Origin of the sequence: Nocardioides sp. TF02-7 (assembly GCF_022437945.1) — a bacterium.
In the GTDB taxonomy this organism is placed as follows: domain Bacteria; phylum Actinomycetota; class Actinomycetes; order Propionibacteriales; family Nocardioidaceae; genus Nocardioides.
The window spans coordinates 4618312-4675110 of the sequence record NZ_CP092535.1 but is presented as its reverse complement, the minus strand read 5'-3'; the positions used below and the strand labels follow the sequence as shown (position 1 = coordinate 4675110).

Here is a 56799-nt window from a genome sequence, read left to right as displayed (position 1 = left end):
GTCGTGTTCGTCAAGCGCTTCTTCGCCAGCCAGTTCAAGCGCTCGGCACTGCCCAACGGCCCCAAGGTCAGCCCCGGCGGCACCATGTCACCGCGCGGCGACTGGCGGATGCCGTCCGACGCGAGCGCCGCGGCCTGGCTGGCCGAGATCGAGGCGGACGTCCCGACCGGGTAGCTCAGCCCCCGCCGACCCGGCTCATCTCGGCAGCTGTAGCCCGCCGACCCGGCTCATCTCTGCAGCTGTAACCCGCCGACCCGGCTCGTCTCTGCAGCTGAATCCGCCGACCCGGCTCAAATCTGCACGCGCCTTGCAGATTTGCGCCGGGTCGGGGCGTTGGCGGTGCGGAGATGCGCCGGGTCGGGGCGTTGGCGGTGCGGAGATGCGCCGGGTCGGCGCGTTGACGGTGCGGAGATGCGCCGGGTCGGCGCGTTGGCGTGATCCCGAGAGGCCCTAGGCTGCAGCCATGGGCAAGCAGGAAGACTTCGTTCTCCGCGCTCTCGAGGAGCGTGACGTCCGGTTCGTCCGGCTCTGGTTCACCGACGTCCTGGGGTTCCTGAAGTCGGTGGCGGTCGCGCCCGCCGAGCTGGAGGGCGCCTTCGCCGAGGGCATCGGGTTCGACGGGTCGGCCATCGAGGGCTTCGCCCGCGTCTACGAGTCGGACATGCTCGCGATGCCAGACCCGTCGACGTTCCAGATCCTGCCGTGGCGGGGGAGGGGCCGTCCACCGCACGGATGTTCTGCGACATCGTGATGCCCGACGGCTCCGCGTCGTACGCCGACCCGCGCAACGTCCTCAAGCGCACCCTGGCCCGGGCGGCCGACCAGGGCTTCACCTTCTACACCCACCCCGAGATCGAGTTCTACCTCTTCCGCGACGACCCGCGGCCCGGCGTCGAGCCGGTGCCGATCGACCGCAGCGGCTACTTCGACCACGCCGCCCACTCCCACGGCTCGGACTTCCGCCGCGAGGCGATCACGATGCTCGAGGCGATGGGGATCTCGGTCGAGTTCAGCCACCACGAGGGCGGGCCGGGGCAGCAGGAGATCGACCTGCGGTACGCCGACGCGCTGTCGACGGCCGACAACATCATGACGTTCCGCACCGTGATCCGGGAGGTCGCCCTCAGCCAGGGGATCTGGGCGACGTTCATGCCGAAGCCGTTCACCGAGCAGCCCGGCTCCGGCATGCACACGCACGTCTCGCTGTTCGAGGGCGACCAGAACGCCTTCTACGAGCCGGGTGCGGAGTACCAGCTGTCGAAGGTCGGCCGGCAGTTCATCGCCGGGATCCTCACCCACGCCAACGAGATCAGCGTCGTCACCAACCAGTGGGTGAACTCCTACAAGCGGATGATGTTCGGCGGCGAGGCGCCGTCGTACGTCTGCTGGGGGGCACAACAACCGCTCGGCGATGGTGCGGGTGCCGATGTACAAGCCGCTCAAGGGCCAGTCGACGCGGGTGGAGCTGCGCACGATCGACGCCGCCTGCAACCCCTACCTCGCGTTCGCGGCGGTGCTCGCCGCCGGGCTCAAGGGGATCGAGCAGGGCTACGACCTGCCGCGTGAGGCCGAGGACGACGTGTGGGCGCTATCGGAGGCGGAGCGCCGCGCGCTCGGCATCCAGCCGTTGCCGAAGAACCTCAACGAGGCGATCGAGATCGCCGAGCGCTCCGAGCTGCTGGCGGAGACGCTGGGGGAGCAGGTCTTCGACTTCTTCCTCCGCAACAAGCGGGCGGAGTGGGACGAGTACCGCGGTCAGGTGTCGGCGTTCGAGCGCGACCGGATGCTCCCCGTGCTCTGAGGCCCGTGCGCTGAGGCCCGTGCTCTGAGACCGCAGCGGGTGGGTACCGGCCCGGCATGTCCGACCTGCGTGCCCTCGTCCTCGTCTGCACCCTGAAGCCGACGCCGTCCGATTCCAGCTCCCACCTGCTGGCCACCGAGGTCGTCGCCGCCCTGGCCGAGCACGGCGTCGACAGCTCGATCGTCCGCGTGGTCGACCACGACGTGAAGTTCGGCGTGACGACCGACGAGGGTGACGGCGACGAGTGGCCGGCGATCCGCGAGCAGGTGCTCGCGGCCGACATCCTCGTGGTCGCGACGCCGATCTGGCTCGGGCAGCCCTCGGCGGTGTGCAAGTTGGTGCTCGAGCGGCTCGATGCCGAGATCGGCGAGACCGACGACGGCGGGCGGATGCTGACCTTCGGCAAGGTGGCCGCGGTGGCCGTCGTCGGCAACGAGGACGGCGCGCACCACGTCTCGGCGGAGCTCTACCAGGCGCTCAGCGACACCGGTTTCACCATCCCGGCCAACGCCGTGACCTACTGGGTGGGGGAGGCGATGCAGGGCACCGACTACCGCGAGAAGGTCCCGCGTCCGGAGAAGACGGCGCAGACGACCAGCACCCTGGCCGCCAACGCGGCGCACCTGGCGAGGCTGCTGAAGGAGAACCAGTACCCGCCGATAGCGTGACCGCATGAACCGGTCGACCCCGCGCGGGGAGCTGTTGCGCCTCGGGTTCACCGACGTCGACCGGGCGCAGGCGCACCTCGCGGACCTCGGCCCGGCGGGCGTCGAGCTGCTGGCCTACCTCGGCCGCACCGCCGACCCCGACGCGGCGCTGTCGGCCCTGGTGCGCCTTGCCGACGCCACCTCCGACCGTGACGCGCTGCTCGCCGCGCTCACCTCCGACGAGGGCACCGCGATGCGGCTGCTCCTCGTGCTCGGCGCCAGCGTCGCCCTCGGCGACCACCTGGTGGCGCACCCGGAGCACTGGCGGCGGCTGACCGACCCGACCCTCGGCACCACCCGCCCGGCGGCCTGGGTGTTCCGCGAGGCGCTGCTGCGGGCGGTGGGCGCGGACCCGGACGACCCGGAGCCGGTGGCGACCCTGCCCGACGCCGAGGCGGTCGACGCGCTGCGGGTCGAGTACCGGTTGCTGCTGCTCCCGCTCGCGGCTCGCGACCTGGCCCACGACCTCGGCGTCGACGACGCGGCGGCCGAGCTGTCCGACCTCGCCGCCAGCACCCTCGAGGCCGCACTCGCCGTGGCGCGGCAGCGGGTGGGCGAGGAGTCGCGGACGGTGCGGCTGGGCGTGGTCGCCATGGGCAAGTGCGGCGGCCACGAGCTCAACTACGTCTCCGACGTCGACGTGATCTTCCTGCACGAGCCGGTCGCCGGCGCCGACGACGCCGCGGCCGCGCGTACGGCGGCCAAGCTCGCCTCGCACCTGATGCAGGTCTGCTCCGACCACACCCGGGAGGGCACGATCTGGCCGGTCGACGCCGCCCTGCGCCCCGAGGGCAAGGCGGGCCCGCTGAGCCGCACCCTGACCGGTCACCGCGGCTACTACGAGCGGTGGGCCGACACCTGGGAGTTCCAGGCGCTGCTGAAGGCGCGACCGGTGGCCGGTGACCTCGACCTCGGCGGGCAGTTCGTCGACATGGTCGCGCCGATGGTCTGGTCGGTCGCCGACCGGGAGGGGTTCGTCGACGCGGCGCGGGCGATGCGCCGCCGGGTGCTCGACCACATCCCGGCCAAGGAGGCCGAGCGGCAGCTCAAGCTCGGTGCCGGGGGTCTGCGCGACGTGGAGTTCGCCGTGCAGCTCCTCCAGCTCGTGCACGGCCGGGCCGACGAGCGGATCCGGGTGCCCGGGACTCTGAGCGCGCTCGCCGAGCTGACCCAGGAGGGCTACATCGGTCGCCCCGACGGCGAGGCGCTCCACGAGGCCTACGCCTTCCTGCGGCAGCTGGAGCACCGCATCCAGCTGCACCGGATGCGCCGGACCCACGTCCTGCCCGACGACGAGGCGTCGCTGCGGCGGCTCGGGCGGAGCCTCGGCTACCTCAAGGGAGCCGCACCAGCGGCTGCTCCGCACCTGGGAGCACCACCGGCGCGAGGTCAGCCGGCTGCACCAGAAGCTCTTCTACCGTCCGCTGCTGTCCGCGGTCGCGCGGATCCCCCGGCGAGGGCGTCGCCCTCTCCTCCGCGGCGGCGGCCGACCGGCTCGCGGCGCTGGGGTACGCCGACCCCGACGCGGCCCTGCGCAACCTCGAGGCGCTGACCGCCGGGGTGTCCCGCACCGCCAACATCCAACGGGCCCTGCTGCCGGCGATGCTGCAGTGGTTCGCCGAGTGCCCGGACCCGGACGCCGGCCTGTTCGGGTTCCGCCGGCTCAGCGAGGCGCTCGGCTCCACGCCGTGGTACCTCTCCACCCTCCGCGACGAGGGCGAGGTCGCCGAGCGGCTGGCGCACCTGCTGGCCACCTCCCGCTACTGCACGGACCTGCTCGAGCGGGAGCCGCAGGGGGTCCGCCTCCTCGGCGGGGACCTGCAGCCGCTGGCCGTGGACGCGCTCACCGAGGAGATGCTGGCGACCGCCGGCCGCCAGGACGACCCGGAGCGGGCGGTGCGCGCGATCCGCGCCGTACGTCGCCGCGAGCTGCTGCGGATCGCGGCGGGCGACGTGCTCGGGCTGACCGACGTCGCGGACGTCGGGTTCGGGCTGACCCGCCTGACCGACGCGACGTTGGAGGCCACGCTCGCCGTCGCGGGCGAGGCGGTCCGGCAGCAGCGGGGGCTCGACGCGGCACCGACCCGGATGGCGGTCGTGGCGATGGGCCGCTACGGCGGCTTCGAGCTCGCCTACGGCAGCGACGCCGACGTGCTGTTCGTGCACGACCCGGAGGAGGGTGTGGAGCCGCACGTGGCGGCGTCGTACGCCAAGGCGGTGGCCGAGGAGGTACGGCGGGCGCTCGCCCTCCCCGGCGGCGACCCGCCGCTCCTGGTCGACGCCGACCTCCGGCCCGAGGGGAAGCAGGGACCGTTGGTCCGCACCCTCGACTCCTACGCCGCCTACTACGCCAAGTGGTCGAAGGTGTGGGAGGCGCAGGCGCTGCTCCGCGCGGACGCCGTCGTCGGCGACCCGGGGCTGCGCCGGAGGTTCACCGAGCTCATCGACCCGCTGCGGTACCCGGCGGCCGGGCTCTCGGACGACGACATCCTCGAGGTGCGCCGGATCAAGGCCCGGGTCGACCGCGAGCGGCTGCCGCGCGGCGCAGATCCGGCCCTGCACCTCAAGCTCGGGCGCGGCGGGCTCGCCGACATCGAGTGGACCGTGCAGCTGCTGCAGCTGCGGCACGGCGCGGAGGTGCCGGGTCTGCGCACGACGCAGACGCTGGCGGCGCTCCGGGCGGCGACCGAGGCCGGCCTCATCTCCGGCGACGACGCCGACCTCCTGAGCACCGCCTGGCGGACGGTGAGCAGGGTGCGCAACGCGGTGACCCTGGCCCGTGGCAAGCCGGGGGACCAGATGCCGCGGACGTCCCGGGAGCGGCGGGCGGTGGCCGGGATCCTGGGGTTCCCGCTGGACCAGACCGACGCGATGGTCAACGACTACCTGCGGGTGACGAGGCACGCCAGAACGGTGGTGGAACGGGTCTTCTGGCAGTGACCGAGCATCTGCTCGGGTGATGCCGATGGCGCCGGCGCCTTGTGCCATGATGGGCCGGGTCGGGCCGTGACCGACCCCCCAGAGGTCACGGCCCGACACCTTTTGCCCGCGAACCCCTCGAGACGACCGCCTGTGACCACCCCCGAACTCGTCGTGCTGGCCTTCGCGCTGGCGATGGACGCGGTGGCGGTCGCCCTCGCCCAGGGCCTGCAGCTGCGGCGGCCGTCGTTGCGCGACGCGCTGCTCGTCGCCGGGATGTTCGGGCTGTTCCAGGGCCTCATGCCCCTGCTCGGCTTCGCGGTGGCGTTCTGGTCGGCCGACCTGGTGAGCTCGGCGACCCCGTGGATCGCCTTCGCCATGCTCGCCGCCATCGGCGCGCACATGGTGCGCGAGTCCTTCGGCGAGCACGCCGAGCACCACGCCGCACCGGTGGTCACGATCCGGTCGGTCGTGCCGCTGGCGATCGCGACCTCGATCGACGCGGCGGCAGTCGGGGGTGACGTTCGGGGTCCTCGAGGTCGACCTGGTCCCCGCCCTGACGCTGATCGGCGTCGTGACCCTCGTGCTCTCCTGGGTCGCGGTCGAGGTGGGTGCTCGCGTCGGTGAACGGCTGGGCCGGTGGGCCACGCTCGTCGGAGGCGTGGTCCTCGTGCTGATCGGTCTGCGGATCCTGCTCGCCCACCTGCTGGGCTGACGACGGGGGCAGCGCTCGGACCGTCCGGCCCTGGTGCCGGATCTGCTATCGCCGTCGTCTGTCAGTCGATGCGCCCCGACCCGTGACGCCGGATCTGCTATCGGCGTGCCGAACGGTGCTTACCGGCCCGGCGGGCCGCGCTGCACACTCCGAGCGTCACCGGCGCCCGCCCGCGGTCCCGGAGCCGGGACGGACGACTCGTCGACTGCAGGAGGTCCGAAAAGGGGCGACCCCCTGCCGGCTCCAACGGCAGGGGGTCGAAAACCGGGACTGGGGGAGAGCCCGGTCGGAACGTCGTCCGCTTGCGGTTCTGGCGGCGGTGGGGGGAGCACCGTCGCCTCCGCGGAGCGGGGGGCCGTTCCTGTGTGCCTGAACTTAGCACAGATTTGACTTGCTGATGTGACGGAAATTGACAGAATCTGGCACATCGGAAAGATTTTTCCGAACTGACACCCGAGCTCCAGCAGGGGGAACACCATGAACAAGCGCACCAACAAGGGCATGAAGCTGGCGATCGCGGCGGTTGCGACCGCTCTCGCCGCCACGATGGGCATGGCTGCGCCGGCCGACGCGAAGCCGACCGTCAGCGCGCGGACCGTCTACTGCTGCTGAGTCTCGCTGAGCCCGGCCAAGACGTTCGCCGGCTCGACCCGACGACTCCGCCGCCGCGACACGAGTCCACTGGTAGCAGCTGCACTTCGGTAAGCCTCACGGGCGCCGTCGAAGTCGCCGGCGTCCTCGAGCAGGTCCGCCAGCTCGAACCACAGCTGCGCGGCCGACCGGTCAGCACCGGCGCTGGTCAGCACGTGCACGGCTTTCGCGGTACGACGCGTGCGCGTCCTCGGCCCGACCCAGGGCGGCAAGTGCCTGCCCACGAACCACGATGGCTGCCGCGTGCACCTGGTGTGCCCGGTCGCCGGCCATGGCCTGGGCGTTCGCTGAGGTCTCGATCGCCAGCAGTGCGTCGCCCGCGAGAAGGTGCGCCTGAGCAAGTGCGACCTCGTTGTGCGCTCGGTCCACCTCGCTGGCGCTCGTCGCAGCCAGCTCATCGCGCGCGCGTGCGAGGTTCTCGAACGCTCCGGCGATCTCAGGCGGGTCGAACTGCAGCTGCAGTTCGCCCAGCTGGACCCGCATCCGAGCGAGATTGCGGCCGTCCTGTCCCTCACTCAGGAGAGCAAGCGCGCGGGAAGCCAGGGGGAGCGCCGCCTGGACGTCACCCTTCTTCGCCTGAACGATGCTGGCGTTCCAGTACGCGCCGGCGCGCGCCCGGGCGGTGGAGAGATCCTCCGCCCGGCGCACCGCGTCGGAGCAGATCCGGGCGGCGCGGTGCAGGTCGCCCCGCTCCATGTAGGCGGCGGCGACGGTCGCGGTCAGCTGGACGGCCTCGTCGGTCTGACCGAGGCCCCAGTCCGAGATCTTGCTCTCGATCCGCTCGCCGGCCTCGACGGCCAGGGCGAGGTCGCCGGTCTCGCGGTAGCAGCGGCACAGCGCGATGCCGCCGCGGATCGCGGTGAGGCCGGTGGCCGTCTCGACGAGGCGCTCGAGCTCGATGATGGCCCCGTCCAGGTCGCCCAGGGCTTCGAGCGAGCGGGCCAGGAGGTAGCGACCGCGCTCGAGCAGCTCCGGCACCGAGGCGTTCTCGGCGCGGGTGAGGTGCTCGCGAGCCTGGCGCTCGGCGTCGAGTGCCTCGCCGCTCTCGAGCGCGAGCTCGGCGTAGTCGAGACCCAGCCGGATCTCGTCGTACTCGCTCGTGCTCACGCCGCGGAGCAGCTGCTCGACGGGGGTCGCGAGCCGGCCGGCGAGGTAGGACAGCACCTTGAGGTTGGGGCGGCGGGAGCCGCTCTCGATCCGCGACACGTAGCCGACGGAGATCTCCTCGCCGGCCAGGTCGGTCTGCGTCCAGCCCTTGGCCACCCGTGCCGCGCGCACGCGCGAGCCCAGGTCCGCCGGGTCGACGGACCGCAGGAGCTCCGCGGTGCTCGGACTCATGTGCCTCATTGTGACCTAAGAATGGCGAATTGGGGCAAAGTGACCAGGAAGACTCTCCCCGGACAGGAAAAAGGCCGCTTCAGCGCACGAGCTCCGCGACCGCCGACGCGAACACCTCGGTGTGGCGGTCGACGTCGTCCGGCGTGTGGAACGGGCTGAACAGCGCCATGTTGTGGAACGGCGTCAGCAGGATCCCGCGGTTGAGCGCCCACAGGTGGAAGAACGCCTCGAGATCTGGGTCGCCTGCGGCGGCGGCCTCGGCGCCGGTGCGCGGCGGAGGGCAGAACCAGTACTCCGCGCGGCACCCGAGGCGCTGCACCGTCCAGGGGAGGTGGTGGGAGGCGATCACGCCGGCGACGCCGTCGGTGAACCGTTCGGCGAGGGGGACCGCGACCGCGAAGTCCTCCTCCCGCAGGCAGGTCGACAGCGTCGCTCGGGTCGCCGCGAGCGCGAGCGCGTTGCCGGTCAGGGGTTCCGCCGACGCCGGCGACGTCGATGTCGTGCCCGAGCATCGGCCCGGTCAGCCGGTCGGCCACCTCGCCGGTCATGCCGTACGCCGCCACGGGGACGCCGCCGCCGATCGCCTTGCCGACGACCAGCAGGTCCGGCTCCAGCCCCCACGCGGCGGTGGCGCCGCCGGGACCCGCGCAGAGCGTGTGTGTCTCGTCGATCACCAGCAGCACGCCGTGCTTCCTGGTCACCTCGCGGATCCCGGCGAGGTAGCCGACCTCCGGCAGCACGATGCCGATGTTGGTGAGCGCCGGCTCCATCAGCAGGCAGGCGACGTCACCCTCGCCCAACCGGCGGTCGAGTGCGTCGAGGTCGTTGCACGGCACGACGGCGGTGGTGAGGGCCACGTCGACCTGCGGCCCCATCGAACCGGGCCGGGCGACGACGGAGCCGTCGGTCCCGAGGACCGCGAACGTCTCGTCCACCGTGCCGTGGTAGCACCAGTCGATCACCGCCACCCGCGGTCGACCGGTCAGCGCTCGCGCGAACCGCAGCACGAAGCGGTTGGCGTCGGTCGCCGACATCGCCAGCTGCCAGCTGGGCAGGCCGAACCGGCGCGCCAGCTCCTCGGCCACCCAGACAGCGTCCTCCGACGGCAGCATGGTCGTGATGCCGGCGCGTGCCTGCCGCTCGACCGCCTCCGCGACCTGGGGCAGCGCGTGGCCGGTCATGGCCCCGCTGTCGCCGAGGCAGAGGTCGACATACTCGATGCCGTCGACGTCGGTGAACCGCGCTCCCTGCGCTGTCGCGAACGTGACGGGGAAGGCGCCCGGCCACCGGGTCATCCACGGCTCTGTCGTGCCGGTCAGGGTGGCGTCGTGATGGTGAGGATGCCGCGCGCCGGCCCTCCGACCGCCTCGTAGCCGTGGTCGGCGTCGGCCGTCCAGGTGTGGGCCTCGCCGACCCCGAGCTGCCGCGGCGCGTCGGCGGGCCCGACGGCCACCCGTCCGTCGGTGAGGTAGAGGTGCTCGGTCACGCCGGTCCCGTGGCCGGGGGACAGGTGCCGGCTCCCCGCGGTCAGGGTGAGCACGTAGACCTCGATCGTCGTGCCGTCCTCGCGGTGGAGGGTCTCGAGCAGCCGGGCCGTGATGCCGGGGGAGCCGACCTCGGCACCGGGGCGCTCCGCCAGCAGCCGGGCGAGCGGCACCTCGAGCGCGTTGGCCAGGGCGTAGAGCGTCGCGAGGGTGGGGTTGCGCCGGCCCGCCTCGAGCTCCGACAGGGAGCCCTTGCCGACCCCGGCCACGGCGGCCAGCCGGCTCAGGCTCAGCCCGCGAGCGGCGCGCGCGGCGCGGACCTGGGCCCCGATCTCGGCGCTCAACGACTCGTCCATCCGGCCGGAGCATAGGACATGGTTCCGCGGACGGAACGCCACCGTTACTGTTCTGTTCATGGAACACGACCGGACGGCGCCCGCCGGGATCACGCTGGCGCTGGTCGGGTTCGCGAGCTCGTTCGCCGTCGTCCTGGCGGGCCTCCGAGGGGTCGGCGCCTCCGCGGAGCAGGCGGCGTCGGGCCTGCTCGTGCTGTGCGCCCTCCAGGCCGTGGGCATGCTCTACCTCGCCCACCGCTACCGGATCCCCGTCACGCTGGCCTGGTCGACACCCGGCGCGGCGCTGCTGGCCGGCACCGGTGCCGCTCCGGGCGGCTGGCCGGCCGCCGTCGGCGCCTTCCTCGTCGTGGGCGTGCTCGTGCTGCTGACCGCCCTGTGGCCGCCCCTCGGACGGATCGTCGCCGCGATCCCGCGACCGGTCGCCCAGGGGATGCTGGCCGGGATCCTGTTCTCGTTGTGCCTCGCGCCGTTCCGCGCGCTCGTCGCCGACCCGGTGGTCATCGCACCGCTGGTCGCCCTCTGGCTGGTCCTCGTCCGCCGGCTCCCGGCGTGGGCCTCGCCGCTCGTCCTCGGTGCGGCTCTCGTGCTGATCGTGGTCGAGGCCCCCTGGCCGACGATCGACGGGAGCGACCTCCTGCCCACGGTCGAGCTGGTGCGGCCGGTCCTGGACGCGCAGGCCGTGCTCGGGCTCGCGCTGCCGCTCTACCTGGTGACGATGGCGTCCCAGAACGTGCCGGGTGCCGCCGTGCTCTCCTCCTTCGGCTACCGGGTCCCGTGGCGCGCGAGCCTGACGGTCACCGGTGCCGGGACCGTCGCCGGGTCGCTGGCAGGTGGGCACGCGGTCAACCTCGCCGCGATCACCGCGGCGATGGCCGCGTCACCGGACGTGCACGCCGACCCCGACCGGCGGTGGCGGGCGAGCGTCGTGGCGGCGTGGACCTACCTGGCGCTGGCGGTGGCGTCGTCGGGCCTGGTCATCCTCGCCTCCCACGCCCGGCCGGGTCTTCTCGAGACGGTCGCCGGCCTCGCACTGCTCGCGACCCTCGGGTCGTCGCTGGCGTCGGCCACCGAGGACCCCGCCGCCCGCGTCCCGGCCGTCGTCACCTTCGTCGTCGCCGCGAGCGGGACGGCGGTGCTCGGCATCGGCTCCGCGTTCTGGGCGCTGCTGGCGGGGGTCGGTTGCTGGGTGCTCCTGGTGCCCCGTGGCGGCGGACACCCGGCCGGGGCACCGGTTGCGCGCGCCGGTTCGGGTACTACCCCCGTCATGACGACCCCGAACGACGAACCCCTCGAGCGAGCCGACGAGGCGGACCTGATCGAGCAGCGGCAGGACCTGGACGGCGCCGGCTCGGTGACCGCTCCCGAGGTCACCCCGGACGAGGCCGACGAGGCCGACGCCGTCGAGCAGGGGGCCGAGGTCACCACCGACGACGACGCCTACCCGCACCAGGCCGAGGCCGACGAGGAGTAGCGCACGGGCGTCGGGGCCGGACGGCGAACGGCCCCGACCGCCCCCACAGTCAGTGGTGCCAACCGGCGGTCGGGGCCTCGCCGGAGCCGTGAACGGCGCCCGACTGCAGGACCGATACCCCGGCACCGGAGGAGCCATCCGCACCCGGCCGCCGGGACCCGTCCGTTCGGCTCGTTCGAATTCAGGGATTGTCTGACAACCCGCTCCGGGCATAACGTCGGATCCCTGCAGTGCAGTGGTGTCCCGCTCCCCGGTGGGGACAGGTCCGGGAGCGGGACACCAGCGCAGCTGCCCCCGGCCGGCGGTGGGGGTTGCCGGCCTCGCCGCGCGTCAGGTTAGGGGGCCAGCGACGGGGCGCGCCCGGTCGCGGCGGGCCGGTGCTACCAGTCCTGGCAACAACGATCGGGCGCGGACACCACGTCCGCGCGGGCCGGGCCGGATCGGTCAGGCCACGAAGTGGTCCGGGGTGACCGGGATCCGGCGGACCCGGACGCCCGTCGCGCGATAGGTGGCGTTGGCGACGGCGGCCGACGTGCCGACGATCCCGATCTCACCGATGCCCCGCGACCCCATCGGCGTCGCGAGCCGGTCGTCCTCGTCGAGCCACTCGGCACGCAGGTCGCGTACGTCGGCGTGGGTGGCGACGTGGTACGTCGCGAGGTCCTGGGTGACGAAGTGGCCGAACCGCGGGTCGCGCCACGACTCCTCGAACAGCGCCGCCGAGAGTCCCATGACCAGACCGCCCAGGAGCTGGGAGCGGGCCGTCACCGGGTTGACCACCCGGCCGACCGAGTACACCCCGAGCAGGCGCGGGACCCGCACCTCGCCGGTGAGCCGGTGCACCCGCGCCTCGCAGAACACCGCACCGAACGAGTAGAGCGAGTGCGTCTCGGTGTGCGGGTTGTCGGCCGCCGAGGCGGTGGTCTCGACGCCGGGGTCGGGGTGGTCGCCGTGGTCGGCGCGGAACTGCTGGGCGGCGGCCACGATCGCCGACCCCCACGAGCTCGTGCCCGAGGAGCCGCCGGCGACGCTCGCGCTCGGGAGCAGCGTGTCCGCGATCTCCAGGTCCACCGCCTCGACCGGGCAGCCCAGCGCGTCGGCGGCGATCTGGGCGAGAACGGTGCGGGCGCCCGTGCCGATGTCGACGGCGCCGGTGGCGACGGCGTACCGGCCCCCGGGCAGCGACCTGACCCGGGCGCGGTTGCCGGGGGAGCGCATCATCGGGTAGGTCGCGGAGGCGACGCCCTGGCCGACCCACCAGTCGCCGTCGAGCCGGGACCCCGGCTTCGGTGCGGGGGGCGACCAGCCGAACAGCTCGGCGCCGCGGTCGAGGCAGTCGACGAGACGGCGGTCGTTGAACGGGAGGCCGGTCTCGGGGTCGACGGCGGTGTCGTTGCGCCGGCGGAGCTCGACCGGGTCGATCCCCGTGGCGACGGCCAGGTCCTCCATCGCCATCTCCTGCGCGAACATGCCGGGCATCTCGCCCGGTGCCCGCATCCACGACGGCACGGTCACGTCGAGGCGGGCCAGCCGGTGGCTGGTGCGCCGGGCGGGCGCGGCGTACATCATCCGGGTCGGTGACGCGGTCTGCTCCGCGAACTCCCGCACCTTCGAGGTCTGCTCCTGCACGTGGTGCTCGAGCGCGGTGAGGACGCCGTCGGCCCGGGCGCCGGCGGTGAGGTGGGAGAACGTGGCGGTCCGGTAGCCGGTCATGCCGGACATCTGCTGCCGGGTGACCGCCAGCCGCACCGCGCGGCCCGGCACCGTGCGCGCGGCGAGCGCCGCCGCGACCTCGTGGCTGTGGGCCTCGCCCTTGCTGCCGAAGCCGCCGCCGACGTAGGGCGCGAGCACCCGGATCCGGTCCGGCTCGAGGCCGAGGACGGGGGGCGAGGGCGGTGACCACGCCGTGCACACCCTGGGTCGAGTCGTGGAGCGTGAGCACCGGGCCGTCGGTCGCGTCCGGCGCCCAGTGCGCGACGAGCTGGTGCGGCTCGAGCGGGTTGTTGGACTCGTAGGCGGTCCGGTAGGTCTCGCGGACCACCACGTCGGCCGCGGAGAGTGCCGCGTCGACGTCACCGTCCTCGGTGTCGGTCGGCATGCTCGGGTTGACGACGTCGGGCCGGTAGTCCGCGTTGTCCTCGCGCAGCTCCGCCTCGTGCGGCTCGACGTCGTACGACGTCCACACCAGCGCGGCGCCCTCGCGGGCGGCCTCCGACGTCTCCGCCAGCACCACGGCCACGATCTGGCCCCGGTAGCCGACCCACGGGTCCTGCAGGATGGCCAGCTCGCCGTTGCTGGTGTCGGCGAGGCGCGGTGCGTTGGTGTGGTCGACGACGGACACGACACCGGGGTGCGCGAGGGCCGCGCTGGTGTCGATCGCGGTGATCCGGCCCCCGGGCCACCGTGGACAGGACGAGCCACCCGTGCAGGGCGTCGGCCGGTGCATGCTCGACGCCGTAGGCCGCCCGGCCGGTGACCTTCTCGACGCCGTCGACCCGTGTCCGCGCGGTGCTCATCGAGCGCGCGGTGACCGGCGCCGTCCTGACCTCGACCGGGTCGGTCATGCTCCCGCCCTCCCTGCCAGCCGGCCGAGGACGAGGACGGTCGCGTTGCGCACCATCGCCGTCTTGAACGCGGTCGCGTCGCCGGTGACCGCGGCTTCCAGCTCCGCCTCGGCTGCGGCGCGGACAGTGCCCTCGTCGGGCACGCGTCCTCGGAGACTCTCCTCGGCGCGGGTGGCGCGCCACGGCTTGTGCGCCACGCCGCCCCAGGCGATGCGCACGTCGCGGACCGCGCCGTTGTCGGCGAGGTCGAGGGCGGCCGCGACCGACACCAGCGCGAACGCGTACGACGCCCGGTCGCGGACCTTGTGGTAGTGGGAGAGGCGGGCGGCCGCGGAGTCGCGCAGCTCGATCGCGGTGATCAGCTCGCCGTGACGCAGGACCGTGTCGTCCTGCGGTCGGTCTCCGGGCAGCCGGTGGAGGTCGGTGAGCGGGATCCGCCGCTCCCCGTCAGGACCGAGCGCCACGACCGTCGCGTCGACGGCGGCGAGCCCGACGGCGAGGTCCGACGGGTGCACCGTCACGCAGTCGGGGCTGGCGCCGAGGATGGCGTTGTAGCGCCCGTAGCCGTCGACGGCCGAACACCCGGCGCCGGGCTCCCGCTTGTTGCAGGGGGTGGTGACGTCCTGGAAGTAGACGCACCGCGTGCGCTGCAGCAGGTTGCCGCCGGTGGTGGCCTGGTGGCGCAGCTGCCCGGAGGCCCCGGCGAGCAAGGCGCGGGCGACGACCGGGAAGCGCTCCCGGACCCTGCGGTCGGCGGCCAGGTCGCTGTTGCGGACGTTGGTCCCGATCCGCAGCCCGCCCGCCCCGGTGGCGTCGGGCTCGAGGTCGACGATGTCGTCGAGCGGCAGCCGGCGCACGTCGACGAGGGTGCCGGGCCGGGCGACACCGAGCTTGAGGTGGTCGACGAGGTTGGTCCCGCCCGCGAGGAACCGGGCGTCGGGGTCGCCCGCGACGGCTCGCACCGCTGCCTCGGCGTCGGTGGGCCGCAGGTAGTGCAGCTCCCTCATGCCTCGACGACCTCCCGCACGGCGGCGAGGATGCCGGCGTAGGCGCCGCACCGGCAGAGGTTGCCGCTCATCCGCTCGCGGATCTCGTCGTCGGTCGGCTCCGGGTCGGCGGCGACGTCGTCGGTGACGTGGCTGGGCTGGCCGTGGCGCAGCTCGTCGAGCACACCGACGGCCGAGCACACCTGGCCGGGCGTGCAGTAGCCGCACTGGAGGCCGTCGTGGCGCAGGAACGCCTGCTGCACGGGGTGCAGGTCGGCGGTGTCCCCGGTCTCCCGCGCGTCCCCCGCCGAGCCCGTCGGCGGTGGTGATCTCGGATCCGTCGTAGGACACCGCCAGGGCCAGGCAGGTCAGGTGCCGTCGTCCGTCGAGCAGGACGGTGCAGGAGCCGCACTGACCGTGGTCGCAACCCTTCTTGGGCGACGTCACCCCGAGCCGCTCGCGCAGGGCGTCGAGGAGCGTGGTGCGCGTGTCCACGGTGACCGTGCGGGGCGTCCCGTCGACGGTCAGCTCGATGTCGGTCTCCATGGGTCGCCGGTACCCAGCAGCCAGCCCGGCAGGCGGTCTAGATGTCCGCCTCCTGCTCGGCCTGCCGGTCGAGCAGCTCCCGGGCGTGCTCCCCGTCCTGGCCCTCCTGCTCCAGACCGCGCCGGAAGGACGGCAGCTTCTCCTCGCCCGCCGGGAACGGCGGCAGCAGGGGGACGTCGGGATCGACGACGGCCTGGATGAGCACGGGGCGGTCGGCGGCGAGCGCCTCGTCCCATGCGGCGGGGACCTCGGCCGGGTCGGTCACGCGGATGCCCCGCAGCCCCAGCAGGTCGGCGTACGCCGCGTAGGGGAAGGCCGGCAGCGCCTGGCTGTCGTCGAACCGCGGGTCGCCCTCCATCTCGCGCTGCTCCCACGTCACCTCCGCCAGGTCGCCGTTGTCGAGCACCAGCACGACGAACCGCGGGTCGGCCCAGTCGCGCCAGAGCCGGGAGAGGGTGACCAGCTCGGAGACGCCGACCATCTGCATCGCGCCGTCGCCGCTGAGCGCGACGACGGGACGGTCCGGCGCCGCGAGCTTGGCAGCGAGCCCGTAGGGCACCGCCGAGCCCATGGAGGCGAGCGTGGAGGACAGGTGCGCCGGTACGCCGGCCGGCAGCCGCAGGTGCCGTGCGTACCAGTAGGTGACGGACCCGACGTCGACGCTCACCATCGCGTCCGCCGGCAGCCGGGGGTTCAGCGCGCGGACGACCAGCTCGGGGCTGAGCGGGTCGACGTCGGTCGCGGCGCGTTCCTCGGCGATCCGGTGCCACCGCTCCACCTGGTCGGCGACGTCGCGCTGCCACGGACCGTCGGGCTTCTCCTCGAGCAGCGGGAGGAGCGCGCGCAGCGTCTCCGCCGTGTCGCCGGTCAGGCCGACCTCGATCGGGTACCGGTTGCCGAGGTGACGTCCGTCGATGTCGACCTGCACGGCGTGCGCCGCTCCCGGCGGCGGGTAGTACTCGGTCCACGGGTCGTTGCTGCCCACGATCACGAGGGTGTCGCAGCCGTCCATCAACCAACCCGAGGCGGTCGTGCCCAGGTGGCCCATCACGCCGCAGCTGTAGGGGGAGGGACTCGTCCCACCACGGCTTGCCGAGCAGGCTGGTCGTGACGCCGGCACCGAGCCGCTCGGCGACCGCACGGACCACGTCGCCGGCGTCGCGCGCACCCTGGCCGACCAGCAGCGCGACGCGGCTGCCCTCGTTGAGCACGGCCGCGGCGGCGGCGAGGTCGTCGTCGGCAGGAACCACCCGCGGCGGCCGCCACCCCGGTGCCGTGGGCACGACGCCGTGCTCGTGCGGCGGCTCGTCCGGCGCCGGCAGCTTCTGCACGTCGTGGGGGACGACCACCACGGAGGGGGAGCGGGTCGTGACCGCCGTGCGGAACGCCCGGTCGATCACCATCGGCGCCTGCTCCGCCGAGAGCACGGTCTGCACGAACTGGGCGGCGACGTCCTTGAACAGCGCCTGCAGGTCGATCTCCTGCTGGTACTCCGACCCCAGGACGGTCGTCTGCTGCTGGCCGACGATCGCGACGACGGGCACGTGGTCGAGCTTGGCGTCGTAGAGGCCGTTGAGGAGGTGCACGGCGCCGGGGCCCTGCGTGCTGGTCACGACGCCGACCTCGCCGGTGTACTTGGCGTGACCGACGGCCATCAGGGCGGCGTTCTCCTCGTGCCGCGCCTGCACCAGCCGCGGCGCACCGGCCCGGCGCAGCGCGCCCATGATGCTGTTGATGCCGTCGCCGGAGTAGCCGAAGAGCCGCGAGACGCCCCCAGGCGCGGAGGCGCTCGACGACGAGGTCGGCGACCAGACGGGACTCGGACATCGGTTCTCCCTCGGTTGGGCCGGGTCGGCAGGCACGGTGCCCGGGCGGTACCCGTGCCCGGCCGCCCGGAACCGGGGGAGGTGTCAGCGGGGCGGGATGAGCTTCGACGGGCCCGCCGGAGGCGCCTCGCCGCGCTCGACGGCGGCGTCGTGGCTGTCGCGCGCCCGCTCGAGCAGCTCCATCAGCTCCGGTTCGTCCCGCACCTGTTGCTTGTACTTCGGGCCGAGCGCGACGATCGTCTCCCGCTCGTCGAGCAGGAGACGGAAGATCCGCTCCCGCTCCTCCGGGTCGGCGGTGTACTCCGCGTCCAGGTACGCCGTCGCGTGGCGGCGGGCGTTGCCGATCGCGTTCCTGGCCCGGCCGGCGGGGCTGAGCAGCGAGGCCAGCACGGTCACGACCAGCACGCCGAGGATCACGCCCAACGACAGGCCGGTGCTGATCTCGGTCACCGGGACCGGCTCGCCGTCGTTGATGAACGGCACGTTGTTCTCGTGGAGGGCGTGCAGCACCAGCTTCACGCCGATGAAGGCGAGGATCGTCGCGAGCCCGTAGGAGAGGTAGATCAGCCGGTCGAGGAGGCCGTCGATCAGGAAGTAGAGCTGGCGCAGGCCGAGCAGGGAGAACACGGTCGCGGTGAAGACGAGGTAGATGTCCTGGGTGAGCCCGAAGATCGCGGGGATCGAGTCGAGCGCGAACAGGATGTCGGTGCCGCCGATCGCGACCATCACCAGCAGCATCGGCGTCATCGCACGCTTGCCGTCGTGGACGGTGAACAGCTTGTCGCCGTCGTAGTAGTCGGTCGTGTGGAAGACCTTGCGGGCGATCCGGACGATGAAGTTGTCGGCGGCCTCGGACTCGTCGTCCGACGGCTTGAGCAGGTTGCCCGCCGTGAGGAGGAGCACCAGGCCGAACAGGTAGAAGACCCACGCGAAGGTGTTGATCAGCGCAGCGCCGAGCAGGATGAAGCCGGTCCGGGCGATCAGCGAGAAGACGATGCCGAAGAGCAGCACCTTCTGCTGGTCCTCCCGCGGCACCCGGAAGCTGGTCATGATGATGAGGAAGACGAAGAGGTTGTCGACCGACAGCGCCTTCTCCGTGACGTAGCCCGCGAAGTACTCCGAACCCGGGCCGCTGCCACCGACGACGAGGACGCCGAGCCCGAAGAGCAGCGCGACGCCGACGTACGCCGCCGACCACACCGCGGCCTCGCGCAGCGTCGGCACGTGCGCCTTGCGCACGTGGAAGACGTAGTCGAACGCGAGCAGCCCCGCGATGGCCGCGACGGTGAGCCCCCAGGCCAGGGGGTGACATCCATGTCCCTACTGTGGCACGCGGTCCATGGGCCTCCGGTGCGCTCGGCCGACGCGGAGAGCGGCGGGAACCGCGGGCGCTGTCGTCACCGCCGACGCCGCGAGAGCCGTCACCGCTGCCGCCCGGCGCGGAAATGCTGCATGCTGGCGCGTAGTCGGTCGACCTCGACCGGGAAGCGGGGAAGCCATGGCCGTGATCAGCCGGGGGTTCGGAGCGCGTCGCGAGCAGCCCGACGGGCGGGTCCCGCCGGGGCAGTACGTCACCGACGACTTCCCGGTGCTCTCCGCCGGGCCGACCCCGTACGTCGACCGCGCCGACTGGCGGCTGGAGGTCGAGGACCTCGACGGGACCACGACCCGGTTCGACTGGGACGGGCTGATGGCCCTCCCGAGCGAGGAGGTGACCGTCGACATCCACTGTGTGACCCGGTGGAGCCGGCTGGGGACGCGGTGGCGCGGCGTCTCGCTCGACACCCTCCTCGACGAGGTCGGGACCGCGGCGGAGTACGCGCTGGTCCGGTGCTACGGCGACTACACCACGAACCTCGCGTTGGAGGACCTCACCGACGGCAAGGCGTGGATCGCGTTCGAGCACGACGGCGAGGACCTGGCACCCGAGCACGGCGGACCGGCCCGGCTGCTGGTTCCCCACCTCTACCTCTGGAAGTCGGCCAAGTGGGTCAACGGCATCGACCTCCGGGACGACGACGAGCCGGGCTTCTGGGAGACGGTCGGCTACCACGACCGCGGCGACCCCTGGCTCGAGCAGCGCTATGCCGGCGACTGAGCCCGCCGTCGACGCCGCGGAACCAGCCGGGTCGGCGGTCGTCGCGCCCGGCCGGTGGCTCGCCGCCCGGCTCGTCGAGAGCCGGATGGAGACCCGGTCGGCCCGGACCCTCGTGCTCGACGTCCCCGGATGGAGGGGTCACGACGCCGGGCAGCACGTGGACGTCCGGTTGACCGCCGAGGACGGGTACACGGCGCAGCGCAGCTACTCGATCGCGTCGGTCGGGGAGCCGGACCGTCTCGAGCTCACCGTGCAGCGGGTCCGCGACGGCGAGGTGTCGACGTACCTCGTCGAGGTGATGGCGGACGGCGACCAGCTCGAGCTCCGGGGTCCCCCTCGGCGGTTGGTTCCGCTGGACGCCCTCGCTCCGCGCGCCCGTGCTCCTCCTCGCGGGCGGCTCGGGGATCGTGCCCCTGATGGCGATGCTGCGGGCGCGGGTCCGCTCCACGTCGGCCGCGCCGTTCCACCTGCTGTACTCGACCCGGACGCCCGACCACGTGTTCTATGCCGCGGAGCTGCACGAGACCGGGAGGTCGACCGACCAGGTGCGGGTCGACCGGATCTTCACCCGGAGCGGCCTGCCCGACGACCCGCGAGCTCCTGGCCGGCTGCGACCCGAGGACGTGCCCCCGCCCGGCGACGAGGCGTCCCGCGCCTACGTGTGCGGGCCCAACGGGTTCGTCGAGCACGCGACCCGGGTGCTGCTGGAGCGGGGGCACCCGGCTTCGGAGATCAGGACCGAGCGGTTCGGCTGACAGGAGAGACCAGTGGCTGACGACGACCACCGCGCCCCTCGACGGCAACGCCGTCGCAGGAGCGCTGGGAGAGGTGTTCGCCGTGGACGTCACCTCCGCGCGGGTGACCTGCGACCACTGCGGCTCGGTCCGCGTGCTCGCGGAGGGGTCTCGCCTACGTGGGCGGCCCGGGCACGGTGCTGCGGTGCACCGACTGCACCGGCGTGCTCGGCCGGATGGTGCGGTCGCCGACGTCGGTGCGGCTCGAGATGCGGGGAATAGCCGTGCTCGACATCCCGATGGAGCCGTGACCGGGCGGCACCGGTTCGGCGGGTCCCCCTAGGCTGATGTCGGTCAGCGGTCGGGTCGGCGGGAGGACATCAGTTGGTAGCCCTGGTGCTCGCGCACTTCCTGGCTGCGCTCGTCGCCCCGGGGCTGGTCCGCGCGCTCGGCCGGCGCGCCTTCCTCCTGCTCGCGCTCGTCCCGGCTGCCGCCGCCGGGTGGGCGCTGGCCTCGAGCGGCCGGGTCGCCGACGCGGAGGTGGCGACCGAGGTGACCGGCTGGGTGCCGGTCCTCGATCTCGACCTCGCGTTCGCGATGGGGTCGCTGCAGTGGGTGATGGTGCTCGTCGTCGCCGGCATCGGCGCCCTCGTCCTGGTCTACTGCGCCTGGTACTTCGCCGACGACAGCGCGGGGCTCGGGTTGTTCGCCGGCGTCTTCGTCGGCTTCGCCGGGGCGATGCTCGGCCTGGTCCTCGCCGACGACCTGCTCCTGCTCTACGTGTTCTGGGAGCTGACGACGGTCTTCTCCTACCTCCTCATCGGTCAGGACCCCGCCAAGCGAGCCGGCCGTGCCGCCGCCCTGCAGGCGCTCGTCGTCACGACCTTCGGCGGCCTCGCGCTGCTGGTCGGCGCTCTTCTCATCGGGATCGAGGCGGGCACCTTCCGGATCACCGAGATCGTGGCCGACCCGCCGTCCGGTACGGCCGTGACGGTCGGGGTCCTCCTCATGCTGCTCGGCGCGATCAGCAAGTCGGCGCTGTTCCCGTTCCACTTCTGGCTCCCCGCCGCGATGGCGGCGCCGACCCCGGTCAGCGCCTACCTCCACGCGGCCGCGATGGTGAAGGCCGGCGTCTACCTCGTGGCGCTCCTCGCTCCCGCGTTCGCCGACGTCCCCGGGTGGCGGGGGCTGTTGCTCACGCTGGGCATCGTCACGATGGTGCTCGGCGGCCTGCGGTCGCTGCGTCAGTACGACCTCAAGCTGCTGCTGGCCTACGGGACCGTCAGCCAGCTCGGGTTCCTCCCTGGTCGTCGTCAGCGTCGGCACCCGGGCCACGGCGCTCGCCGGGCTCGCGATGCTGGTCGCGCACGCGTTGTTCAAGGCCACGCTGTTCATGGTGGTCGGCACCATCGACCACGAGACCGGCACCCGCGACCTGCGCCGGCTGTCGGGCCTCGGCCGTTCCACCCCGCTGCTCGCCGTGGTCGCTGCCGTCGCCGGCGCCTCCATGGCCGGGCTGCCGCCGATGACCGGCTTCGTCGCCAAGGAGAGCGTCTTCGGCGCCCTCACCGACGCGGCGGTCGAGGGCGAGGGCACCGGGCTGGGCGGGCTCGCCGGGTGGCTCGTGGTGACCGGTGTGGTCCTCGGCTCGGCGCTGACCGCCGCCTACACCGCACGCTTCCTCTGGGGTGCGTTCGCGCGCAAGCCCGACGTCGACCCGGTGCAGGTGGAGCGGATCCCGCTCGGGTTCCTCGGCGCACCGCTGCTGCTCGCCGCGCTCTCGCTGGTGCTGGGGTTCGGTGGCCACACCGAGACCGAGATGCTGCTGCCGTACGTCGCGGTGTTCCCCGCCGGCAGCGTGACCGAGCTGGCGCTCTGGCACGGCCCGGGGCCCGCCCTCGCGCTCTCGGTCGTCTCGATCGGCGGCGGCCTGCTCCTGTTCTGGGCGCGCGAGCCGTTCGCGCGCCTGCAGGCCAGGCTCAGTGCGCCGCGCAGCGCCGAGCGTGCCTACTTCCGCATCATCCGGTTCCTCGACCGCGCCGCGGTCGAGGTCACCGGCCTGACCCAGCGTGGCTCGGTGTCGGCCTACCTCAGCGTCATCCTGCTGGTCGTGGTGGTGCTCCCCCGGGCTCGCCATGGTCGCGGCGGTCGACGGGACGCCCGACGTGGTGGGGTGGGACAACGGCGGACAGGTCGTGGTGGCGGTGGTGATCGTCGTCGCCGCCATCCTCACCACGCGGGCCCGGCGCCGCCTCAAGGCGGTCGTGCTCGTGGGGGTCACCGGCTACGGCACCGCCATGCTGTTCCTCCTCCACGGCGCCCCCCGACCTGGCCCTCACGCAGATGCTCGTCGAGACGGTGACGCTGGTCGCGTTCGTCCTGGTGCTGCGCCGGCTGCCGCCGTACTTCACCGACCGGCCGCTGACGCGCTCGCGCTACTGGCGGATGGCGCTCGGTGCGACCGTGGCAGCCGTCGTGGCGGGCGTGATGCTGGTGGCGACCGAGGCGCGGACGGCGGTGCCGGTGTCCGCCGACTTCCCCGAGGAGTCGGTCGAGTACGGCGGCGGGCGCAACATCGTCAACGTGACGCTGGTCGACATCCGGGCCTGGGACACGATGGGCGAGATCTCCGTCCTCGTGGCCGCGGCGACCGGTGTGGCGAGCCTGGTGTTCCTGCGGACCCGCCGGTCGACGATCAAGCTGGTCGAGCAGTTCGTGGCCCCGCCCGAGCAGGCACCTCCCACCCCCGGCCCCAGCCGGCACGTCTGGATCCCCGGCGGCCGGACGCTCACGCCCGAGCGCCGCTCGATCATCTTCGAGGTGGTCACCCGGCTGGTGTTCCACACCATCGTGGTCTTCTCCGTCTACCTGCTGTTCTCGGGCCACAACGACCCCGGCGGCGGGTTCGCCGCCGGCCTCGTCACGGGTTTGGCGCTCGTGGTGCGCTACCTCGCCGGCGGTCGCTACGAGCTCGACGAGGCGGCGCCGGTCGACGCCGGGGCGCTGATGGGCGCCGGGTTGTTCGTCGCGGTGGCCTCGGGGCTGGCGCCGCTGGCGTTCGGCGGCGCGGTCCTCCAGAGCGCGGTGGTCGACCTGCACCTCCCGGTGCTGGGCGACCTGCACCTGGTCACCTCGCTGTTCTTCGACATCGGCGTCTACCTGCTGGTGGTCGGCCTGGTGCTCGACCTGCTGCGCAGCCTCGGGTCGGCGATCGACCGCCAGCTGCTGCGCGAGGCCGAGCTGGCCGCCGCGGACGGTGCGGGCGAGCGGGAGGTGACCTCGTGAGCGCGAACGTGGCGTTGATCCTGGCGGCGTCGGCGATGATCGGGTGCGGGATCTATCTGCTGCTCGAGCGCAGCCTCACCCGCGTGCTCGTCGGCCTGGTGATGATGAGCAACGGCGTCAACGTGCTGTTCCTCGTCGCCAGCGGTCCCGCCGGACGAGCCCCCATCGTCGGTCGCAACGACCCCTCGGAGATGAGCGACCCGCTCCCGCAGGCGCTCGTGCTCACGGCGATCGTCATCAGCCTGGCGACGTCGGCGTTCGTCCTGGCGATGGCCTACCGCAGCTGGCAGCTCACCGGCCACGACGACGTCCAGGACGACGTGGAGGACCGCACGATCCGCCGGCTGGCGGAGACCGACCAGGCGTCGGACAGCTTCGACCTGTCCAGCGGTGCGGCCGAGGAGGACTTCGAGCTGCCGGAGGAGGAGGGGTCGCGCGGATGAGCTGGCTGGTTCCCCTCCCCGTTCTCCTGCCCCTGGCGGGGGCAGGGCTGACCCTCGTGCTGAGCAGGCGTCCGGGGCTGCAGCGAGCGGTCAGCACCTCGGTGCTCACCGCCGTGGTGGTGATCGCGGCGACGCTGGTGTACGCGACCGACCGCGACGGCCCCCAGGTCCTGTGGATCGGCGCGTGGAAGGTGCCACTGGGGATCTCGCTGGTCGCCGACCGGCTCTCGGCCCTGATGCTCCTGGTGTCGGCGGTGGTCACCCTCGCCGTGCTGCTCTACTCCGTCGGCCAGGGCATGACCGGCGACGAGTCCGAGACGCCGCTGACGATCTACCACCCGACGTTCCTCGTGCTCGCCGCCGGGGTGTCCAACGCGTTCCTCGCCGGTGACCTGTTCAACCTGTTCGTCAGCTTCGAGATGCTGCTCTTCGCCAGCTACGTCCTGCTCACGCTCGGCGGCACCAGTGCGCGGATCCGTGCCGGCACCATCTACGTCATCGTCAACCTGCTGTCCTCCAGCCTGTTCCTGATCTCGCTGGCGGCGGTCTACGCCGCCACGGGCAGCCTCAACCTCGCCCAGCTGGCCGGGCGCCTCGACGACCTCCCGCCGTCGGTGAGCCTGGTGCTCCAGCTGCTCCTCCTCACCACGTTCGCGATCAAGGCGGCGGTCTTCCCCCTGTCGTTCTGGCTGCCCGACAGCTATCCCACGGCGCCCGCGCCGGTCACGGCGGTGTTCGCCGGCCTGCTCACCAAGGTCGGCGTCTACGCGATCATGCGCACCCAGACGCTGTTGTTCCCCGACCGCCCGCTGACCGACCTGCTGCTGGCGGCGGCGCTGCTCACGATGCTGGTCGGCATCCTCGGAGCGGTGGCCCAGACCGACATCAAGCGGATGCTCTCGTTCACCCTGGTCAGCCACATCGGCTACATGGTGCTCGGCATCGGGCTCGCCACGGTCGCCGGCTTCACCGGGGCCATCTTCTACGTCGTCCACCACATCACGATCCAGTCGACCCTGTTCCTGGTGCTCGGACTGGTCGAGCGAAGAGGCGGCTCCACCAGCCTGCTCAAGCTGGGCGGGCTCGCGCGGCTGGCGCCGGTGCTCGGGGTCCTGTACTTCGTGCCGGCGATGAACCTGGCGGGCATCCCGCCGATGTCCGGGTTCCTGGGGAAGGTGGCGCTCACCGACGGCGCGATCCGGGTCGGCACGCCGCTCGCCTACGCGCTGGTCGCCGCCGGCATGCTCACCAGCCTGCTGACCTTGTACGCCGTGGCGAAGAGCTGGAACCTGGCCTTCTGGCGCACCCCGGAGCAGGCGCACGAGATGGCGCGGGCGCTGTCGGGCCTCGACGGCGACGGCCCCGCCGGCACCGAGGTCGTGGTGCACCGCGACCACGTGCACGTCGGCACCAGCAGCGTCGGCATCGGCGAGCGCGACGAGGCGCGCCGGATCCTCGACGACGACGAGGGCACCGACCAGGACCTGCACCAGCTCACCAGCCAGGGCCTGCTGCCCAACCGGCTGCCGCGGACGATGGTCGGCGCCACGAGCGGACTGGTGCTGTGCAGCCTCGCCCTCACGGTGGTCGCCGGGCCGGTGCTGGGGTACGCCGACCGGGCGGCGCGCGACCTGACCGACCGGGAGACCTACGTCTCGGTGGTGCTGCCGGGGGAGACGCCATGAGGACCGCACCCCAGCGCCCCGACGAGCTCTCGCGCCCACCCCGGGTGGCCGGTCTCCAGCCGGCGGCGGTGCTCTGGCTGGCGGCGGTCTGGGTTGCGCTCTGGGGCGACCTGTCGGCCTTCACGGTGGTCGGGGGCCTCGTGGTGGCGGTGGCGGTGTGCCTGGTGTTCCCGTTCCCCCGGCTGCGGATGCGGCTCAGGGTCCGCCCGCTGTGGCTGGGCTGGCTGGTGGTGCGGTTCCTCGCCGACGTCGTGGTCGCCAGCGTGCAGGTGTCCTGGACGACGCTGCAGCTGCGGCGTGAGCCGCGCAACGCGGTCATCGAGGTCGACCTGCGCACCGACTCCGACCTGGTGCTGACGGTGGTGGCGGAGATGACGTCGCTGGTGCCGGGCAGCCTGGTCGTCGAGGCCCGCCGGTCGACCCACACCCTCTTCCTCCACGTGCTCGACGCGGGCGACCAGCGAGGCGTCGACAAGATGCGCCGGCAGACCTTCGCACTCGAGCGTCGCGTCGTGATGGCACTCGGTGCCGACACCGGCCCGGTCCAGGAGACACGGTCTGAGGAGGTGTCGTCATGAGCGCCGTCCTGGTCTGCTGCGTCGCCCTGCTGACCGTCGCGTCGCTGATGCTGGTCGTCCGGATCTCGTGGGGTCCCACCATGCTCGACCGGGTGGTCGCGCTCGACGTCCTGGTGGCGGTCGTGATCTGCGGGCTGGCGGTCGAGGCCGCGGTCAACCGGCACACGACGACCCTGCCGGTCCTGGTGGTGCTCTCGCTGCTCGGCTTCGTCGGGTCCGTGAGCGTCGCCCGGTTCACCCAGGGCAGCGACGACGTGGAGGAGGAGAGGGCGTGAGTCTCGTCGACGTCGCCGACGTTGCCGCCGGGGTCTGCCTCGTGGTCGGAGCGCTGCTCACGCTCATCGCCGCGATCGGGATCCTCCGGTTCCCCGACCTGCTCACCCGGATGCACTCGGCCACCAAGCCCCAGGTGCTGGGACTGCTGGTGATCCTGCTCGGCCTGGCGCTGCGGCTACGTGAGCCGGCAGCCCTCGGGCTGCTCGTGATGGTCGCGGTCTTCCAGATGGTGACCACGCCGATCGGCAGCCACATGGTGGGGCGGGCGTCGTTCCGGGCCGGCCAGGTCCGGCGCGACCTGCTGGTGGTCGACGACCTCAGTCACACGCTGCCGGTCGACCCGACGTCACCGGAGAAGTGACGCTCGAGCTCCGGTGCCGGCGGACGCTAGGGCCGCCGGTGCTCCGGCGCCTCCGTGCCGGGCCGCAGGTCGGGGGAGTGGTCGGCCGGGTCGGTCGCGTCGTCCGCCATCGCGAGCAGCCGGTCGCGGTCGGTCGGGTGGAGGTCGTCACGGTCGCGGACGGAGTCGATGACCATCCGGAGCTGCCGCTCCAGTGCGGGCAGGTGCTCGGGCCGGTCGCTCTCGCGCGCGTACTGGCGGAGCATCCGGAGGGCGCGGAGCAGCGCCGCGGCGACCTGCGTCTGGGAGCCTGCCGTCTGGCGCAGCTGGTCGAACGCGTGCGCGACGTACTCCTCGTGCGTCAACGACCACGGTCGCAGCAGGTAGCGACCGCCCGGCCCCTCGATCGCAGCAGCGGGCAGGTCGGCCGCCAGCACCTGGCGCATCAGGCCCGCCACGCGGAGGATCGCCTCGACGGCGGTCGTCGGGTCGTTGACCGCCGGGCTCAGCGCCCGCAGCCCGATGTCGACCAGCTGCCGGAGCGCGAAGTCGACGTCCTGCTGCATGGTGCGCACGTCGCTCACCTCGACGGCGGCGCGGACGTCGACCAGCACCCGGTCCTCGTCCGTCCCCGGCGGGAGCCTCAGGGTCGCGAGCGGCTCGCCGCGGTGGATGTAGGCGCCGGTGCGGGTCTCCAGCCGGACGACGGCGTGCTCGGGGACGACGTAGAGCATCGCGTCGCCCGGCGCCTGGGTCACCCACCCGGCCCGGGTGGCGGAGACGGTCAGCACGCTTCCGCCCGTCTCCGGCACGCGGTCGGCCGGTCGCTCCCGCGCCACCTGCCGCTCCAGGTCCCTGATGGTGTGCTCGCCCTCATCGAAGATCGCCCGCACCACCTCGCCGACCTGCAGCCGTCCGGCGAGGTGGTTGAGGTGGGCGATGATGAGCAGCACCGTCGCCACCACCAGCACCAGGGCGACGGTCATCGACACCGACGGAGCCGCGGACGCGGCGTCGCCGTCGATGTGGCGGAGGGTCAGCACGCAGAAGACGAAGGTCGCGACGAGCAGGCCGATCACGAGCTGGCTGAGCCGGTCGCGGACGAACGACCGCATCACCCGCGGTGAGAACTGGCTGCTCGCCAGCTGCAGGCTCACGACCGTCATCGAGAACACCACGCCGGCGGTGGTGATCGTCGCGCCGGCCACGGTGCTGAGCAACCACGTCGCCGCGTTGCTGTTCATCGTCACCGTGAACGGCAGCCGCTCACCCCCGACCGCCTCGTCGACCAGGGCGGCGACCTCGGCGAGCACCAGGCCCCCCAGCACGATCAGCGCCGGGAACTGGAACAGGCTCTCGCGGAACCGGTAGCCCGCGGCTGCCAGCCGGAGCCGGGGCGACAGCCCGGACGACGGGATGGGACCAGCACCCACGCTGCGCCTCCTTCCGGCGGGTGCCACGATCGTCGCACGTCCGGGTGCCCGGCCGGAGGAGGCCGACCGGCTCAACGCGACGGCGGCAGCGCAGCCTCGTCGTCGGCCGGTCGCGCGGGGCGGCAGGCGGCCGTCGCCCGGGCCGCGCAGCTGATCGCCAGTCCGGCGAGCAGGGGGATCGAGCAGGCGGCCAGCACCTGCCCGACGGGCTGGGTGCCGCGGGCGGAGACGGCGAGCCACGCGACCACGGGGATCGCCAGTGCGAACACCGCGGCCGCCACGAGGTAGGCCCAGTACGACGCCTCCGTGGCAGGCCGGTCGGGCGTCGACGGGGAAGGCGGGTCGGGCGTGTCGACGGGTCTCGTCGCGGTGGCGGTCGGTCGCCTTCGGTGAGGGTCGGTCGGGAGAAGCATGGTCAGTCCTTCGGTGGCGCCGAGCGGAGGCTCGGGGAGCCGTTCGTGGGGCGGCCGTGCACGGCGCGCCCGCGCTGCTGAACGGTGGACCGGTGACCGGTCAGCGCGGGAGGGGAGGGGCGCGGTCGACGCTGCGCCGCAGCACGTCGAGGCCTGCGACGCCGCGGGACTCCTCGCCCAGCAGGAGCGCCAGGAGGACGGCGCCCAGCGGGAGGTGGGAGGGCATCCGGCAACCGGCGGCGGGTGCCGCCCGGCGAGCGCAGATGTAAGCCTCCATGACCGGACCATAGGCCGCAACGCCGCGGAAATCGAACCGGTGCCAGGTCGCCCGAGGCGGTCGCCACGGACATTGGCCTTCCGTCACGGGCTCGCCTATGGTGCCCGCATGGTCACCCAGTGGGCAGCGGCGCAGACGGCTTCGGCCGAGCCTGCCCACGTGCCCGCCGGCGCCGCGCTCCTGGCGCTGCGCGCCGGGCAGATCGCCCGCGGCGTCCGCGGCCTCGACGTGCTGCGTCGCAGCGTCGACCGGGCTCCGCCCGCCGCTTCCTGAGTCGTCAGCCCGGGTGACGGTCCTGCCGTCGCCCGGGATCCCGGTGATCGCCGCGGCCCCGTCGCGGCGCGCCGTCGTACACCCAGGAGTGAGGACCGTGACGTCCACAGCCACCACCGCCCGAAGAACCTTCCCCACGACCATCCGCGCCGACCTCGAGGCCGCGCAGGAGGCCCGCCTCCGCCAGCTCGAGCAGCTGCCGCATGCCGATCCCGCCGACCTGGTGGCCTCCGCCCACCGCAACAGCGTCGCCCGGATCCTGCGGGAGGTCGTCGAGGCCCTCGAGCGCCTCGACGACGGCAGCTACGGCGACTGCCTGTCCTGCCACCGGCCGATCGAGCTGGCGCGCCTCGTCCAGCGGCCGTGGGCGGTCTACTGCGCGGGCTGCGTCAACCGCTGACCGCTGAGGGCTGCGCCGTCGGCCACCGTTCACCGGCCGGCCGGGGTGTGGACAGCGTTCGTTCACGGCGTCCCGACAGGGTCCTTCCCGGTTGACCTCGGGGTCTGCCGCCGACCACGCGTCCACACCCCAGGAGGGACCCCGTGCCCGCCCACCGACACCGGCGCACGCACGTCACCGGGTGCGCCGCAGCCGTCGTCGCCGGCCTCGCCCTGAGCACCGCCCCCACGCCGCCCGCGCACGCCCACGGGACGGCCGTCGGCTACGGCCGGATCAGCCAGAGCGGCGCCGACGTCGAGTGGACGTTGTGGTTGGACCCCCTACCACCTCAACTCCTTCATGTCGCTGGACGCCGACCAGGACGCGGAGGTCGAGCCGCGCGAGCTCGCGGCCCGCGCGGAGGAGATCGAGGCACTGGTGGTGCCCGAGATCGCCGTCCGTGACCGCAGCGACGACACGGTGCTGCCCGACGTCCGCGCCGGGAAGGTGCGGATGGTCACGATGGCCGACACCACCCTGACCGGTGAGGGCTTCACCGAGCTGGCGGAGTTCCCCCTCGTCGAGCTCCCCGTCCGGTTCGCGTTCCCGGACGAGGTCGAGCCGGAGGACCTCGAGTTCCGCTACGACCTGTTCCTCGAGCACGGCTTCGAGGACCACTGGAACACCGCGCGCTTCGAGATCGGCGGCGAGCGCCACACGGTCCGCTTCGAGCCCGACGCCAGCAACGTCTCCCTCGGCAGCATCCGCGACGGGGGCGAGGCGTCCGCCGCCCCCGGCGACGACGGCTCTCCGATCGCGGCGGTCGCGCTCGGGGGCGGCGTGCTGGCCGTCGCCACCGCGGCTGTCGTGCTCGCGCTCCGCCGCAAGGCGGCGGCCCGCCGCTGAGAGCCCCCGGCCACCGCACGCCCGCGTGCGGTCGATCAACCCCGACGACCCCGGATCAGGAGCAGCTCCCGCATGAACCCAGCACGTCTCCCGCAGGGACGACGGACCCGGCTCGCCGCAGCCGTCCTCGTCGCGTTGTGCCTGTGCCTCCTCGCGCCCGCCGCCGTCGCCGCGGAGTCGGGCGAGTCGACCTCGCCGCCCAATGACCCCACCCCGGCCTACTGCGCCGTCTGCGCCGACTTCACCACCGGCAGCACGCCGTGGTCGTTCACGCGCAACGACGCGGTGCAGGCCAACGTCTCCGCCAAGGTCGGCGCCAACCAGTCCGCCGGGACCCCGGTCCCCGGCTGGCCCGCCGACGTCTACCGCCGCGACGTCACACCTCGCGAGACGCTGGACTGGACCCAGGGCGTGCTGCTCGACGAGCCGTCGACGGCCTACCAGTTCCCGGGGAGCGGCATCGAGCTGCCGCACGTCACGCACCTCGCCGACCGGGTGCTCGCCCGCGGCGCCACCGCGGACGGGAGCCTCGCGGCCGCGACGACGTACACCGCGCTCGGTGACGGCCCGGTCGTGCGGGTGCGGCTCACCCTGACCAACGAGGGCAGCGAGCCGGTGACCGACAAGGTGTTCGGCTACCTGATCGACCCCGACGACAGCCTCGTGTCCGCCGCGGCCTCCCAGACCGCGATCCTGCCGGGGATCGGCGTCGACCCGAACCGGATGGTGACCGAGGGCTGGACCAAGGACTTCACCTACCAGGGTCCCCGCAGTGGCAGCATCGCGAGCCCGGGCCACGGCGTCGCCTGGCTGGACGACGAGCCGGTGGCCATCTACCCGCGCAACGACGGGAGCTCCTACAGCAGCGTGTGGTGGCCGGTCGACGTCCCCGCGGGTGAGTCGCAGGAGATCACGTTCTACCACGTCGTGGAGATGCCCTCGGCCGGCGACGGCGAGTCGGTGACCGACGGGATGGCGCAGTGGGTCGCACAGCTGGAGCAGCTCGAGGCGGACAACCCCGAGCAGGACGTCGAGACCGCCACCGTCAGCGGCCGCGTCTCCGGACCGGGCGGCGCCGGCGTCCCCGGGGTGACCGTGAGCGCCCGCCGTGTCGACACCACGCTGGCCTCGAGCGCCGTCACCCGGGACGACGGCACCTACACCATGACGGTGCCGGTCGGGACCTACACGCTCACCGCGACCCGCCTGGGCTACACCGACGAATCGCGGTCGGTCGAGGCGGTCGCCGACGGCAGCTACACCCTCGACTTCGAGGTGCAGCCCGTGCGCGCGTCGGCGTCCTACAACCGCCGCCTCTCGGGGGCGCTCGCCGAGGGCGGGCTGCGCGACCTGGTGCTGGAGAACTCCGAGCTCGCGATGAGCATCGCCGAGGAGTTCGTCGACCCCCAGCTGCCCGCCACCTCGCTGGGCAAGCCGGTCGACCTGGCGGCCACCGGCTTCGACGACGGCATCGACTGGATCAACACGTCGTTCCTCACCACCACAGATCCCCGCAGCTGGGAGCACGACGAGGTGGAGCCGCTCGCCGTCGAGCTGGTCGACCCCGGGCCGGACCAGGCCGTGGTGAGGGTGACCGGCGAGTGGGTCGTCGACCGCGCGGTGAAGGTCGACACGACCTACCGGGTCCGGCCGGGCGTCCCGTGGGTGGAGGCGTCGACCACCTACCGCAACACCGCCGCCGCGCCGCTCGTCGGCTGGGTCGGTGACGCGATCGACGTCGACGACAACCCGACGCTGACGTTCGTCCCGGGCCTCGGAACGGTCGGAGCGGCCGCGGTCGACGCGACCATGGAGCAGCCCTGGCTCGCCCAGTGGGGCACCCAGGAGCAGTCCTTCGGCCTGGTCTACACCGACGGCGCGGAGATGCAGTTCCACGGCACCGACGCGTGGGCCACCGCCTACCGCGAGGTCGAGATCCCCGCCGGCGGGGAGGTCGAGGTCACCCGTCGCATCGTCGTCGACGCCTCCGAGGGGTCGACTCCCGAGGCCCCGGTGCAGGCGGTCTGGGAGCAGTTCGTCTCCGAGAACGCCGGCGTCGCCGCCGAGCTCGAGGTCGACCGCACCGAGCTCACGGTGGGCGAGGAGGTGACTGCGGAGCTCACCGTCACCAACACCGGTGCCGAGCCCCTCACCGGCGCGGAGGTGGGCTTCGAGCACGGCACGCTCGTCGCGACCTCACCGACGGAGGTCGCCGTCCCCGAGCTGGCCCCGGGCGCCGCGCACACCGTCTCCTTCACCGCGCGTGCCGGCACCGGCGGCGGCGACGCCACCATCACGGCGTACGTCGACCTCGACGGGCAGCGCCTGCGCACCCTGTCGCGGCACCTCTACGTCGACGGGCCCGGGTGGTACAAGGGCGACAACCACACCCACTCGACGTACTCCGACGGCTCGGGCACCATCGCGCAGAACATGGCGTCGGGCAGGTCGAAGGGCCTGTCGTTCGTCACCGCGACCGACCACAACAACATCAACCAGCGCAACGAGCTGCCGGCCGAGCAGCGCAGCAGCTTCGTCGCGATGTTCGGCGAGGAGGTGACCGCGGGCTACGGCCACTCCCTCGCCTACAACATCAGCTCGCTGATCAGCCCCGGCAGCCAGCCGCAGCCGATGCTCGACGCGGTCAACGCCAACAACGGCGGGCAGGCGTTCCTCTACATCGCCCACCCCTACTACCCGGGGTTGGAGTGGGACCACTGGGACCAGATCGACGGCCTGCGCGGCATCGAGGTCTGGAACGGCTTCTACCCGCCCAAGCACGTGGTGAACACGAGCGCCTTCGCGAAGTGGGACGAGCTCAACCGCGCCGGGCACCACCTGTTCGGCATCGCCAACTCCGACGCCCACAACCCGGGCAAGGTGGGCGACCCGATGGTGAAGGCCTACCTCGACTCGCTCAACGAGACCGAGATCGTGGAGGCGCTCGGCAGTGGGCACCTCTACGGCACCGACGGCGTGGACGTCTCGTTCACGGTCGGCGGGGTGCGGATGGGTGGGGACGTCGCGGTCCCCGCCGGTGGCCGGACCGTCACCGTCGACCTGGGAGCGCAGTTCGCGCAGGGCGTCACGGAGGTCCGGCTGCTCGTGGACGGGGAGGTCGCCCAAGCGTGGCAGCCGGGCTCCCCGGACTTCAGCCGTCGCGTCGAGGTCGACCTCCGGCCCGGGCAGTTCGTCCGGATGGAGGCTGACGGGACCAACGGCAGGTTCGCGTTCACCAACCCGGTCTGGGCCGTCCAGGGCGCCGCCCCGGAGCCCACCAAGACCGGCATCACCGTCGCCCACTCCGGCGACACCGTGGTCGGCGAGCCGGTCACCCTGACCGCCACCGTCACCCCTGCCGAGGCGCTCGGTGACGTGGAGTTCTACTCCGGCGACGACCTGCTCGGCACCGCCGCGGTGGCGGACGGGACGGCCACGCTCGAGGTCTCCGGGCTCGCCGCCGGCGCGTACGCCGTCGACGCGGCGTTCGTCCCCGACGACCCGGCGGCCTACGAGCCCGCCACCTCGCGTGGTATCGCCCTCCTCGTGACCGACCCGGAGGCGGTGCCCACCACGCTTGCCGTCGAGCGGGTCGAGGTCGCCGAGGGCGGTTCGGCGACGCTGCGCGCGCAGCTCGACCCGGCCGAGGCGACCGGTTCGGTCGAGTTCGCCGTGGGCGGGGAGACCGTTGGCACGGCGTCGCTCGACCAGGGTGTCGCGACCCTGGACACCACCGACCTCCCCGACCCGGGCGCCTACCTGGTCGAGGCGGCGTACGCGGGCGACGAGCGGCACGCCGCCTCGCGCGGGTCCGCCGTGCTGCTGGTCATGGGGGAGGAGGCGGAACCGCCGGTGGGCACCGAGCTCGCGCTGCGGCTCGTCGAGGAGCCGACGCCCGGTCACCCGGTCGTCCTCGAGGCGGAGGTGACGCCCGGCGACGCCGCCGGCACCGTCGAGTTCTTCGACGGCGACCGGAGCCTCGGCAGCACCACGGTCGTCGACGGCCGGGCGCAGCTGACGGTCGCCGAGCTGACGGTCGGGGCGCACGCGGTCACGGCTCAGCTCACCCCCGACGACCCGGCCAGGTTCGAGCCCGCGACGTCCCGCGGCCTGACCGTGGTGGTGCCCGAGGAGGACGCCGCCGAGACCGAGGTCGCCGTCGACCGGGTCGAGGTGGCGGTCGGAGCCGGTGCCACGCTGCGGGCCGAGGTCGGGCCGGCGAGCGCGACGGGTGACGTCGAGTTCCTGGTCGACGGCACCGTGGTCGGCACGGCTCCGCTGGTCGACGGCGTCTCGACGCTCGAGCTGACCGAGGTGCCGGAGGCGGGCGCGTACCCGCTGGTCGCCCGCTACCTCGGGGACGCCGAGCACGCCCCGTCCCGTGGCGCGTCGGTGCTGCTCGTCGCGGCCGAGCCGCCGGTGCTCGAGCGGCCGACGGTCGTGGTCGAGGCCGACCGCGTCAGCTACGGGCGCCGGGCGACCGTGTCGGTCGAGGTCGCCTCGGCGTCCGGGCCGGCCGCGGGCACCGTCACGGTGGCCGTCGGCGGCATTACCCACGAGGCGACCCTCGACGACGCGGGTCGAGCCGAGGTGCGGGTCGGTGCCCTCCGGCCGGGCGGGTGGCCGGTGCTGGTGGAGTACCGGGGCAGCGCCACGGTTGGAGGGTGCGGCGCAGGCGGTGAGCCTCGTGGTCGGCAAGGCCGCGACGCGGCTGCGGGTCCGGGCACCCGAGGTGGTCGACCGTGGCCGGCGGGCGGTGCTGCGCATGTCCGCGACGTCGCCCGCTGCACCGGTGGCGCGGCGGACCGTCAGGATCTCGGTCGACGGCGCCCTGCACCGGCGAGCGGTGCTCCCCGCGCGTCGCGCGGGTCGGCTGAAGGTACGGCTGCCCGCCCTCCGACCGGGCCGCCACACGGTCAAGGTGGTGCTGCCCGCCACGCCCACCCACCGCCGCGCCGTCGTACGACGCGTCGTGCAGGTGCGCTGACCGCCCGACCGAGCGCAGTCGTCAGGGTGAGAGTGACCTCCTGGTCACTCTCACCCTGACGACCGGCTGACGCACGGTATACTTGCAACTGTGGAAAGTTCTCCGGACCCGTCCCAGCACGTCCGTGAGCTCCTGCGCGCGGAGGCCGCGCCCTACGTCGGGGTGCCACCCGCGCCGCGGTGGGTCGCCCCGCTGTTCGGCGCCTGGTTCGCCGCCTACGTGGGGGGCCTTCGCGTTCTGGCGTGAGAGCGAGCTGGCCTTCGTCGCTGCGATGGTCGTCCTCTCCGCGGGCGTGGGCGCGCTCCTCGGGTGGCTGACCCGTCGGTACGGCGCCCTGCCGATGCCCGGCCGTGGCACGCCGCCCCCTGAGATCCGGCGGGAGTACCGCCACTACGCCGTCGGAGCCGTGGCGATCGCAGGCGTCGTCGCGGTCGTGATGTGGTCGGCCGGCGTCCCGGCCGCCGCGGTCACCGCTTTCGTGCTCGTGACCGGTGGGCTGTCGCTCTACCAGGTGCGCTACGAGCGCGCGGCCGCCACCGTGCGCGAGCGGCTGGCGTGAACCTGCGCGACCTCGACCCGGTCCTCCACGCGCCCAAGCGGCTCGCGGCGACGGCCCTGCTGGCGAACACCGAGTACGCCACGTTCCGATTCCTCAAGGAACAGCTGGACCTGACCGACTCGGACCTGTCCAGACAGATGTCGGCGCTGGAGTCGGTCGGCTACGTCAAGGTCGGCAAGCACGGCCGCGGGCCCGGCTCCACCACGACGTACGCGATCACGAGCGAGGGTGGCCGGGCCTACCGGGCGCACCGCGCCGCCCTCTTCGCCATGCTCGGCGAGGGCGTCGCCCCTGGTGACGACGGCACTGCAAGTGCCGCGGACCAGCGGTAGCCGACCTTCGTCCTGCCGCGCCGCAGGTGTCGTCAGGCGGCGCCGGGCTGGCATCATGGGCATGAGTGGCGGCGACGGATGAGGACGACACGCTCCGGGCAGCGCGCGAGGCGTTCGACCGGCGCGACTGGTCCACGGCGCGGGAGAACTTCCGCGCCGCAGGAGAGCTTGCGCCCACGGACCTCGCCGACCTCGCGTCGGCCTGCTGGTGGCTCGGGCTCGCCGAGGAGAACGTCCTGCTCAACATCGAGCTGCACCGACGCGCGCTGACGGCGGGCGACGTGACCGGGGCGGCCCTGGCGGCGCTGTTGATCGGCTACTGCGAGGGCATCCGCGGTCGCGAGGACGCGGACAGCTGGCTGGCGCGAGCGCGCCGGTTGTTCGACGACGTGCCCGAGGCGCCCGAGCGGGGCTACCTGCTGACGGTCGACCTCGAGCTGGCGATCGCGGCCGGCGACGTCCGGGCCGAGCAGCTCGCCCGCCGGGTACTGGAGCTGGGGAACCGTCACGGCGACGCCACCCTGGAGGCGCACGGTCTCTTCGGTCTCGGAGCCCTGGCGGTGCGGGCCGGGAGGATCGCGGAGGGCCGTCGCTGGCTGGACGAGGCGATGATCCCGGTCCGTGCCGGGCTCGTGCGTCCCGAGTGGTCGGGCAACCTCTACTGCCGCATGATCCAGCTGTGCCACGAGCTCGCCGACCTGCCGCGGGCACAGCACTGGACCGCCCTCACCGAGGAGTGGTGTCGGGATCACGCTCCGGCAGTGATCTTCACCGGGATCTGTCGCGTGCACCGTGTGCAGCTGTGGGAGGTCCGGGGTGAGTGGACCCGCGCCGAGGAGGAGGCCGAGCGCGCCGCGGCGGACCTGGTCGACCTGGACGTCGCGGTCGCGGCCGAGGCGCACTACCGGCTGGGCGAGCTGCACCGGTTGCGCGGCGCACTGGAGCCCGCCGAGGAGGCGTACCGGCGAGCCCACGAGCTCGGCCGCGACCCGTTGCCGGGCCTTGCCCTGCTCCACCTGACCAGAGGGCACGTGCGGGTCGCCGCGTCCATCCTGAGGGCAGCGTTGGCCGCGGAGCGTACGCCGTTGCGGCGCGCGCCGTTGCTCGTCGCGCTGGCCGAGGTGGCGATGGCCGGCCGAGACGTCGACTGCGCCGCGTCCTGCGCGGACGAGCTGGAGCGGGTCGCGGACCAGCATGCGAGCCCGGGTTGGCGCGCGGCCGCGCTGACCTGGCGTGGCGTGGTCCTGGGCGCCCAGGGGCGCCACGGCCAGGCGCTCGCCGTGCTGCGGGAGGCGCGCAGCCGGTGGCAGGCGATGGATGCTCCGTACGACGTCGCGCGGGTGCGGCTGGAGATCGCCGAGGGATGCGACGCCCTCGGCGACCACGACACCGCCGAGCTGGAGCGGGACGAGGCCGAACGACTCCTCGCCCGGTTGGATGCTCGCACCGATCTCGAACGGCTGCGGGCCCGACGACCCCGCCGGCGGCCGCACGAGCTCTCGCCACGGGAGAGGGAGGTGGTCGCGCTGGTGGCGACCGGCGCCAGCAACCGCGCGGTGGGGGAGCGCCTCGGCATCAGCGAGCGCACGGTCGCGCGTCACCTGGCCAACGTCTACCTCAAGACCGGGACGTCGTCGCGCACGGGGGCAGTGGCGTGGGCCCGCGCCCGGGGCGTCGTGTAGCGCACTCGTCGCGGTTGCACAATTCGACCGATGCGCGCCGGCAGGTCGCGTTCCTAGCGTCGAGGGACGACCACCTCGACGGGAGGACCATCATGACCACGGACACGACGACGGGCACCACGGCCCCTGCTGCGAGCTTGCGCGGCGGCGAACCGGACCCGGAGCGGGTGCAGGAGTTCGCCGGGGAGCTCTTCGGGATCCTCAGCGCGGGCTCCACCGCACTGATGACCAGCATCGGCCACCGCACCGGGCTGTTCGACGCGATGGCGGGGCTGCCACCGGCCACCAGCGCCCAGGTCGCCGCCGCCGCGGGGCTGCACGAGCGATACGTCCGCGAGTGGCTCGGCGCGATGACGACCGCGCGGATCGTGACCCACGACGCCACGCGGCGCACGTACCTGCTGCCCGCCGAGCACGCAGCCGTCCTCACCCGAGCCGCGGGACCGGACAACCTGGCGTCCCTCATGCAGTTCGTGCCGCTGCTCGCCCAGGTGGAGGACCCGGTCGTCGAGTGCTTCCGCGAGGGCGGCGGCGTCGGCTACGCGGCGTACGAGCGGTTCCACGAGCTGATGGCCGAGCAGAGCGCCCGGGTCAACGACGCCGCCCTGCTCGAGCGGACCATCCCGCTGGTGCCGGGCCTCCACGACCGTCTCGAGGCGGGCATCCGGGTTGCCGACGTGGGGTGCGGCCAGGGGCACGCGATCAACCTGGTGGCGCGGGCGTACCCGGCAAGCGAGTTCGTCGGTTACGACTTCTCCGACCCGGCGATCGCGGTCGCACGGGAGGAGGCGCGGCAGTGGGGCCTCGACAACGCACGGTTCGAGGTGCGCGACGTGGCCGACCTGAGCGACGTCGGCACGTTCGACCTCGTCGTCGCCTTCGACGCCATCCACGACCAGGCGCACCCGGCGACGGTGCTCGCCGAGGTCGCTGCTCACCTGGCCGAGGACGGTGTCTTCCTGATGATCGACATGCGCGCCTCGAGCGACGTGGCGCAGAACCTCGACATCCCGTGGGCCCCGTTCCTTTACACCGTGTCCACGATGCACTGCATGACCGTGTCGCTGGCGTTGGACGGCGACGGGCTCGGCACCGTCTGGGGCGTGGACACCGCACTGCGGATGCTGGCCGAGGCGGGCTTCTCCGACGTCCGCCTGGCGTCGGTGCCCGAGGACTTCATCAACGCGTACTTCGTGGCGCGTCGCTGACAACCCGGCACCGCCCGCCACCCGCACTCGAGGACGTCGACGCGGGGCGCTGTGCCAGCATGGCGGCATGAGCGACACTCGCGTGCGGGTCCTGGACGAAGCCGACTGGCCGCTGTGCCGGGACCTCCGGCTCGCGGCGTTGCGCGAGTCCCCGGAGAGCTTCGTCGCCAGCTACGAGGACGAGAAGCAGTACGACGAGCAGGCGTGGCGCGAGCGGACCCGGCAGGGCCCGTGGCTGGCCGCGGAGCGCGACGGCAGGACCGTCGGCCTGGTCGGGCTCGCCCTCCACCGCGACGACCCCGAGCTCGGCGAGATCTACGGCCTGTGGGTCCGACCCGACGCCCGGGGCAACCGCGTTGCCCGGGACCTGGTGCAGGCCGCCTCGGAGCGAGCCCGTGCCGACGAGCGTCGGCGCCTCTACTTCTGGGTCGGCTCCGACAACGGCCCGGCCGTGGCGTTCGCGAGCTCGTTCGGGTTCCGCCCCACCTCCGAGCGTCGGCTGGTCCGCACCGACGGCGACGGCGAGGGAGTGCCGGAGATCGCGATGGTGCTGCCGCTGAGGTCCGACCCGGTCTCGGTGGCGAACCCCTACCTCCCCTGACGGCAAGGTCCGGTTCGCTCTCCGGATAGATCCTTCCCAGGAGGAGAAAAAGCTCGCCGGACCCTGGCGACAACGGGCTTCGCGGCGGACCATCGAGGGAGTCCGCCCAGGAGGAGCCCCGTCCGCGGACGTCGGGGCCGACCGTTTCCGGAGGAGCCATGCCAAGCGACGCCGACGACGACCGCTTCTCAGCCCTGCGGACCACCCGGATGGAGGCGTTCAGCGACGGGGTGTTCGCCGTGGCCATCACGCTGCTGGTGCTCGAGATCTCGGTCCCGGCCGGATCCGAGGACGACCTCCTCCGCGCGGTGGGCGACCAGTGGCCGTCGTACCTGGCCTACGTCGTCAGCTTCGCGACCGTCGGCGCCGTCTGGCTGGGGCACTCGGCGATGACGAACTACCTGCACCACGTCGACGACCTGTTCTTGCGACTGAACCTCCTGCTGCTCCTCGTCGTGGGCTTCCTGCCGTTCCCGACCCGGTTGCTGGCCCAGACCATCGGGCACGACGCTGGTGGAAAGGTGGCGGCCACGCTCTATGGCTGCAGCCTGCTGGCGGCCGCGTCGCTGCTCTCGGTGCTGTGGTCCTACGCGCGCCGCCGAGCCCTGGTGCAGCGCGACGCCGCCGGCCACGAGACGTCGGTCGTCACGCGTCGGCTCACCCCCGGCCTGGCCTTCTACGCCGTGATGATCGTCCTCGGGCTGTTCCTGCCCGTCGCCGCGGTGTTCGGCTACCTCGCGATCGCCGTCTTCTACCTGGCGCCAGTGCACCTGCTCCGCAGGCGGAGCACCTCGGTCGGGTAACCCGGAGCAGGGGGTGCGCGAGCGGAGGGTCGGCAGCCATAATTCCGTTGGCAGATCCTTGAACCGAAGGAGGCGCGGTCATGACGACGAAGCTGGCCGCGGAGAGGGAGAGCTCGGAGGCCGACCGCAGGGGCCGCGAGGTCGAGGAGCAGATGACCGACGAGGAGAAGTTCTCACTGATCATCAGCGTCCTCGGCGAAGTGCCGGGGAGCGCGGCTGCCGGCACGCGCGACCCCCGCATCCCCGACGACGTGACGAACATGAGTGCGGGCTACACGCCAGGCGTACCGCGTCTGGGCATCCCGGCGATCCAGAGCAGCGATGCCAGCATGGGCATCACCAACCCGGGATACCGTCCCGACGATCCCGGCGCGACGGCGTTCCCGTCCCTGATCGCGCTGGGCTCGAGCTTCAACCCGCACCTGGTCCGTCAGGGTGGTGAGGCGATCGCCCGCGAGGCGCGGGCCCGCGGCTTCAACGTGCAGCTCGCCGGCGGCTGCAACCTGGCGCGCGACCCGCGCAACGGCCGCAACTTCGAGTACTTCTCCGAGGACCCGTACCTGTCCGCAGTCCTCGCGGCCGAGCAGGTCAACGGCATCCAGAGCCAGGGCGTCGTCTCGACGCTGAAGCACTACACGCTCAACTGCAACGAGACCAACCGCCACTGGTTGGACGCGATCATCGACCCCGACGCGCACCGCGAGTCCGACCTGCTCACGTTCCAGATCGCGATCGAGCGATCCCAGCCCGGCGCGATCATGAGTGGCTACAACAAGGTCAACGGGGAGTACGCCGGCGGCAACCACCACCTGCTCAACGACGTCCTCAAGGGCGCGTGGGGCTACCCGGGCTATGTGATGTCGGACTGGGGAGCGACGCCGGACTGGCGGTTCGCGCTGCACGGTCTCGACCAGGAGTCGGGCATCCAGGGCGACACGTTGCTCTGGGGCAAGCAGCCCTTCACCGACGAGCTCAGGGATGCCTACGCCCGGGGCGAGCTGCCCCAGGAGCGGCTGTCGGACATGGTCCGCCGCATCCTGCGCTCGCTGTTCGCCGTCGGCGTCGACCAGTGGGGGACGGCGCCCGAGGTCGACATGGAGCTCCACGACCAGATCGCCCTGGAGGGGGCGCGCCAAGGCATCGTGCTGCTGGAGAACGACGGTGTGCTGCCGATCCCCACCGACGAGCCGCTCAAGGTCGCGGTCATCGGTGGCTACGCCCAGCAAGGGATCGTCAGCGGCACCGGCTCGGGCGCGGTGGCCCCGGTCGGCGGTTTCGCCGGCGTGATCAAGATCGGTGGAGCGGGCGTGATGGGCAGGCACCGCAACCTGTTCCTGTTCCCTCCGTCTCCGCTGGAGGAGCTGGCGAAGGCGTTGCCCCAAGCGCAGCTCGACTTCGATCCCGGCTACACGCCGGCCGAGGCGGCGTTGACGGCGAAGCGCTCCGACCTGGTGATCGTGTTCGGCATCCGCGTCGAGGGCGAGGGGTTCGACAGCGCCGACCTCTCCCTGCCGTGGGGCCAGGACGCCGTCATCGAGGCGGTCGCGGACGCGAACCCGAACACGATCGTCGTGCTGGAGACCGGCAACCCGGTGTCCATGCCGTGGCGGGACAAGGTGCGGGCCATCGTGGAGGCGTGGTACCCCGGACAGGCCGGCGGTCGGGCGATCGCCGAGGTGCTCACCGGGGCGGTCAACCCCTCCGGCCGGCTTCCGGTCACCTTCCCGGAGAGCCTCGAGCAGACACCCCGGCCGGAGCTGCCGGGGCTGGGAACGCCGTGGGGAACGCCGGTGACGATCGAGTACGGCGAGGGCGCCGAGGTCGGCTACCGCTGGTTCGCCAGGACCGGCGCGACGCCGACGTACGCCTTCGGCCACGGCCTCAGCTACACCACGTTCGCGTACGGCGACCTCGAGGTGACCGGCGGCGACACCGTCACCGCGTCGTTCACGGTCACGAACACCGGCGACCGCGCAGGTGCTGATGTACCCCAGCTGTACCTGACCGAGGCGGCCGGCGAGCAGCGGCAACGGCTGCTCGGCTTCGAGCGGGTGCAGCTGCAACCCGGCGAGTCGCGTCGATTGACGCTGACTGCCGAGCCGCGTCTGCTCGCCCGGTTCGACGGCACCGCCGGCCAGTGGCGGATCACCACAGGGACGTACCAGGTCGCGGTGGGCCGGTCGGCCGACAGTCGCGAGCTCGTCGCCGAGACGACGCTGACCGACGCACTGTTCGGCAGCTGAGCGCAAGGACCACGAGCCACGGCCGAGACCGAACCGAGTCCCGAGGACCGGCGACGCATCCTGCGACTGGTCCTCCGGCTGGGTCGTCTGATGATCGCCAGCGGAGCGCAGGCCAACGAGGTCGAGGCCAGCCTGCGACGGGTGCTGGGCGCCTACGAAGCCCCACGAGCGGTGGTGATGGTCAGCTACACCTCCCTCACCGTGTCCTACGTCGCCGAGGACAGCGCCGAGGCGATCACCGCGGTGGAGGCGGTGCGCCGATGGGACCCGGGCTACCACCGGCTCGTGGCAGCTGCCGAGCTGGCCGAGGCCATCACGCGAGGCGAGGTCACACTGACCGAGGCAGAGAAGCGGCTGGCCGAGGCGGGTGCGAGTCCGTACCCGTACCCGCGCTGGCTGGGCTTCGCCGCTCCGGCCCTGCTGTCCATGGCCGTCACGGTCATGTTCGGCGGTCGTTGGTACGACGCGCTCGCCACCCTCGGCATCGGCCTGGCCGTCCAACCCGCGCTCGAACGCATCGACCGCAGCGAGCTCAGCGCCTTCTTCCGCGTCGCCGTCGGGGTGTCGGCGACGACCGTCGCGGTCGTCCTGCTCGTGGCGGTCGGCGTGCCGATCCAAGGTGGGCTCGTGCTCACCGGCAGCCTGCTCCGGTTCCTTCCCGGGGCGGTCCTGGTGGCCGGCATGCGCGACTTCCTCGACGGCGCCCTCGCGTCCGGGACCACCAGGCTCGTCGAGGTCGTCCTCCTCGGCGCGGCCGTCGCGATCTCCGCGGGCCTCGTCCTGACCGGTGGCCGACAACTCGACGTCCACCTCACGATCACCGCCGCCGGCCCCGAGGTGTACCCGCTTCCGGTCCTCGCCTGCGCCGGTGCCGTCGCCGTGCTCTTCTACGCCTGCCAGCTCGGCGTGCCCGCCGGCGGGCTGGCTCCAGCGGCACTCCTCGGGTGCGTCGCCGTCCTCGTCACCCGAGGGATCGGCGGCGGCACGACCGACATCGACCCGCTGGCCGGCACCCTCCTCGCAGCGCTGGTCATCGGAGCCACCGGGCAGGCCCTGGCCCAACGCTCCACCAAGCCCGCCGCCCTCTGGCTCGTCCCCGCCATCCTCCCGCTCCTGCCGGCACCCGCGACCCTCATCCCGCTGCTCGCCGAGACCGAGTCCGCCCGCGAAGCCCTCCGCGGGCAGGCCCTCGGAACCGCCTTCTGCATCGGGGTCGGTGTCGCCGTCGGCTCCATCGCTGTCGAGAGCTGGAGTCGCTACCGCCGCGACGCCGCACGGCGTATCGCCCGCCTGCGACGGGCGCGAACGGAGTGATCCCAGGAGCATGGATCTGCATGCGGTCACGCCAGCGCGCGGGAGACCCGCTCCTTCAACGGGCGACGTCGATGGCGAGCCCGTCCTGAAGTCGCAGCTCCCGTGAGCCGAGACGCGCTGTGAGACGTCGGTCGTGGGTCACCAGGACGACGGTGCCCGGGTAGTCGTCCAGGGCTTGCTCGAGCTCCTCGACGAGGACCGGCGAGAGGTGGTTGGTCGGCTCGTCGAGCAGGAGCAGGTCGACGGGCCGCGCGATGACTCGGGCGAGATCGATGCGGCGGCGTTGACCGACCGAGAGGGTCGCGACCCGACGGTGCAGCTCGTCGGCGTGGAGGAGTCCGCACGCGAGCAGCTCCTCGGCGAGGTCCTCGGGGTAGCCGTCCCGCCCGTGGGCGTACGCGGCGAGCACCGTCGTCCCCTCGGGCCAGCGGGTCAATCCCTGTGCCAGGTGGCCGATGGCGCGCGGGACCTGCACCGTCCCGGCGGTGGGTGGCAGCTCCCCGGCGAGCACGCGCAGGAGGGTGCTCTTCCCCGCGCCGTTCGGGCCCGTCACCAGCAACCGTTCGCCGCGGCCCAGGCGCAGCGTGGACACGCTGAGACGACCGTCGACCAGGAGGTCGGCCACCAGCACCTCGGGCTCCTCCGGTGACCGATCCGAGCGCGCTGTGAACCCGGCGGCGAGGGCGAGTGGCTCGGGTGGCGGGGAGGACGGGGTCGGCGAGCAGGCGGCGGACCTGCTCCTTGGACCGGCGGACCCGGCCCATCGACCCGTGGTCGCGGCTCCGGGCACGGAACGCGCCGTGGCCGAACCCGTCCAGCTCCAGCTTGCGCGGGATCGCCTCGACCCGGGCGGCAGTGGTCGCCACCAGCGTCCGATGCCGCTCGAGGTCGCGTCGCCACCGCTCGTGCGCGAGCCGTTGCCGCTCGCGCTCCACGGCCTTGGCGGTGAGGTAGCCGTCGTAGCCGACGCCGTAGCGACGTGCCTGCCCGCGGTCCAGCTCGACGATGGTGGACGTGAGCCCGTCGAGGAACGTCCGGTCGTGGGTGGCGACCACCACGGTGCCTCGGTGGCGGGTGAGCCGGTCCTCCAACCAGGCCAGCGCCTCGGCGTCGAGGTCGTTGGTCGGCTCGTCGAGCAGGAGCAGCTCGGCGTACGAGGCCAGCGCGACGGCGAGGGCGAGCCGCGCCTGTTGACCTCCCGACATGGTGCCGATCGGTCGCTCCCGGTCGAGTCCGGCCAGGCCGAACGCCGTCAGCCCTGCCTCGACCCGCAGGTCGGCGGCGTGGCCGTCACGAGCCTCGTATGTCGTGGTGAGTGCGGCATATCGGTCCAGCAGGGCAGGGAGGTCGCACTCTGGCACGCGGCCCATGGCCTCCTCGGCTGCACGGAGCTCGGCCTCGAGGGATCGCAGGTCGGCGAGCAGGTGGTCGACGGTCTGCTGGACGGTGGTGGCGGGCGGCAGGTCCAGCGTCTGGCCCACGTGCGCGATGCCGCCCGGCACCTCCACGCGGCGGTCACCGGCGGTGGGTGTCACCTGTCCGGCCAGGACGGCGAGGAGCGTCGACTTGCCCGCCCCGTTGTCGCCGACGACGCCGACCCGCTCACCCGGGCGGATGGCGAGGTCGACGCGGTCGAGCACCAGGCGGTCGGCGTACCGCACGGACACCCCGGCGAGGGAGATCTGGGTGGGTGTGGGAACAGCAGTGGTCATCGGAGCATCCGATCCGGGCGCGTCGAGGCGCGGCCCGTCGAAGAGGACGAAGGTGGTCGTTCACGCCGCCTCGAGGGAGGAGACGCGCTCAGGACCCGCTGCGACGTACGCCGACCGGCGCCGATAGAAGGTAGGGCGTCAGCGGTGGCGAGAGGGACGCAGCGTCCCGGTCGTGCTCTTCAGAGTTCCCATCGGCGGCAGCGTAGGGGACGATCCGGCCCCGAGCGACCGGATTTCTCGGTGAACCGCAGCACGCAGGTCATGTGCCGAGTCGGCACCGATCGATGGGGGAGTTTGCTTTCTCGGCTGATGCTGCCTCGGACCGGCTCCCGAGCGCTGTCCGCAGTTCTCCTGTCTAGCGGCGGAAGTAGATCCTCCACGGCCTTCTGGAGGTAGCGCTTGGCGTAGTTCGTGTTCTCCGCCGAGGTCATGACGCCTTCCGCCTGTTGGGGCGCGGCATGGTGCCGACCAGCGCGAAGCCATCACGAAGGACCTCGGCGACGACAGGCTCTCGTTCGTTCGGCGGCCGGGCGAAGTCCTCGGGGGTCAGGTGGAGTACGTCGCAGTCGTTGCCGAGTCGCTCCTGTACTTGCTGTTGAAGGTCAGCTCGACCATCCCACGTCTCGGATGCGATCACCACGAGATCGATATCGCTGTCGGCGCCTGCTTCGCCGCGCGCGACGGATCCGAACACGATGACCGCGTCGACATCCGGTGCAGTCGCGCGTACGACGCGCGTCAGCATCTCGATCGGGCTCGACAGGGCGCGCAGAGGAGCGATGGACTCGTGGTTCTCGTTGATGCGGTGTACGCCAGCACGACCGATCGTCTCGCTGGTGATGACGCCGATCCGCTCGAGATCCCGGAGGGCTTGCTGGACGGCGCCCAGACTGTGGTTTCCTGCAAGCGCATGAATGCGCCGACCCGTCAGCGCTGCCCCGGTACGCAGCAGAACCGCAAGCACGGCGCCGCGGGCTCCCGGGATCAGGCCACCGAAGGGCTCACCGAAGTCCACGTGACCAGAATAATGATCACTTGATCGAGAATCTAGTCACTCTCGGTGCTTGCGCGGGTCTGCACTTGCCGAGCCGCGGGCCTCGTGCTCACCCATCCCAGCCGACGCCCCAGCCCCCTCCGCCGTGCGCTCGCCTGTCCAGCAGGTGCCATCGCCAGCCGCTCGGCGCCACCAGCCGCCTAGCGCGCGCTGCGCCGGCATCAGGTGCCGGTGCAGCGCATCCGAACGTCGGTCGTCGGCGCAGCCGAGGATGCGACGAGGGCCCCGGCGTGTGGCGGGGCCCTCGTGCCGGTGAGGTCGAGCTCTACGCGGTGCACGTGCGTGCGAACCGGTGTCGCAGCGAGCGCCAAGTCAGAACCGCGCTGCGGCGCTTCTAGGTGCGGCCGACGTACCGCCCGGCGACGGAGTGGGTAGGGACGGCAGGGTCAGAGCTGGTAACCGGCGTCGGTGAGCAGCTTCTCCACCATGGTGCGAGCGTTCTCGGTCAGTACCCAGCCGTGCCTCCCGTTGTCCCCGCAGGTCGTCCCACTGTCTTCGCACACAACGACGTCCGCTGCGCACAGCGGCAGCCGGTAGTCGCCCGGTTCCCCGGCGTCGTTGATTCCGTACAGGGTGACGAGCAGCTGCTGGTTCCTGCAGGGTTCGTCCGGCGCCTCGCTGCTGTCCCCCTGACTCTTGGAGAACTGCGAGCTGGTCGGCGTCGAGCTCCACCGGCTCCGGATCCTGGGTCGGGTTGGTGAGGTCGCTGACGCACAGGACACCCTGGGTGATCTCACCCAGCTGCGCAGGTCCGCTGCTGGCGGGCTGGCCGTCCAACGGCCAGCACTGCCAGTCGAAGGACGCGGACGCTGAGCCGACAGATGCCGGCTCAGGGTCGCCTGCGGTGACTTCGGGGTCGGTTGTTCCGCAGGCGGAGGACAGTGCGACGGCAAGCACGGTGCCGACAAGGAGACGTCGAGCCGGACGGTGGTGGCGAGTCATCGATGAGCTCCTCGTGTCGCGGCCTGGATCGATGCTGCGGTGGTGTCGAGCTGGCACCGCCAGTATGCGCCCATGTCGCCCTCCCGCTCCCGTCGGCACATCGGCCACCGTGACCTGAGCCCGGAGCCGGACCCGGTAGCCCGGTTCGGGCTCCATCGCCGGTCTAGACCCCGCGGGTGCGGATCGCCTGCAAGATGTCGTCATCCGTGACGATCAGTGGTCCAAGGTCGGCGCGTGCGCGTTGCAACAGATCCGGGTCCGGCTCCGGTGCCGCGAACCACCGGTCGAGCTGCGGATGCGCAATGAGGTGGCGGTCGTCGCCCAAAGACTCCGACCGCCATCGCGACAGGTCGGTCGCCCGCTGCAGGTGCTCGTCGGTGAGCACCTGCACGCCGTAGGCGTCCAGCACCTTGCCGGAACGCAGCGACGGTCGTTTCCAGTACAGCGTGTCGTTGTCGTGGGGTGTCAGCGGCGGGATGCCGTGAGCGTAGGGGAAGACAGGCGCGCGGGCCGCGCGTCGCATATAGGCCAGATCGGTCTCGGGTGCCAGCGCACGAACGACCGCGGTGAGGGCTTCGACCTCAGCGGTGCCAAGCCGATCTCTCGCCACCACGTCAAAGGACGACGCACCGACCGGACGTCGAGCTTGAGCCAATGCGGATTGCCCGGGGTGGGGTGGACGCCGTGGGATGTCGCCGGTGCGCGGGTGCACGCGCAGCGGCCCCGCCGGGAAACCTGGGGGGAATCCTCCGCGGGGCCGCGCGTCTGTGCAGGTGAGAGGCCCTTGCGGGCTCTGGTTCAGATGTCGTAGTACCGAGGGCATCAGTGCGCTGACCTGCGGAAACGCCGCTCACGGAGGCTGATGGGGTGCACTCGGTACGCTCACATCTTTTCGATCGCCGCCTTTGTGCGCTCCGGTGACCACGCGACAGGCGCGATGACCCTGAGTGCGGATCACTGCCCATCAGAGGGCTTGCAACTGCTCGAGGAACCGGAGGATCACGGCGTTGACCGCGCTGGGGTCGTCCTGGTTCGCGACGTGTCCGGCGTTGGCGATGACGTTCTCCTCGACCGCCTCGTGCGCCGCCCACTTGGGCATGGACGTGGCGATGTTCCCGGTGCGGTCCTGGTCGCCGCGGATCAGGCACAGGGGCACGGGGGTGCGGTACTCCGGATCGGGGCTGAGCGATTCGACTGCGGCCGTCCACGCTGCGACGAACTCACGCTTGCTGAGGCTGCCGAACGCGCGCTCGAGGTCCTCCCGAGCTGCAGCCGTCGTCGCGGAGGAACGCACCATCAACACCCGCATCGCCCGATAGGGGATCGTCCGGAAGACGACCGAAGCGAGGGCGAGCAGGCGTCGCTCCGTCGACGTCAGCGGGCCAGCGTTCCAGGCGGACCCGATGATGACGAGGGCGCGGACGCTGTCGGGGTGGAGTCTCGTGAACGTCTGCGCAAGGTTCCCGCCGAGCGACTGCCCGACCAGCACCGGACGCTCGGCATCGACGTGCTCCAGCAGTGCGGACATGTCGGCGATCGCTCGGGCAGCGGTGAACTCGGTCACGCTCGGTCGTGACAGGCCGTGGCCTCGCATGTCCCAGGTGATGGCTCGATAGCCGGCCTCGGCCAACGCCGCTGCCTGACCGGTGAACATCCGGTGGTCTGCACCCGCACCGTGCGTGAGCAGGACGGGCGGACCGTCACCGCACATCCAGTAGCGGAGTACGCCGCCATCGACGCGCAGCTCGCTCATGTCCTCATCCCTAGAGCCCGAGCTCGCGCCCGATGAGCTCTTTCATGATCTCGTTCGAGCCGGCCCAGATCTTCGTGACGCGTGCGTCTCGCCAGGCACGGGCCACGCGGTACTCGTTCATGAATCCGTAGCCGCCGTGGAGCTGCACGCAGTGGTCGAGCACGGCGTTCTGGACCTCGCTGGTCCACCACTTCGCCTTGGCCGCGTCGACTGCAGTCAGTCGACCTTCGCTGTGCGCCACGACGCACCGGTCGACGAAGGCCTCGGTCACCTCGATCTTCGTGACCAGCTCGGCGAGAAGGAACTTCGAGTGCTGGAACCGACCGATCGGCTGCCCGAACGCCATCCGGCTCCTGGCGTAGTCCAGCGTCTCCTCGAGGATCTGCTTGGCGTGCGCGACGTTCGCGATCGCGCAGACGAGGCGCTCTTGCGGGAGCCTCTCCATCATGTAGACGAACCCGCTGTCCACCTCCCCCGATGACGTGGTCGTCTCCAAGGCGAACGTCCTCGAAGAAGAGCTCGGCGGTGTCGGACTCGTCCTGCCCCACCTTGTCGAGCTTGCGCCCCCGCTGGAAGCCGGAAACGTCCGTCGGGATGGCGAACAGGGTGATGCCGCGGGCCTTCTTCTCCGGGCTCGTGCGGACAGCGGTCAGGACCAGGTCGGCAGACGATCCGTTGGTGATGAAGGTCTTCGATCCGTTGATGACCCACTCGCGGCCGTCGCGGACCGCGGTCGTCTTCAAGGCAGCGAGGTCTGAGCCGCCAGAAGGCTCCGTCATGCCGATCGCCAGCAGGATCTCTCCCGAGGCCGCCTTCGGCAGCCAGCGCTGCTTCTGCTCGCTCGTCCCGAGGTCTGCGATGTAGGGCACCGTGACGTCCGCGTGGATTCCCCAGCACGATGCGAGCGCAGCGTTGACCTTGCTGAGCTCTTCGGTCATGACCGCGTTGAACCTGTAGTCCCGGGCGCCCAACCCGCCGTACTCCTCCGCGATCTCGAGTCCGAGGAAGCCGTTGGCGCCTGCCTCCAGCCAGAAGTCGCGCGGCATTGCGCGCTGCTCGGCGTACTTGTCGACGTGAGGGATCACCGACCGTTCGAGGAACGCCCGGACCGAGCCGCGGAACGCTTCGTGCTCCGCGTCGTACACGTCCCGCTTCACGACTCGGGCCTCGGCGACGGCGCGCCGATCCGCTCGCGCTTGACGACGATCCCGAGGGCCTCGCGATCCACCGTGTCCGAGGTGATCCCTGCCGTTCGCAAGACGGTCTTCTGGATCTTGCTGGTCGGCGTCTTCGGGAGCTCGTCGAGCACTCGGACGTATCTGGGCACCATGAAGTGCGCCATGCGGGGCCGGACGAACTCGATGAGCTCGCCGACATCGATCGTGTGGCCCGGAGCGGGGGCCACGATCGCGAGCACCTCGTCCTCGCCCTCGGGGCTAGGAGTCGCCACGACCGCGACCTCAGCGACGCTGGGGTGGGCGATCAGCTCGAGTTCGACCTCGTAGGAGGAGATGTTCTCGCCCCCGCCGACGGATGGTGTCACCCATCCGGTCGACGAAGAAGTACTCGCCGTCGACCCGCCGGAAGGCATCGCCGGTGTGGAACCAGCCGTTCCGCCAGGCAGCCGCAGTGGCGTCGGGACGTCCGAGGTAGCCGGAGGTGATCGTCCACGGCTCGGCGGAGCGCAACACGAGCTCACCCACCTCGCCGTCGGGCACGTCGTAGTCGTGGTCGTCGACCAGTCGCGCCTCGATGCCCGGTCGGACGCGCCCTGACGTGCCGTCGACGAGAGGGTTCGGCCCGGAGACGATCGGGATGGAGACCTCCGTCATGTTGTACATGGCGACCACGTCGACGCCGAACCGGTCGGAGAACGCGGACGCGTCCGACATCGGGATCATGAAGACCCGACGCAGCGAGTGGTCGCGGTCGAGAGGCGACGGCACCTGTTTGGAGAGGAAGGTGGCCATGACCCCGAGAAGCGTGACGTGGGTCGGCTTCGTGGAGCGCACCAGGTCCCAGAAGTCGGCCGTTCGGAATCCCGACGTCAGCACGATGCTGCCGCCCAGCACGAGCGCCGCGTTGACACCGATGGTCCCACCCGCATGGAAGAGGGGCAGGGTGACGAGGTATCGGTCGTCCGCGCCGAAGTTCCCCTCAAAGGCAGCCGTGGCGCAGGCCGTGAGCTGTGCGTACGAGCAGATCACGCCCTTCGACGGTCCCGTGGTTCCCGATGTCAGCACGACCGCGTAGGGGTCCCAGGGATGCATCGAGACAGTGGGTAGCGCCTCCGCCGGTCGCTGCTTCAGCACGTGCTCGGGGTGCTGGCGCACGCCGTCGACGCTGACGTCACCGCCGCCGATCACGACCACGTCGGTCAACCGTGCCCGGTCGACCTCGTTGAGGCGGGGTGCGAGGTCGGCGTGCACCACGGCCACGGCTGCGGTGGACAACGCCAGCGAGTGCTCCAGCAGACCGCCGCGGTAGGCGCTGTTGAGCGGTACGAGCACGGCGCCGGCGAGGTTCGTCCCGAACCACACGCGGAGGGCGTCCGGCCCGGTCGGGAGCCACGACACCACGTGATCACCGGGACCCACTCCCAGGTCCACGAGGCCGGCGGCCGCGGACTCGGCCTGCCTCAGCGTCTCGGAGTAGGTCCAGCGGGTGCCGTCCTCGAAGACGACGAAGACTCGATCCGGGTGCTCGGCGGCGCGGCGCCGCAGGACGTGTGGCAGGACGACCTGGTCCGCTGCGGTTCGACGAGTTGGCATCGGGGTTCCGTTCCTCTCGATGGGATTGCTTGGCGCGTGGCGACGACGTGGCCGGAGTTCTGGGACAGGGGGTCGGCACTTGATCGCTATCGGCGTCGGGGGTCGAGCATCCGTTGGATCTCCTCGCCGAGGATATTGAGGGAGAAGACGGTCAGGGCGATCGCGGCGCCCGGGACGACGGTGCTCCACGGAGCGAGCTCGAGGAACGTGTAGGAGCGAGCGAGCACCGTGCCCCAAGACGCTGTCGGGGGTTGGACGCCGAGCTGGACGAAGCTCAGGCTCGCCTCCGCGATGAGTGCGAACCCGGCGAGCACGGCGACCTGGGCGACGATCGGCTGCACGACGTTGGGCACCACGTGGGGGATGATCATCCGCCGTGCTCCCCGGGCGCCGAACGACCGTGCCGCCTCGATGTAGGTCTGCTGCGTGATGGCCATCGTCTGAGCGCGTGCCAATCGCACGATGACCGGTGTGAGCACCACGCCCACCGCTGTCATGGCAGTCATGATGTCCGGCCCGAGCATGGCCGTGATGCCGATGGCGAGGACGAGCGCCGGGAACGCCATCAGTGCGTCCAGCACCCGCATCACGGCAGCGTCGGTGACGCCGCGGACATATCCGGTCAGGACCCCCAGAGGGAAGCCGACGACGACGGCGATGCCGACCGCCCAGGCAGCAGCGAGGATCGAGACCCGCGTGCCGTGGATCATCCGGCTCAGGACGTCCCTGCCCAGGTCGTCGGTGCCGAGTGGATGCTGCCAGCTCGGCGACTGGAGGATCGCCGTGAGGTTCTGCTCGTTCGGGGCGTGCGGGGCCAGCAGGTCGGCGAGCAGGACGACGACCGCGACGACGGCGAGGACGGCGTAGCTGAACCACACGACTGCGGGACGCCGCGGGGTGGTGCGGACCGCACGACTCAAGGTGACGGACATCAGGTGATCCTCGGATCGAGCAGACGGTAGGAGATGTCGACGATCAAGTTGGTCGCGAGCACGATCAGTGCGGTGAGGAGCACGACCGCCTGGATCACCACGTAGTCCCGCTGGTTGGTCGCCTCGACGACCAGGGAGCCGAGGCCTGAGATCCCGAAGACCGCCTCCACCACGACGGCGCCGCCCACGAGATGTGACACCTGGATGCCCGTGATGGTGGCTACCGGCAGGCTCGAGTTCTTGAGGGCGTGGCGCCACACGATCGACCTGTGGGGCAGACCCATCGCGCGATGGGTCCTGACGTAGTCCGCGGACAGGTTCTCGATCATCGCCGACCGCACCTGTCGGCAGATCTCCGCGGCGCCGACCAGGCCCAGCGCCAAGGCCGGGAGGACGAGCGCGTGCAGCGCGCCGAGCGGGTCCTCGCCGAGGTCCACGCCGCCGGGACCGGGAAACCACCCGAGCTGTACCGCGAACAGGACGATCAGCATCATGCCCAGCCAGAAGTTCGGGATCGCGATACCAGCGGTCGCAGCAGTCGTGAGGAGCCGGTCGAGTCGCCCGCCGGGGCGCTGGGCCGCGCCGACACCGGTGGGGGACACCGACGATGACGGCGATGAGCAGCGCCAGGACCGTCAGGATCAGGGTGACCGGCAGACGGTCGAGCACGAGCTCGGCCACGGGCTGGCCGGTTCGGTAGGACGTGCCGAGGTCGCCCGTGACGACGCCGGACACCCAGTCCAGGTACTGCGCTGCCACCGATCGGTCGAGCCCGAGGTCGGCACGGATGCTCGCCAGCTTCTCGTCGCTGGCGTACTCGCCCGCGATTGCGACGGCCGGGTCGCCGGGGATGAGGTGCTGGAGCAGGAAGGCGATGAGGGTCGCGACGATCAGGGTGGGAACCGTCCACGCCAGGCGCGTAGCCACGGCCTGGAGAGGCTTCATCGGATCACCGCCGACCGCTCGTCGCCGGGATAGAGCTCGTCGATCCGCAGGCAGGCTGACGCCCGGTCACCGCCTGCAGGCCTCAGCTCCGGCAGGATCTCCCTACAGGCTGGCGCACTGTGGCCGCACCGGGTGTGGAAGCGACATCCGGAGGGCGGCCGCAGGGGACTGGGGATGTCGCCCTCCAGGATGATGCGGCGGGTCCGTGACCCACCGCGGACCTCCGGCTGCGCCGACAGCAAGGCCTCCGAGTAGGGGTGCCTGGGACGCGTGAAGAGCTCGTCGGTCGGAGCGACCTCGGCGAGGCGACCCAGGTACATCACCGCGATCCGATCGGCGAGGTGCCCCACCACGCCGAGATCGTGGCTGATGAACACGACGGTCAGGTCGTGCTCGGCCTTCAGGTCCTTCAGGAGGTTCAGGATCTCGGCTTGTAGCGCGACGTCCAGAGCTGCGACGGACTCGTCGCACACGAGGAGCCGAGGCCGCGTCACGAGAGCGCGCGCGATGTTGGCTCGTTGCTTCTGACCACCGCTCAGCTGGTGCGGGTACCGCTCGGCAAGCTGGCTCGACAGGCCCACGTCGTCGAGCGCGGCCATGGCCTGTGCGTCGCGCTCGCGCCGTTCACCGCGGCGCATGACGTCGAGCGGCTCCCGCACGCTCTGCAGGATCGTGCGCCGCGGGTCGAGCGCGCTGTGGGGGTCTTGGAAGACCATCTGGACGGACCGGGTGAACTCGCGGCGGCCCACGCGGTCGAACCCGGCGGTCGATCGTCCCTGCCAGGAGACGGTGCCGGCACTGATCGGTACGAGGCCGAGCATCGCGCGGGCCAGAGTGGTCTTGCCCGATCCGCTCTCGCCGATGAGCCCGAGCGTCTCGCCGGTCAGGACGTCGAACGTGACGTCGTCGACGGCTGACACGCGTTGCCTGCGGCCGGCCGGGAACGTCACGGAGACGTGGTCGAATCCCATCAGTGCGTTCATCCGAACGCTCCTTCCAGGTGCAGCTCAGCAGTCCGCACACATCGCGCCTGACGTCTCTCCCCGACGGGCAACAGGGCCGGGGGGCGTGCGGCACACCTCCGCCGCGAACGCGCAGCGCTCGGCGAAGACACACCCCGGCACTTCCCGTCCGGGCGGTGGGACCCGGCCCGGAATCGTGATGAGCCGGTCCTGACGCTGGTTGGTGGAGGGCAGGGCTGACAAGAGACCCGAGGTATAGGGGGTGGGCCGGTCGCGCGAGCACCTGCTGCACCGGGCCGGACTCGACGACCCTGCCGGCGTACATCGTGATCATCCGGTCACAGGTCTCCGCCACGACCCCGAGGTCGTGGGTCACGAAGAGGACTCCCATGTCATGCTCGTCGGCCAGGCCCGTGATGAGCTCGAGGAGCTGGGCCTGGATGGTCACGTCGACGGCTGTCGTCGGTTCGTCGGCGATGAGCAGTCGCGGCGCACACGCCAGTGCGAGGGCGATGACGACACGTTGACGCATCCCTCCGGACAGCTCGTGCGGATAGGAGCGCATCCGGGCCCGAGGATCGGGGATGCCCACCTGGTCCAACAGCTCGAGCGCCCTGGTCCGAGCGGGAGCGCCTCGCAACCCCCTGACGGTGGCGCAGCGTTTCCGACAGCTGGTATCCGATGGTGAACACCGGGTCCAGTGCGGTCATGGGCTCCTGGAAGACCATGGCCATCGGCACTTCGTTGTGGGGCTTCACGCGACCCTGTGTGTCCCACAGCGGTTCGCCGTCGAGAATGGCCGACCCCTGGATCCGCGACACGCGCGGATCCAGGAGTCCCATCAAGGCCAGCGAGGTGATCGTCTTCCCGCTGCCGCTCTCGCCGACCAGGCCGACGATCTCACCGGCTGCGATCGAGAAGGAGGCACCATGGAGCGCTTGGACCGTGTGCGCGCCCTGGTCGAAGAAGATGTCGAGCTCGTGCACCCTCAGCAGGGCCCCGTCCATGGTGTCGCTCCGCTCAGCTCAGCGTCACGCCGAGGAACTTGGGCTTGCCCAGGAGGTTGTCCTGGAAGCCGCTGACCTCGCTGCTCAGGCCGATGAGGTTGTCCGGGAAGCACAGCGGAAGGAACGCGGAGTGGTCGTAGACCGCGCGCGCCGCCGCCTGGAATCCTCCGACCCGGTCCGGGATCTCGATCGACTCGTCGGTCTGCTCCAGTGCCGCCTCGAGGCCGGGCGTGGGCTCACCGGACGTGTTGTAGAAGCTCTCTTCGGAGAACACGACGTCGTAGGCCATCTTCGGGTCCGGGCGCCCGGTGAAGGCGGAGAGCAGTGCCGGGGCGGCATGGTCCGTGAAGTAGGCGTTGACCGCTTGGACACCCTCGCGGGGCTGAAGCTCCACGGTCACACCGATGTCGGCCCACTGCTGCTGGATGATCTCCGCCATGCGGACCGATCCGGCATCCGCGCTGAGAAGCATGTCGAAGGTCAGGTCGCTGGCACCGGCTTCGGCCAG

53 protein-coding genes and 6 pseudogenes (2 of these 59 cut by a window edge) are annotated in these 56799 nt (G+C 72.1%); 32 read left to right on the top strand and 27 right to left on the bottom strand.

What is annotated here, in order from left to right; genetic code table 11:
• From MF408_RS24270 to MF408_RS26340, 8 genes and pseudogenes are all read left to right on the top strand, one after another.
• Positions 1–174 (top strand): annotated as a pseudogene (locus MF408_RS24270) (NAD(+) synthase); it begins 1885 nt to the left of the window's first position.
• Between the two features lie 289 nt (positions 175–463).
• Positions 464–1801 (top strand): annotated as a pseudogene (locus tag MF408_RS24265) (glutamine synthetase family protein).
• Positions 1802–1857: 56 nt separating this feature from the next.
• A complete protein-coding gene (locus MF408_RS24260; RefSeq protein WP_240249714.1) occupies positions 1858–2469 on the top strand; it encodes a flavodoxin family protein in 612 nt (203 codons plus the stop codon).
• A gap of 4 nt (positions 2470–2473) precedes the next feature.
• Positions 2474–4060, top strand: a complete 1587-nt coding sequence (locus tag MF408_RS24255; RefSeq protein WP_240249713.1) for a hypothetical protein — start codon at positions 2474–2476, stop codon at positions 4058–4060.
• Positions 4012–5448: a bifunctional [glutamine synthetase] adenylyltransferase/[glutamine synthetase]-adenylyl-L-tyrosine phosphorylase gene (locus MF408_RS24250; protein WP_240252166.1), complete on the top strand. Its 1437-nt coding sequence runs from the start codon at positions 4012–4014 to the stop codon at positions 5446–5448. Before MF408_RS24255 ends, MF408_RS24250 begins: the two co-directional genes overlap by 49 nt.
• Before the next feature lie 132 nt (positions 5449–5580).
• The gene (locus tag MF408_RS24245) at positions 5581–6054 is read left to right on the top strand and encodes a manganese efflux pump (protein WP_240249712.1); all 474 of its coding nucleotides are present in this window, start codon (positions 5581–5583) and stop codon (positions 6052–6054) included.
• Entirely contained in the window at positions 6002–6142 is a 141-nt protein-coding gene (locus tag MF408_RS24240; RefSeq protein WP_240249711.1) for a manganese efflux pump, read from the top strand. The genes MF408_RS24245 and MF408_RS24240 overlap by 53 nt, the downstream gene beginning before the upstream one ends.
• Positions 6143–6619: 477 nt before the next feature.
• Positions 6620–6754, top strand: coding sequence for a hypothetical protein (locus tag MF408_RS26340; protein ID WP_275693293.1), 135 nt, complete (start codon positions 6620–6622; stop codon positions 6752–6754).
• Positions 6755–6925: 171 nt separating this feature from the next.
• Here the strand turns inward: MF408_RS26340 and MF408_RS24235 are convergent, their stop codons facing one another.
• Genes MF408_RS24235 through MF408_RS24225 form a run of 3 tightly spaced genes read right to left on the bottom strand, consistent with a single transcriptional unit; the run spans position 6926 to position 9959 of the window.
• Positions 6926–8131, bottom strand: a complete 1206-nt coding sequence (locus MF408_RS24235; protein ID WP_275693292.1) for a helix-turn-helix transcriptional regulator — start codon at positions 8129–8131, stop codon at positions 6926–6928.
• Between the two features lie 5 nt (positions 8132–8136).
• Complete coding sequence (locus MF408_RS24230) at positions 8137–9426, bottom strand: aminotransferase class III-fold pyridoxal phosphate-dependent enzyme (RefSeq protein ID WP_240249709.1); 1290 nt, start codon at positions 9424–9426, stop codon at positions 8137–8139.
• Positions 9427–9446: 20 nt separating this feature from the next.
• Positions 9447–9959, bottom strand: a complete 513-nt coding sequence (locus MF408_RS24225; RefSeq protein ID WP_240249708.1) for a helix-turn-helix domain-containing protein — start codon at positions 9957–9959, stop codon at positions 9447–9449.
• 70 nt (positions 9960–10029) lie between these two features.
• Between MF408_RS24225 and MF408_RS24220 the strand changes: the two genes are divergently transcribed.
• The gene (locus MF408_RS24220) at positions 10030–11442 is read left to right on the top strand and encodes a benzoate/H(+) symporter BenE family transporter (RefSeq protein WP_240249707.1); all 1413 of its coding nucleotides are present in this window, start codon (positions 10030–10032) and stop codon (positions 11440–11442) included.
• A 444-nt stretch (positions 11443–11886) separates the two neighbouring features.
• Here MF408_RS24220 and MF408_RS24215 read toward each other — a convergent pair whose 3' ends face one another.
• The 8 genes and pseudogenes from MF408_RS24215 to MF408_RS24190 all read right to left on the bottom strand — a co-directional run bounded on the left by MF408_RS24215 (position 11887) and on the right by MF408_RS24190 (position 18666).
• Complete coding sequence (locus tag MF408_RS24215) at positions 11887–13356, bottom strand: xanthine dehydrogenase family protein molybdopterin-binding subunit (protein ID WP_275693291.1); 1470 nt, start codon at positions 13354–13356, stop codon at positions 11887–11889.
• A 31-nt stretch (positions 13357–13387) separates the two neighbouring features.
• Positions 13388–13888: pseudogene (locus tag MF408_RS26335) on the bottom strand (molybdopterin cofactor-binding domain-containing protein); the annotation flags it as partial.
• Positions 13889–14002: 114 nt separating this feature from the next.
• The gene (locus MF408_RS24210) at positions 14003–15013 is read right to left on the bottom strand and encodes a xanthine dehydrogenase family protein subunit M (RefSeq protein ID WP_240249706.1); all 1011 of its coding nucleotides are present in this window, start codon (positions 15011–15013) and stop codon (positions 14003–14005) included.
• Positions 15010–15255: a 2Fe-2S iron-sulfur cluster-binding protein gene (locus MF408_RS24205; protein ID WP_240249705.1), complete on the bottom strand. Its 246-nt coding sequence runs from the start codon at positions 15253–15255 to the stop codon at positions 15010–15012. Before MF408_RS24205 ends, MF408_RS24210 begins: the two co-directional genes overlap by 4 nt.
• 178 nt (positions 15256–15433) lie before the next feature.
• Positions 15434–15538, bottom strand: a pseudogene (locus tag MF408_RS27545) ((2Fe-2S)-binding protein); the annotation flags it as partial.
• Between the two features lie 37 nt (positions 15539–15575).
• On the bottom strand, positions 15576–16586 hold the full coding sequence (locus MF408_RS24200) for a thiamine pyrophosphate-dependent enzyme (protein ID WP_240252165.1): 1011 nt from the start codon (positions 16584–16586) through the stop codon (positions 15576–15578).
• Between the two features lie 82 nt (positions 16587–16668).
• A pseudogene (locus MF408_RS27540) lies at positions 16669–17262 on the bottom strand (thiamine pyrophosphate-binding protein); the annotation flags it as partial.
• A gap of 186 nt (positions 17263–17448) precedes the next feature.
• Positions 17449–18666, bottom strand: coding sequence for a TerC family protein (locus MF408_RS24190; RefSeq protein ID WP_275693535.1), 1218 nt, complete (start codon positions 18664–18666; stop codon positions 17449–17451).
• A gap of 196 nt (positions 18667–18862) precedes the next feature.
• On the opposite strand from MF408_RS24190, the gene MF408_RS24185 reads away from it, so the two are divergent.
• The 3 genes from MF408_RS24185 (at position 18863) to MF408_RS24175 (ending at position 20507) form a co-directional block, all read left to right on the top strand.
• A complete protein-coding gene (locus tag MF408_RS24185) occupies positions 18863–19462 on the top strand; it encodes a sulfite oxidase-like oxidoreductase (protein ID WP_240249704.1) in 600 nt (199 codons plus the stop codon).
• A gap of 377 nt (positions 19463–19839) precedes the next feature.
• On the top strand, positions 19840–20217 hold the full coding sequence (locus MF408_RS24180) for a hypothetical protein (RefSeq protein ID WP_240249703.1): 378 nt from the start codon (positions 19840–19842) through the stop codon (positions 20215–20217).
• A 158-nt stretch (positions 20218–20375) separates the two neighbouring features.
• Positions 20376–20507 carry a DUF6510 family protein gene (locus tag MF408_RS24175; RefSeq protein WP_240249702.1) on the top strand — a complete coding sequence of 44 codons (132 nt, stop codon included), beginning with the start codon at positions 20376–20378 and terminating at the stop codon, positions 20505–20507.
• Positions 20508–20550: 43 nt separating this feature from the next.
• Here MF408_RS24175 and MF408_RS24170 read toward each other — a convergent pair whose 3' ends face one another.
• Positions 20551–21591 (bottom strand): hypothetical protein, encoded by a 1041-nt coding sequence (locus tag MF408_RS24170; protein WP_240249701.1) that lies wholly within the window; start codon positions 21589–21591, stop codon positions 20551–20553.
• On the opposite strand from MF408_RS24170, the gene MF408_RS24165 reads away from it, so the two are divergent.
• From MF408_RS24165 to mnhG, 7 genes are read left to right on the top strand one after another with little or no spacing between them, the layout of a single operon-like run.
• On the top strand, positions 21551–22558 hold the full coding sequence (locus MF408_RS24165) for a proton-conducting transporter membrane subunit (protein ID WP_240249700.1): 1008 nt from the start codon (positions 21551–21553) through the stop codon (positions 22556–22558). The genes MF408_RS24170 and MF408_RS24165 overlap by 41 nt on opposite strands.
• Positions 22540–23481 (top strand): hydrogen gas-evolving membrane-bound hydrogenase subunit E, encoded by a 942-nt coding sequence (gene mbhE / locus MF408_RS24160; RefSeq protein ID WP_240249699.1) that lies wholly within the window; start codon positions 22540–22542, stop codon positions 23479–23481. The genes MF408_RS24165 and mbhE overlap by 19 nt, the downstream gene beginning before the upstream one ends.
• Entirely contained in the window at positions 23478–23924 is a 447-nt protein-coding gene (locus tag MF408_RS24155) for a Na(+)/H(+) antiporter subunit C (protein ID WP_240249698.1), read from the top strand. Before mbhE ends, MF408_RS24155 begins: the two co-directional genes overlap by 4 nt.
• Positions 23921–25609 (top strand): Na+/H+ antiporter subunit D, encoded by a 1689-nt coding sequence (locus MF408_RS24150; protein WP_240249697.1) that lies wholly within the window; start codon positions 23921–23923, stop codon positions 25607–25609. Before MF408_RS24155 ends, MF408_RS24150 begins: the two co-directional genes overlap by 4 nt.
• On the top strand, positions 25606–26187 hold the full coding sequence (locus MF408_RS24145; RefSeq protein WP_240249696.1) for a Na+/H+ antiporter subunit E: 582 nt from the start codon (positions 25606–25608) through the stop codon (positions 26185–26187). Before MF408_RS24150 ends, MF408_RS24145 begins: the two co-directional genes overlap by 4 nt.
• On the top strand, positions 26184–26462 hold the full coding sequence (locus MF408_RS24140; protein ID WP_240249695.1) for a monovalent cation/H+ antiporter complex subunit F: 279 nt from the start codon (positions 26184–26186) through the stop codon (positions 26460–26462). The genes MF408_RS24145 and MF408_RS24140 overlap by 4 nt, the downstream gene beginning before the upstream one ends.
• Positions 26459–26824 carry a monovalent cation/H(+) antiporter subunit G gene (gene mnhG, locus MF408_RS24135; RefSeq protein ID WP_240249694.1) on the top strand — a complete coding sequence of 122 codons (366 nt, stop codon included), beginning with the start codon at positions 26459–26461 and terminating at the stop codon, positions 26822–26824. Before MF408_RS24140 ends, mnhG begins: the two co-directional genes overlap by 4 nt.
• 26 nt (positions 26825–26850) lie before the next feature.
• Here the strand turns inward: mnhG and MF408_RS24130 are convergent, their stop codons facing one another.
• From MF408_RS24130 to MF408_RS24120, 3 genes are all read right to left on the bottom strand, one after another.
• Positions 26851–28236, bottom strand: coding sequence for a DUF2254 domain-containing protein (locus MF408_RS24130; protein WP_240249693.1), 1386 nt, complete (start codon positions 28234–28236; stop codon positions 26851–26853).
• A 71-nt stretch (positions 28237–28307) separates the two neighbouring features.
• Entirely contained in the window at positions 28308–28649 is a 342-nt protein-coding gene (locus tag MF408_RS24125; protein ID WP_240249692.1) for a hypothetical protein, read from the bottom strand.
• Between the two features lie 100 nt (positions 28650–28749).
• Positions 28750–28926, bottom strand: coding sequence for a hypothetical protein (locus MF408_RS24120; protein ID WP_240249691.1), 177 nt, complete (start codon positions 28924–28926; stop codon positions 28750–28752).
• Between the two features lie 108 nt (positions 28927–29034).
• Between MF408_RS24120 and MF408_RS24115 the strand changes: the two genes are divergently transcribed.
• From MF408_RS24115 to MF408_RS24060, 12 genes are all read left to right on the top strand, one after another.
• A complete protein-coding gene (locus MF408_RS24115) occupies positions 29035–29199 on the top strand; it encodes a hypothetical protein (RefSeq protein WP_240249690.1) in 165 nt (54 codons plus the stop codon).
• 97 nt (positions 29200–29296) lie between these two features.
• Complete coding sequence (locus MF408_RS24110) at positions 29297–29599, top strand: TraR/DksA C4-type zinc finger protein (RefSeq protein ID WP_240249689.1); 303 nt, start codon at positions 29297–29299, stop codon at positions 29597–29599.
• Positions 29600–29938: 339 nt separating this feature from the next.
• Positions 29939–30484, top strand: a complete 546-nt coding sequence (locus MF408_RS24105; protein WP_240249688.1) for a hypothetical protein — start codon at positions 29939–29941, stop codon at positions 30482–30484.
• A gap of 72 nt (positions 30485–30556) precedes the next feature.
• A complete protein-coding gene (locus tag MF408_RS24100) occupies positions 30557–35530 on the top strand; it encodes an Ig-like domain repeat protein (protein ID WP_240249687.1) in 4974 nt (1657 codons plus the stop codon).
• A gap of 212 nt (positions 35531–35742) precedes the next feature.
• On the top strand, positions 35743–36030 hold the full coding sequence (locus MF408_RS24095) for a hypothetical protein (RefSeq protein WP_240249686.1): 288 nt from the start codon (positions 35743–35745) through the stop codon (positions 36028–36030).
• On the top strand, positions 36027–36362 hold the full coding sequence (locus MF408_RS24090; RefSeq protein WP_240249685.1) for a transcriptional regulator: 336 nt from the start codon (positions 36027–36029) through the stop codon (positions 36360–36362). The genes MF408_RS24095 and MF408_RS24090 overlap by 4 nt, the downstream gene beginning before the upstream one ends.
• A 65-nt stretch (positions 36363–36427) precedes the next feature.
• Positions 36428–38044: a LuxR C-terminal-related transcriptional regulator gene (locus MF408_RS24085; protein WP_240249684.1), complete on the top strand. Its 1617-nt coding sequence runs from the start codon at positions 36428–36430 to the stop codon at positions 38042–38044.
• Between the two features lie 92 nt (positions 38045–38136).
• Positions 38137–39252, top strand: a complete 1116-nt coding sequence (locus MF408_RS24080; RefSeq protein ID WP_240249683.1) for a class I SAM-dependent methyltransferase — start codon at positions 38137–38139, stop codon at positions 39250–39252.
• Between the two features lie 67 nt (positions 39253–39319).
• Complete coding sequence (locus MF408_RS24075) at positions 39320–39853, top strand: GNAT family N-acetyltransferase (protein WP_240249682.1); 534 nt, start codon at positions 39320–39322, stop codon at positions 39851–39853.
• A gap of 158 nt (positions 39854–40011) precedes the next feature.
• Positions 40012–40656 carry a TMEM175 family protein gene (locus MF408_RS24070; RefSeq protein ID WP_240249681.1) on the top strand — a complete coding sequence of 215 codons (645 nt, stop codon included), beginning with the start codon at positions 40012–40014 and terminating at the stop codon, positions 40654–40656.
• Between the two features lie 80 nt (positions 40657–40736).
• Complete coding sequence (locus tag MF408_RS24065) at positions 40737–42899, top strand: beta-glucosidase (RefSeq protein ID WP_240249680.1); 2163 nt, start codon at positions 40737–40739, stop codon at positions 42897–42899.
• Positions 42900–42956: 57 nt separating this feature from the next.
• On the top strand, positions 42957–44213 hold the full coding sequence (locus MF408_RS24060; RefSeq protein WP_345893981.1) for a threonine/serine exporter family protein: 1257 nt from the start codon (positions 42957–42959) through the stop codon (positions 44211–44213).
• Positions 44214–44239: 26 nt separating this feature from the next.
• Here MF408_RS24060 and MF408_RS24055 read toward each other — a convergent pair whose 3' ends face one another.
• The 10 genes and pseudogenes from MF408_RS24055 to MF408_RS24015 all read right to left on the bottom strand — a co-directional run bounded on the left by MF408_RS24055 (position 44240) and on the right by MF408_RS24015 (position 53979).
• Positions 44240–45925 (bottom strand): ATP-binding cassette domain-containing protein, encoded by a 1686-nt coding sequence (locus MF408_RS24055; protein ID WP_275693290.1) that lies wholly within the window; start codon positions 45923–45925, stop codon positions 44240–44242.
• Positions 45926–46352: 427 nt separating this feature from the next.
• On the bottom strand, positions 46353–46940 hold the full coding sequence (locus tag MF408_RS24050) for a nucleotidyltransferase domain-containing protein (RefSeq protein ID WP_240249678.1): 588 nt from the start codon (positions 46938–46940) through the stop codon (positions 46353–46355).
• A 1144-nt stretch (positions 46941–48084) separates the two neighbouring features.
• Complete coding sequence (locus tag MF408_RS24045) at positions 48085–48534, bottom strand: hypothetical protein (RefSeq protein WP_240249677.1); 450 nt, start codon at positions 48532–48534, stop codon at positions 48085–48087.
• A 351-nt stretch (positions 48535–48885) separates the two neighbouring features.
• Positions 48886–49632 carry an alpha/beta hydrolase gene (locus tag MF408_RS24040; RefSeq protein WP_275693533.1) on the bottom strand — a complete coding sequence of 249 codons (747 nt, stop codon included), beginning with the start codon at positions 49630–49632 and terminating at the stop codon, positions 48886–48888.
• Positions 49633–49684: 52 nt separating this feature from the next.
• On the bottom strand, positions 49685–50170 hold the full coding sequence (locus tag MF408_RS27535) for an acyl-CoA dehydrogenase family protein (RefSeq protein WP_345893811.1): 486 nt from the start codon (positions 50168–50170) through the stop codon (positions 49685–49687).
• Between the two features lie 64 nt (positions 50171–50234).
• A pseudogene (locus MF408_RS27530) lies at positions 50235–50759 on the bottom strand (acyl-CoA dehydrogenase family protein); the annotation flags it as partial.
• Between the two features lie 68 nt (positions 50760–50827).
• Entirely contained in the window at positions 50828–51124 is a 297-nt protein-coding gene (locus MF408_RS24030; RefSeq protein WP_240249676.1) for a hypothetical protein, read from the bottom strand.
• Between the two features lie 10 nt (positions 51125–51134).
• On the bottom strand, positions 51135–52445 hold the full coding sequence (locus MF408_RS24025) for an AMP-binding protein (RefSeq protein ID WP_240249675.1): 1311 nt from the start codon (positions 52443–52445) through the stop codon (positions 51135–51137).
• A gap of 86 nt (positions 52446–52531) precedes the next feature.
• Positions 52532–53377: an ABC transporter permease gene (locus MF408_RS24020; RefSeq protein WP_240249674.1), complete on the bottom strand. Its 846-nt coding sequence runs from the start codon at positions 53375–53377 to the stop codon at positions 52532–52534.
• The gene (locus MF408_RS24015; RefSeq protein ID WP_240249673.1) at positions 53377–53979 is read right to left on the bottom strand and encodes an ABC transporter permease; all 603 of its coding nucleotides are present in this window, start codon (positions 53977–53979) and stop codon (positions 53377–53379) included. Before MF408_RS24015 ends, MF408_RS24020 begins: the two co-directional genes overlap by 1 nt.
• Here MF408_RS24015 and MF408_RS24010 point away from each other — a divergent pair.
• Complete coding sequence (locus tag MF408_RS24010) at positions 53870–54355, top strand: hypothetical protein (protein WP_240252201.1); 486 nt, start codon at positions 53870–53872, stop codon at positions 54353–54355. The genes MF408_RS24015 and MF408_RS24010 overlap by 110 nt on opposite strands.
• Here MF408_RS24010 and MF408_RS24005 read toward each other — a convergent pair.
• A complete protein-coding gene (locus MF408_RS24005) occupies positions 54319–55305 on the bottom strand; it encodes an oligopeptide/dipeptide ABC transporter ATP-binding protein (RefSeq protein WP_240249672.1) in 987 nt (328 codons plus the stop codon). The genes MF408_RS24010 and MF408_RS24005 overlap by 37 nt on opposite strands.
• Before the next feature lie 999 nt (positions 55306–56304).
• Positions 56305–56799: the end of an ABC transporter substrate-binding protein gene (locus MF408_RS24000; RefSeq protein WP_240249671.1), read on the bottom strand. It continues 1038 nt past the right edge of the window; only the last 495 of its 1533 coding nucleotides appear in the window; its start codon lies beyond the right edge, outside the window; the stop codon is at positions 56305–56307.

Coding starts and splice junctions, on each gene's coding strand:
- MF408_RS24260 (WP_240249714.1), top strand. CDS start 1,858: ATGTCCGACCTGCGTGCCCTCGTCCTCGTCTGCACCCTGAAGCCGACG.
- MF408_RS24255 (WP_240249713.1), top strand. CDS start 2,474: ATGAACCGGTCGACCCCGCGCGGGGAGCTGTTGCGCCTCGGGTTCACC.
- MF408_RS26340 (WP_275693293.1), top strand. CDS start 6,620: ATGAACAAGCGCACCAACAAGGGCATGAAGCTGGCGATCGCGGCGGTT.
- MF408_RS24235 (WP_275693292.1), bottom strand. CDS start 8,131: ATGAGTCCGAGCACCGCGGAGCTCCTGCGGTCCGTCGACCCGGCGGAC.
- MF408_RS24230 (WP_240249709.1), bottom strand. CDS start 9,426: ATGACCCGGTGGCCGGGCGCCTTCCCCGTCACGTTCGCGACAGCGCAG.
- MF408_RS24220 (WP_240249707.1), top strand. CDS start 10,030: ATGGAACACGACCGGACGGCGCCCGCCGGGATCACGCTGGCGCTGGTC.
- MF408_RS24210 (WP_240249706.1), bottom strand. CDS start 15,013: ATGAGGGAGCTGCACTACCTGCGGCCCACCGACGCCGAGGCAGCGGTG.
- MF408_RS24200 (WP_240252165.1), bottom strand. CDS start 16,586: ATGGGCCACCTGGGCACGACCGCCTCGGGTTGGTTGATGGACGGCTGC.
- MF408_RS24185 (WP_240249704.1), top strand. CDS start 18,863: ATGGCCGTGATCAGCCGGGGGTTCGGAGCGCGTCGCGAGCAGCCCGAC.
- MF408_RS24165 (WP_240249700.1), top strand. CDS start 21,551: ATGCTGGTCGCGCACGCGTTGTTCAAGGCCACGCTGTTCATGGTGGTC.
- MF408_RS24170 (WP_240249701.1), bottom strand. CDS start 21,591: ATGAACAGCGTGGCCTTGAACAACGCGTGCGCGACCAGCATCGCGAGC.
- mbhE (WP_240249699.1), top strand. CDS start 22,540: ATGCTCGTCGAGACGGTGACGCTGGTCGCGTTCGTCCTGGTGCTGCGC.
- MF408_RS24150 (WP_240249697.1), top strand. CDS start 23,921: ATGAGCTGGCTGGTTCCCCTCCCCGTTCTCCTGCCCCTGGCGGGGGCA.
- MF408_RS24145 (WP_240249696.1), top strand. CDS start 25,606: ATGAGGACCGCACCCCAGCGCCCCGACGAGCTCTCGCGCCCACCCCGG.
- MF408_RS24140 (WP_240249695.1), top strand. CDS start 26,184: ATGAGCGCCGTCCTGGTCTGCTGCGTCGCCCTGCTGACCGTCGCGTCG.
- MF408_RS24125 (WP_240249692.1), bottom strand. CDS start 28,649: ATGCTTCTCCCGACCGACCCTCACCGAAGGCGACCGACCGCCACCGCG.
- MF408_RS24120 (WP_240249691.1), bottom strand. CDS start 28,926: ATGGAGGCTTACATCTGCGCTCGCCGGGCGGCACCCGCCGCCGGTTGC.
- MF408_RS24115 (WP_240249690.1), top strand. CDS start 29,035: ATGGTCACCCAGTGGGCAGCGGCGCAGACGGCTTCGGCCGAGCCTGCC.
- MF408_RS24105 (WP_240249688.1), top strand. CDS start 29,939: ATGTCGCTGGACGCCGACCAGGACGCGGAGGTCGAGCCGCGCGAGCTC.
- MF408_RS24100 (WP_240249687.1), top strand. CDS start 30,557: ATGAACCCAGCACGTCTCCCGCAGGGACGACGGACCCGGCTCGCCGCA.
- MF408_RS24095 (WP_240249686.1), top strand. CDS start 35,743: ATGGTCGTCCTCTCCGCGGGCGTGGGCGCGCTCCTCGGGTGGCTGACC.
- MF408_RS24080 (WP_240249683.1), top strand. CDS start 38,137: ATGACCACGGACACGACGACGGGCACCACGGCCCCTGCTGCGAGCTTG.
- MF408_RS24075 (WP_240249682.1), top strand. CDS start 39,320: ATGAGCGACACTCGCGTGCGGGTCCTGGACGAAGCCGACTGGCCGCTG.
- MF408_RS24070 (WP_240249681.1), top strand. CDS start 40,012: ATGCCAAGCGACGCCGACGACGACCGCTTCTCAGCCCTGCGGACCACC.
- MF408_RS24065 (WP_240249680.1), top strand. CDS start 40,737: ATGACGACGAAGCTGGCCGCGGAGAGGGAGAGCTCGGAGGCCGACCGC.
- MF408_RS24055 (WP_275693290.1), bottom strand. CDS start 45,925: ATGACCACTGCTGTTCCCACACCCACCCAGATCTCCCTCGCCGGGGTG.
- MF408_RS24040 (WP_275693533.1), bottom strand. CDS start 49,632: ATGTGCGGTGACGGTCCGCCCGTCCTGCTCACGCACGGTGCGGGTGCA.
- MF408_RS24025 (WP_240249675.1), bottom strand. CDS start 52,445: ATGCCAACTCGTCGAACCGCAGCGGACCAGGTCGTCCTGCCACACGTC.
- MF408_RS24020 (WP_240249674.1), bottom strand. CDS start 53,377: ATGTCCGTCACCTTGAGTCGTGCGGTCCGCACCACCCCGCGGCGTCCC.
- MF408_RS24010 (WP_240252201.1), top strand. CDS start 53,870: ATGCCCAGCCAGAAGTTCGGGATCGCGATACCAGCGGTCGCAGCAGTC.
- MF408_RS24005 (WP_240249672.1), bottom strand. CDS start 55,305: ATGAACGCACTGATGGGATTCGACCACGTCTCCGTGACGTTCCCGGCC.